The 57223-nt window shown below is 51.9% G+C and carries 52 protein-coding genes, 6 pseudogenes and 3 riboswitches (1 of these 61 cut by a window edge); of the genes and pseudogenes, 21 read left to right on the top strand and 37 right to left on the bottom strand.

From position 1 onward, the window contains the following. From mtnX to DI44_RS11585, 3 genes are all read right to left on the bottom strand, one after another. Positions 1–611 carry the 5' portion of a 2-hydroxy-3-keto-5-methylthiopentenyl-1-phosphate phosphatase gene (mtnX, locus tag DI44_RS11575; RefSeq protein ID WP_015374251.1) on the bottom strand. Its footprint begins 52 nt before the window's first position, so 611 of the gene's 663 nt are visible here — the first part of the coding sequence; the start codon lies at positions 609–611; its stop codon lies beyond the left edge, outside the window. Further along, a complete protein-coding gene (gene mtnW, locus DI44_RS11580; protein WP_033024948.1) occupies positions 608–1849 on the bottom strand; it encodes a 2,3-diketo-5-methylthiopentyl-1-phosphate enolase in 1242 nt (413 codons plus the stop codon). The genes mtnX and mtnW overlap by 4 nt, the downstream gene beginning before the upstream one ends. Before the next feature lie 77 nt (positions 1850–1926). Continuing rightward, positions 1927–2035, bottom strand: a riboswitch (SAM riboswitch). 84 nt (positions 2036–2119) lie between these two features. Next, entirely contained in the window at positions 2120–3307 is a 1188-nt protein-coding gene (locus DI44_RS11585; RefSeq protein ID WP_021321409.1) for a pyridoxal phosphate-dependent aminotransferase, read from the bottom strand. A gap of 98 nt (positions 3308–3405) precedes the next feature. Here DI44_RS11585 and DI44_RS11590 point away from each other — a divergent pair, with 98 nt between their 5' ends. The 6 genes from DI44_RS11590 to DI44_RS11615 all read left to right on the top strand — a co-directional run bounded on the left by DI44_RS11590 (position 3406) and on the right by DI44_RS11615 (position 10594). Further along, on the top strand, positions 3406–4218 hold the full coding sequence (locus DI44_RS11590; protein WP_033024946.1) for a carbon-nitrogen family hydrolase: 813 nt from the start codon (positions 3406–3408) through the stop codon (positions 4216–4218). Between the two features lie 94 nt (positions 4219–4312). Then, a riboswitch (SAM riboswitch) is annotated at positions 4313–4481 on the top strand. A 136-nt stretch (positions 4482–4617) separates the two neighbouring features. After that, entirely contained in the window at positions 4618–5805 is a 1188-nt protein-coding gene (gene mtnK, locus DI44_RS11595; RefSeq protein ID WP_033024945.1) for an S-methyl-5-thioribose kinase, read from the top strand. 69 nt (positions 5806–5874) lie between these two features. Continuing rightward, positions 5875–6942, top strand: coding sequence for an S-methyl-5-thioribose-1-phosphate isomerase (gene mtnA, locus DI44_RS11600; protein ID WP_033024944.1), 1068 nt, complete (start codon positions 5875–5877; stop codon positions 6940–6942). Continuing rightward, entirely contained in the window at positions 6929–8092 is a 1164-nt protein-coding gene (locus DI44_RS11605) for a sugar ABC transporter substrate-binding protein (protein ID WP_033024943.1), read from the top strand. The genes mtnA and DI44_RS11605 overlap by 14 nt, the downstream gene beginning before the upstream one ends. Then, entirely contained in the window at positions 8089–9639 is a 1551-nt protein-coding gene (locus DI44_RS11610) for a sugar ABC transporter ATP-binding protein (RefSeq protein WP_033024942.1), read from the top strand. Before DI44_RS11605 ends, DI44_RS11610 begins: the two co-directional genes overlap by 4 nt. Further along, positions 9581–10594, top strand: a complete 1014-nt coding sequence (locus DI44_RS11615; protein WP_033006184.1) for an ABC transporter permease — start codon at positions 9581–9583, stop codon at positions 10592–10594. The genes DI44_RS11610 and DI44_RS11615 overlap by 59 nt, the downstream gene beginning before the upstream one ends. 74 nt (positions 10595–10668) lie before the next feature. On the opposite strand, the gene DI44_RS11620 is transcribed toward DI44_RS11615, so the two are convergent. Then, complete coding sequence (locus tag DI44_RS11620; protein WP_033024941.1) at positions 10669–11172, bottom strand: methylated-DNA--[protein]-cysteine S-methyltransferase; 504 nt, start codon at positions 11170–11172, stop codon at positions 10669–10671. After that, a complete protein-coding gene (locus DI44_RS11625) occupies positions 11162–13378 on the bottom strand; it encodes a PAS domain-containing sensor histidine kinase (RefSeq protein ID WP_033024940.1) in 2217 nt (738 codons plus the stop codon). Before DI44_RS11625 ends, DI44_RS11620 begins: the two co-directional genes overlap by 11 nt. A gap of 264 nt (positions 13379–13642) precedes the next feature. On the opposite strand from DI44_RS11625, the gene DI44_RS11630 reads away from it, so the two are divergent. Then, positions 13643–15412, top strand: a complete 1770-nt coding sequence (locus DI44_RS11630) for a B12-binding domain-containing radical SAM protein (protein WP_014195261.1) — start codon at positions 13643–13645, stop codon at positions 15410–15412. 56 nt (positions 15413–15468) lie between these two features. Here the strand turns inward: DI44_RS11630 and DI44_RS19130 are convergent, their stop codons facing one another. The 9 genes and pseudogenes from DI44_RS19130 to DI44_RS0116985 all read right to left on the bottom strand — a co-directional run bounded on the left by DI44_RS19130 (position 15469) and on the right by DI44_RS0116985 (position 20572). Then, the gene (locus tag DI44_RS19130; protein WP_014195260.1) at positions 15469–15618 is read right to left on the bottom strand and encodes a hypothetical protein; all 150 of its coding nucleotides are present in this window, start codon (positions 15616–15618) and stop codon (positions 15469–15471) included. After that, positions 15611–15775: a hypothetical protein gene (locus DI44_RS19125; RefSeq protein ID WP_014195259.1), complete on the bottom strand. Its 165-nt coding sequence runs from the start codon at positions 15773–15775 to the stop codon at positions 15611–15613. Before DI44_RS19125 ends, DI44_RS19130 begins: the two co-directional genes overlap by 8 nt. After that, on the bottom strand, positions 15772–15927 hold the full coding sequence (locus DI44_RS19120) for a hypothetical protein (protein ID WP_014195258.1): 156 nt from the start codon (positions 15925–15927) through the stop codon (positions 15772–15774). The genes DI44_RS19125 and DI44_RS19120 overlap by 4 nt, the downstream gene beginning before the upstream one ends. 69 nt (positions 15928–15996) lie before the next feature. After that, positions 15997–17133 carry a zinc-dependent alcohol dehydrogenase gene (locus tag DI44_RS11640; RefSeq protein WP_011230439.1) on the bottom strand — a complete coding sequence of 379 codons (1137 nt, stop codon included), beginning with the start codon at positions 17131–17133 and terminating at the stop codon, positions 15997–15999. After that, positions 17130–18374 (bottom strand): MFS transporter, encoded by a 1245-nt coding sequence (locus tag DI44_RS11645; RefSeq protein WP_033024938.1) that lies wholly within the window; start codon positions 18372–18374, stop codon positions 17130–17132. The genes DI44_RS11640 and DI44_RS11645 overlap by 4 nt, the downstream gene beginning before the upstream one ends. Positions 18375–18552: 178 nt before the next feature. Next, a pseudogene (locus tag DI44_RS0116990) lies at positions 18553–18944 on the bottom strand (carbohydrate ABC transporter permease); the annotation flags it as partial. Between the two features lies 1 nt (position 18945). Next, positions 18946–19199: pseudogene (locus tag DI44_RS11650) on the bottom strand (sugar ABC transporter permease); the annotation flags it as partial. 1 nt (position 19200) lies between these two features. Continuing rightward, a pseudogene (locus DI44_RS17830) lies at positions 19201–19347 on the bottom strand (glycogen debranching N-terminal domain-containing protein); the annotation flags it as partial. 209 nt (positions 19348–19556) lie between these two features. Continuing rightward, a pseudogene (locus DI44_RS0116985) lies at positions 19557–20572 on the bottom strand (LacI family DNA-binding transcriptional regulator). Between the two features lie 182 nt (positions 20573–20754). On the opposite strand from DI44_RS0116985, the gene DI44_RS11655 reads away from it, so the two are divergent. Then, positions 20755–20955 (top strand): alpha/beta-type small acid-soluble spore protein, encoded by a 201-nt coding sequence (locus tag DI44_RS11655; RefSeq protein WP_033024936.1) that lies wholly within the window; start codon positions 20755–20757, stop codon positions 20953–20955. 15 nt (positions 20956–20970) lie between these two features. On the opposite strand, the gene DI44_RS11660 is transcribed toward DI44_RS11655, so the two are convergent. From DI44_RS11660 to DI44_RS11670, 3 genes are all read right to left on the bottom strand, one after another. Further along, positions 20971–22008, bottom strand: coding sequence for an anti-sigma factor domain-containing protein (locus DI44_RS11660; RefSeq protein ID WP_033024933.1), 1038 nt, complete (start codon positions 22006–22008; stop codon positions 20971–20973). Continuing rightward, positions 22005–22763, bottom strand: coding sequence for an RNA polymerase sigma factor SigI (gene sigI / locus DI44_RS11665; RefSeq protein ID WP_021321416.1), 759 nt, complete (start codon positions 22761–22763; stop codon positions 22005–22007). Before sigI ends, DI44_RS11660 begins: the two co-directional genes overlap by 4 nt. A 277-nt stretch (positions 22764–23040) precedes the next feature. After that, the gene (locus DI44_RS11670; protein ID WP_033024932.1) at positions 23041–24456 is read right to left on the bottom strand and encodes an amino acid permease; all 1416 of its coding nucleotides are present in this window, start codon (positions 24454–24456) and stop codon (positions 23041–23043) included. A gap of 317 nt (positions 24457–24773) precedes the next feature. Between DI44_RS11670 and DI44_RS11675 the strand changes: the two genes are divergently transcribed. Continuing rightward, positions 24774–25115: a DUF485 domain-containing protein gene (locus DI44_RS11675; RefSeq protein WP_011230430.1), complete on the top strand. Its 342-nt coding sequence runs from the start codon at positions 24774–24776 to the stop codon at positions 25113–25115. Then, positions 25115–26650, top strand: coding sequence for a cation acetate symporter (locus DI44_RS11680; RefSeq protein ID WP_033024931.1), 1536 nt, complete (start codon positions 25115–25117; stop codon positions 26648–26650). Before DI44_RS11675 ends, DI44_RS11680 begins: the two co-directional genes overlap by 1 nt. A 61-nt stretch (positions 26651–26711) precedes the next feature. Here DI44_RS11680 and DI44_RS11685 read toward each other — a convergent pair whose 3' ends face one another. The 6 genes from DI44_RS11685 to DI44_RS11710 all read right to left on the bottom strand — a co-directional run bounded on the left by DI44_RS11685 (position 26712) and on the right by DI44_RS11710 (position 31637). Next, positions 26712–27206 carry a GNAT family N-acetyltransferase gene (locus DI44_RS11685; protein ID WP_033024930.1) on the bottom strand — a complete coding sequence of 165 codons (495 nt, stop codon included), beginning with the start codon at positions 27204–27206 and terminating at the stop codon, positions 26712–26714. A gap of 26 nt (positions 27207–27232) precedes the next feature. After that, the gene (gene menC, locus DI44_RS11690; protein WP_033024929.1) at positions 27233–28360 is read right to left on the bottom strand and encodes an o-succinylbenzoate synthase; all 1128 of its coding nucleotides are present in this window, start codon (positions 28358–28360) and stop codon (positions 27233–27235) included. 23 nt (positions 28361–28383) lie between these two features. Beyond that, entirely contained in the window at positions 28384–29196 is an 813-nt protein-coding gene (locus tag DI44_RS11695; RefSeq protein ID WP_033024926.1) for a GNAT family N-acetyltransferase, read from the bottom strand. Next, positions 29171–30340: a M20 peptidase aminoacylase family protein gene (locus DI44_RS11700; protein ID WP_011230425.1), complete on the bottom strand. Its 1170-nt coding sequence runs from the start codon at positions 30338–30340 to the stop codon at positions 29171–29173. Before DI44_RS11700 ends, DI44_RS11695 begins: the two co-directional genes overlap by 26 nt. Positions 30341–30455: 115 nt before the next feature. After that, a complete protein-coding gene (locus DI44_RS11705; protein WP_020279520.1) occupies positions 30456–30881 on the bottom strand; it encodes a threonine/serine exporter family protein in 426 nt (141 codons plus the stop codon). A gap of 12 nt (positions 30882–30893) precedes the next feature. Further along, complete coding sequence (locus DI44_RS11710; protein WP_033024980.1) at positions 30894–31637, bottom strand: threonine/serine exporter family protein; 744 nt, start codon at positions 31635–31637, stop codon at positions 30894–30896. Between the two features lie 326 nt (positions 31638–31963). On the opposite strand from DI44_RS11710, the gene DI44_RS11715 reads away from it, so the two are divergent. Next, positions 31964–33025, top strand: a complete 1062-nt coding sequence (locus DI44_RS11715) for a DUF5667 domain-containing protein (protein WP_227016057.1) — start codon at positions 31964–31966, stop codon at positions 33023–33025. Between the two features lie 116 nt (positions 33026–33141). Here the strand turns inward: DI44_RS11715 and DI44_RS11720 are convergent, their stop codons facing one another. The 5 genes from DI44_RS11720 to DI44_RS11740 form a co-directional block, all read right to left on the bottom strand. Next, the gene (locus DI44_RS11720) at positions 33142–33771 is read right to left on the bottom strand and encodes a VC0807 family protein (RefSeq protein WP_033024925.1); all 630 of its coding nucleotides are present in this window, start codon (positions 33769–33771) and stop codon (positions 33142–33144) included. A gap of 50 nt (positions 33772–33821) precedes the next feature. Continuing rightward, the gene (locus DI44_RS11725) at positions 33822–34760 is read right to left on the bottom strand and encodes a diacylglycerol kinase family protein (protein ID WP_033024924.1); all 939 of its coding nucleotides are present in this window, start codon (positions 34758–34760) and stop codon (positions 33822–33824) included. Positions 34761–34871: 111 nt separating this feature from the next. Continuing rightward, on the bottom strand, positions 34872–35786 hold the full coding sequence (murB, locus tag DI44_RS11730; protein ID WP_013145998.1) for a UDP-N-acetylmuramate dehydrogenase: 915 nt from the start codon (positions 35784–35786) through the stop codon (positions 34872–34874). Between the two features lie 249 nt (positions 35787–36035). Next, a complete protein-coding gene (locus DI44_RS11735) occupies positions 36036–37019 on the bottom strand; it encodes an ornithine cyclodeaminase (RefSeq protein WP_033015762.1) in 984 nt (327 codons plus the stop codon). A 39-nt stretch (positions 37020–37058) separates the two neighbouring features. Then, a complete protein-coding gene (locus DI44_RS11740; RefSeq protein ID WP_033024923.1) occupies positions 37059–38351 on the bottom strand; it encodes an MFS transporter in 1293 nt (430 codons plus the stop codon). A gap of 426 nt (positions 38352–38777) precedes the next feature. Between DI44_RS11740 and DI44_RS11750 the strand changes: the two genes are divergently transcribed. Then, positions 38778–39371 (top strand): IMEF encapsulin system ferritin-like cargo protein, encoded by a 594-nt coding sequence (locus DI44_RS11750; RefSeq protein WP_033024921.1) that lies wholly within the window; start codon positions 38778–38780, stop codon positions 39369–39371. 15 nt (positions 39372–39386) lie between these two features. After that, positions 39387–40241 carry a family 1 encapsulin nanocompartment shell protein gene (locus DI44_RS11755; RefSeq protein WP_033024920.1) on the top strand — a complete coding sequence of 285 codons (855 nt, stop codon included), beginning with the start codon at positions 39387–39389 and terminating at the stop codon, positions 40239–40241. Between the two features lie 170 nt (positions 40242–40411). Here DI44_RS11755 and DI44_RS11760 read toward each other — a convergent pair whose 3' ends face one another. Further along, positions 40412–40876 carry a hypothetical protein gene (locus DI44_RS11760; RefSeq protein ID WP_011230416.1) on the bottom strand — a complete coding sequence of 155 codons (465 nt, stop codon included), beginning with the start codon at positions 40874–40876 and terminating at the stop codon, positions 40412–40414. A 136-nt stretch (positions 40877–41012) separates the two neighbouring features. Between DI44_RS11760 and DI44_RS11765 the strand changes: the two genes are divergently transcribed. After that, the gene (locus DI44_RS11765) at positions 41013–41366 is read left to right on the top strand and encodes a 2Fe-2S iron-sulfur cluster-binding protein (protein ID WP_011230415.1); all 354 of its coding nucleotides are present in this window, start codon (positions 41013–41015) and stop codon (positions 41364–41366) included. A gap of 129 nt (positions 41367–41495) precedes the next feature. Then, positions 41496–42032 (top strand): HD domain-containing protein, encoded by a 537-nt coding sequence (locus DI44_RS11770; RefSeq protein ID WP_013146000.1) that lies wholly within the window; start codon positions 41496–41498, stop codon positions 42030–42032. 282 nt (positions 42033–42314) lie between these two features. Here the strand turns inward: DI44_RS11770 and DI44_RS19405 are convergent, their stop codons facing one another. The 5 genes and pseudogenes from DI44_RS19405 to DI44_RS11785 form a co-directional block, all read right to left on the bottom strand. Continuing rightward, on the bottom strand, positions 42315–42800 hold the full coding sequence (locus tag DI44_RS19405; protein WP_223813623.1) for a gamma-glutamylcyclotransferase family protein: 486 nt from the start codon (positions 42798–42800) through the stop codon (positions 42315–42317). A gap of 60 nt (positions 42801–42860) precedes the next feature. After that, positions 42861–42977 (bottom strand): annotated as a pseudogene (locus DI44_RS19400) (gamma-glutamylcyclotransferase family protein); the annotation flags it as partial. A 31-nt stretch (positions 42978–43008) separates the two neighbouring features. Beyond that, entirely contained in the window at positions 43009–43164 is a 156-nt protein-coding gene (locus DI44_RS19395; protein ID WP_241766371.1) for a hypothetical protein, read from the bottom strand. 200 nt (positions 43165–43364) lie between these two features. Continuing rightward, a complete protein-coding gene (locus tag DI44_RS11780) occupies positions 43365–44405 on the bottom strand; it encodes a ribonucleotide-diphosphate reductase subunit beta (protein WP_014195238.1) in 1041 nt (346 codons plus the stop codon). Positions 44406–44515: 110 nt separating this feature from the next. After that, positions 44516–46873, bottom strand: coding sequence for a ribonucleoside-diphosphate reductase subunit alpha (locus DI44_RS11785; RefSeq protein WP_081823164.1), 2358 nt, complete (start codon positions 46871–46873; stop codon positions 44516–44518). A 54-nt stretch (positions 46874–46927) separates the two neighbouring features. Beyond that, a riboswitch (cobalamin riboswitch) is annotated at positions 46928–47123 on the bottom strand. 208 nt (positions 47124–47331) lie between these two features. Between DI44_RS11785 and DI44_RS11790 the strand changes: the two genes are divergently transcribed. The 4 genes from DI44_RS11790 to DI44_RS11805 all read left to right on the top strand — a co-directional run bounded on the left by DI44_RS11790 (position 47332) and on the right by DI44_RS11805 (position 51077). After that, a complete protein-coding gene (locus tag DI44_RS11790) occupies positions 47332–48348 on the top strand; it encodes an ATP-binding cassette domain-containing protein (protein WP_011230411.1) in 1017 nt (338 codons plus the stop codon). Beyond that, the gene (locus tag DI44_RS11795; protein ID WP_011230410.1) at positions 48345–49160 is read left to right on the top strand and encodes an ABC transporter permease; all 816 of its coding nucleotides are present in this window, start codon (positions 48345–48347) and stop codon (positions 49158–49160) included. Before DI44_RS11790 ends, DI44_RS11795 begins: the two co-directional genes overlap by 4 nt. A 181-nt stretch (positions 49161–49341) precedes the next feature. Continuing rightward, the gene (locus tag DI44_RS11800; RefSeq protein ID WP_011230409.1) at positions 49342–50016 is read left to right on the top strand and encodes a response regulator transcription factor; all 675 of its coding nucleotides are present in this window, start codon (positions 49342–49344) and stop codon (positions 50014–50016) included. After that, the gene (locus tag DI44_RS11805) at positions 50013–51077 is read left to right on the top strand and encodes a HAMP domain-containing sensor histidine kinase (RefSeq protein ID WP_011230408.1); all 1065 of its coding nucleotides are present in this window, start codon (positions 50013–50015) and stop codon (positions 51075–51077) included. Before DI44_RS11800 ends, DI44_RS11805 begins: the two co-directional genes overlap by 4 nt. A 347-nt stretch (positions 51078–51424) precedes the next feature. Here the strand turns inward: DI44_RS11805 and asnB are convergent, their stop codons facing one another. Next, positions 51425–53332, bottom strand: a complete 1908-nt coding sequence (asnB, locus tag DI44_RS11810; RefSeq protein WP_011230407.1) for an asparagine synthase (glutamine-hydrolyzing) — start codon at positions 53330–53332, stop codon at positions 51425–51427. 286 nt (positions 53333–53618) lie between these two features. On the opposite strand from asnB, the gene DI44_RS11815 reads away from it, so the two are divergent. Further along, positions 53619–54509: a C39 family peptidase gene (locus DI44_RS11815; RefSeq protein ID WP_033012833.1), complete on the top strand. Its 891-nt coding sequence runs from the start codon at positions 53619–53621 to the stop codon at positions 54507–54509. 129 nt (positions 54510–54638) lie between these two features. Next, on the top strand, positions 54639–56225 hold the full coding sequence (locus DI44_RS11820; protein WP_033024918.1) for a multicopper oxidase family protein: 1587 nt from the start codon (positions 54639–54641) through the stop codon (positions 56223–56225). 262 nt (positions 56226–56487) lie between these two features. Here the strand turns inward: DI44_RS11820 and DI44_RS11825 are convergent, their stop codons facing one another. Together DI44_RS11825 and DI44_RS18665 are read right to left on the bottom strand one after the other, a co-directional pair. Then, the gene (locus DI44_RS11825; protein ID WP_014195232.1) at positions 56488–56760 is read right to left on the bottom strand and encodes a DUF86 domain-containing protein; all 273 of its coding nucleotides are present in this window, start codon (positions 56758–56760) and stop codon (positions 56488–56490) included. Further along, positions 56744–57050 (bottom strand): annotated as a pseudogene (locus tag DI44_RS18665) (nucleotidyltransferase family protein). Before DI44_RS18665 ends, DI44_RS11825 begins: the two are co-directional and overlap by 17 nt. Between the last annotated feature and the right edge of the window lie 173 nt (positions 57051–57223).

The following is a 57223-nucleotide window of genomic DNA, read 5'->3' as shown; positions in this document are numbered from 1 at the left end:
GCAAATGGCGCGTGCGGCAGGTCAAGCTCTTGACATTTTTCAAGCAGAAAATCGCGCGCCAGCACATAGTCGGCTTGCCTGGCCACCGCCAAGTCGGTGATCGAATCGCCGATGACGACGTGATACCCGTCCGGGCGGGCAAGCCTGCGCAATAGCGACGGCTTGCAGCAGCCGCAGCCGTTTTGGCACCGGCTGTCACATGCATGCGGCCATGTGATGCGGATCGTCTCACCGCTGAAATCGGAGCCGTTGCAAAAAATGCGCTCCGGTTCAATGAGCCCTTCAAGCAGCGGATAGACGAAAAAGTCGATGCCGCCGCTCACGATATAGAGCGGGATGCTTTGCTCTTTTGTCCATGCGACAAACTCGCGGAACCCTTCGCGCAAGCGGGCGGTGCTAAGCAAAAAGTCAACAATCTCCCCTTTCAGCGCTGACGGAAGAAGCGAAAACATTTTTCCGACGCCTTCCTGAACGGAGATGCGCTGGGCGAGAATGTCGTCCTTTAGCGCCTCCCACTCCGGCGGGGCGAACTGTTTCATAATCGCGATGATGTTGTCGTTTTCCGTGATCGTGCCGTCAAAATCGCAAAAAAGAACGAGTTGTTTCGTCATGCTTCCACCTCAATAGCGCCCCAGCGGTCGATCGCCTTTTGCAGCGCCTCGTTGTCTTTCGCCGCTTCACGAAGCGGACGGCCGACCAGCGCTGCGTCGATGGCGGCGCGAAACGCCTTTCCGCCGCCGATCGCCCCGTCCGGGTGGCCGTGGATGCCGCCGCCGGCGTTGACGACGCTGTCAAGGCCAAAATCGCGGACAAGGAGCGGCACCAATCCCGGGTGAATGCCGGCCGACGGAACCGGAAACGCCCGGGCAAACGGCTCTTGGTCGTCGGTGAGCGCCCTTGCGATGCCAAGCGCCTGCTCACGCTCCAAGGCCACGCTGCCATACGGCGACGGGAACAGGACAAAGTCGGCGCCGGCGAGCCGCAAAAGCTTTCCAAGCCAAAGCGAAGGAGCCACCCCATAAAACTCCGACGGCGTAACAGCGCCGCTGAACGCCGGGTGAGCCATAATCGGCACCGCAATCTCCTCATCCTCGCGCAACGCCTGCAACACGTCAAGCCCATAAGCGAAGACGTTAAACAACAGCACATCAGCGCCAAGCTCAGCCGCCCGTTTCGCTTTTTCTTTCAGTTCAAACGTTTTGCCGGTCAAGTTGACGGCATACAGCGTCCGCTTGCCTGTTTGTTCGTACACTTCCTGAAGCGCCGCCTTGCCCTCGGTGATCCGCTTTTCAAACGGAAGAAGTTCGCTGTCAAACAAAATTTCATCGTCTTTGACCAGGTCAACGCCGCCGAGCGCCTGTTTTTTCAATTCCGACGTCAAGTACGCCAAATCGCGGCCGATCATGCCTTTAAAAATGCTCATCAACAGCGGGCGGTCGTACACTCCGACCTTTTCGCGAATGCCGGCGATGCCAAAGCGCGGCCCCGGAAACTGCCGCTTCCATTCTTCCGGAAATGCCAAATCAAGCAACCGCACTTCCCCGTCAAGCGACAGCTTGCCGAACGTCGTCACCAACAATGCCGGCAAATCGGCGCTGAAGTTGACGGTCGGGTAAGCGATTTTGACGATTGCCCGCTTCAACCGCTTGCCGAAATAGGCGTTTACCCGCTCGCTCTCGTCAAGCTCTTCGATCGCAACGACTTCCCCTTTATGCTTGCGAAGCTGGTCTTGCTCCAGCTGCGGCAAGTCGGTCCATGTGCCGACTGTCAAGCCGAGCGCGATTCCTTCCGCCTTTTGGCGAATATCGTGTTCATCATGAAGCAAATACGTCGCAATGACTGCACTCATCGTCCATCCCTCTTTCAATATATGGCGAAATAAAAAAGCCCCTTCCTAAGAAGAGGCGTCACTCATCCATGGCGCTCTTCTTATCTCTCAGCGTTTCCGCTGCAAGAATTAGCACCGTGCTTGGCGCGCGCCAAGCCGGTTGCCGGGCTTCATTGGGCTCGTCCCTCCGCCTGCTCTTGATAAGAAAGCCTGCTCGTTTATGCACTTGTCAAACAATTGGCAAATTTACTTTGAATTATGACATCGCCGATTGGCGTTGTCAATCATTTTTCAAAAATTTTTTTCGAACAATCCAAGGCGGCCGATCCGCTCCGCTGCTTCGCGAAGCCGCGCTTCATCGGTCAAGAGGCCGACGCGCACATACCCTTCGCCGTGCTCGCCGAACCCGATGCCTGGGGCGACGGCGACATGCGCCCGCTCAAGCAGCATGTCGGCAAACTCAGCGGATGATATGCCTTTTGGCAGCGGAAGCCAGGCGAAAAACGACCCATATGGCGCCGGCGCTTCCCAACCGATCTCGCAGAGCGCAGCGATGAACGCATTGCGGCGCGCCTCATACAATGCGACCAACTCCGTGACACAATCTTGCGGACCAAGGAGCGCCGCGGCGGCCGCTTCTTGGATGGCGCCGAACAAGCTGACATACAAATGATCCTGCAAAAGCTCAAGCGCCCGAATGATCCGCTCGTTGCCGACGGCAAACGCCACACGCCAGCCGGCCATATTGTATGTTTTCGAAAACGTATAAATTTCGACGCCGACGTCTTTCGCCCCATCGGCTTCCAGGAAGCTGACCGGTTTCCGGCCGTCAAAGCCGATCGCCCCATAAGCGAAATCGTGCACGACGGCAATGCCGTGCTTGGCGGCAAACGCCACCGTCTCCGCGAAAAATTCCTTTGTCGCCGTCGCACCGGTCGGATTGTTCGGATAGTTTAAAAACATGAGCTTCGCTCGGTCGGCGACCGACTCCGGAATGGCTTCGTAATCCGGTAAGAATCCGTTTTCCGAAGAAAGCGGCATCATCTCCATCCGCGCGCGGGCAAGCGCGATCCCCGACCAATAGTCCGGATAGCCCGGGTCCGGGACAAGCACCACATCGCCCGGGTTGACGAGGCAAAGCGGCAGCTCGACAAGCCCGGCCTTGCCGCCGAACAAGATGGCGACCTCGCGGGCCGGGTCGATCGTCACCCCGTACTCGCGCGCGTAAAACGCCGCTACGGCTTCTTTCAAAAACGAGTAGCCTTGAAACGGCGAATATTTATGGTATTTTGGGTTCGCGGCTGCCTTCTGCATCGCTTCGACAATGTGCGCCGGCGTCGGCTGATCCGGATTGCCCTGCCCTAAGTTGATCACATCATAACCCGCCTTGATCTTCGCACCGACTTTCGCCACGAGCGAGGCGAAAAACTGCTTCGGCAGCTGTTCAAGCAGTTCGGAAAAGGGAAATTCGATCGTCATCGTCCACACCTTCTCAAAAATTCTTGAAATTCTAGTGCAACATCATATATCGTTAAAAGCAAAATGTAAAGAAAAATTTTTTTCCGAGGTGAACGCTCATGACGATCCGCATCGCCTGCCTGCAGCTTGACATTGCATTTGGCGATCCAGCAAAAAACGAACAGCAAGCCGAACAGGCCGTGGAATCCGCTGCCAAAGACGGCGCTGACATCATCGTGCTGCCAGAGTTATGGACGACCGGCTACGATTTGACGCGCCTGGATGAAATTGCCGACGAAGGCGCCGAACGGGCGAAGGCGCTCGCTTCCCGATTGGCGCAAACGTACGGCGTCCATTTCGTCGCTGGTTCGGTCGCCAAAAAAACAGCCGCCGGCGTGACAAACACGATGATCGTGGCCGACCGTCATGGCCAAATCGTCGGCGAATACAGCAAGCTTCACCTGTTCCAATTGATGGATGAACATTTGTATTTGCAGCCGGGAAACGAGCCAGGCTTGTTCTCGCTTGACGGGCTGCCGTGCGCTGGGGTCATTTGCTATGACATCCGCTTTCCGGAGTGGATTCGCGCCCATGCTTTGGCTGGGGCGGAAGTGCTGTTTGTCGTCGCCGAATGGCCGCTTCCCCGCCTGCACCATTGGCGGACGCTCTTGATGGCGCGGGCGATTGAAAACCAATGCTACGTCGTCGCCTGCAACCGGGCTGGCCGCGACCCGAACAACGTCTTTGCCGGCCATTCGCTCGTCATCGACCCATGGGGCGAAGTGATCGCCGAGGCGGACGAGAAGCCGGGCATTCTCTCGGCCGACATCGATCCCGCGCTCGTTGCGGACGTCCGCGCGCGCATCCCGGTGTTTGCCGACCGCCGGCCGCACGACTATGAAACGGCAAAAAATTTTTTCAAAACGTATTGACAATCGATTGGCCGACCATGTATCATTCGAATCAAGCAACCAAACAATTGAGAACATCGTGAAAATTCCCGAAACTGAATACAAGAAATCGGTACTCTTATCAAGAGTTGGCTGAGGGAATTGGCCCAATGAAGCCCAGCAACCGACCGTAATGCTATCGTGAGATAGGGCGCACGCCAAAGGCGGCGCCGGAAGCGAACCGCTTCCGCAGGGCACGGTGCTAAGTCCAACAGAAAGACCGATGTCTTTCTGAAAGATAAGAGGCGCGAAGACGATGCATCTTCAAGCCTCTTTCCGTATGCGAAAGAGGCTTTTTCATTTGCCGGAAACGCCGAGTTTTAGCGCGCGTCAGAACCGGCATTTGAAAACGAGCGAAATGAAAAAAGGGGGAACAAGGCAATGACCACTGTTCAAACATCGGTTTACGAACCGCTGACCGAACCGAAGGCGGTATCTCTCGCTGTCCGCCTCGGCTTATTCCGCGACGGGGCGCCTCTTTTGTGCCGCGAGATCGGCGACGGCAACTTGAACTTAGTGTTTCATATCGTCGACCAAGAAACAAAGCAAGGCGTAATCATCAAACAAGCGTTGCCGTACGCCAAAGTGGTCGGCGAAAGCTGGCCGCTTACGTTAAAGCGCGCCGTCATCGAAAGCAACGCGCTGCGCACGTTTGCGAGCTATGTGCCGCAATACGTGCCGAAAGTCTACTATTCTGACGAATCGCTCGCCATTACGGTGATGGAAGACTTATCCCGTTTGCAAATCGCCCGCAAAGGGTTGATCGAAGGAAAAACGTATCCGCTTTTGTCCCAGCATATCGGCGAGTTTGTCGCCAAGACGGCGTTTTATACGTCTGATTTCGGCATGAACCAGCAAGAGAAAAAGAAATTGGCGCAAAGCTTCGTCAATCCGGAACTGTGCAAAATCACGGAAGACCTCGTCTTCACCGACCCGTTTTTTGACCACGAAACGAACAACTTTGAAGACGAATTGCGCCCAGACGTTGAAGCGCTTTGGCGCGATGACCGCTTGCACCTAGAAGCAGCAAAGCTGAAGCGCAAGTTTTTAACCGAAGCCGATGTGCTTCTGCATGGCGATTTGCATACCGGCAGCATTTTCGCAAGCACCGACGAAACGAAAGTAATCGACCCGGAATTCGCCTTTTACGGCCCGATCGGCTTTGACCTTGGGCAGTTTTTCGCCAACTTGCTGTTAAATGCGTTGTCCCGCCCTGACGTTGAGCGCCAACCGCTCTTTGATCACATCGACCGGACCTGGGACGTCTTTGCGTCCATATTCTCGGAGCTTTGGCGCACCAAAAGCATCGAGACGTACGCCGCAACACCGGGCTTGCTTGACGATGTGCTCCGGCATGCGTTCGTCGATGCTGTCGGCTTTGCCGGCTGCGAAGTCATCCGCCGGACGATCGGCCTCGCCCATGTGGCCGACCTTGACGGCATCGAGCAGAAAGAAGCCCGCCTTGCCGCCAAACGACACGCGCTCCGCCTCGGCCGCCGCCTGATTGTCGAGCGCAACGAGCTGACCGGAACGGACGGCTTCCGCCGAGTGTTTGCAGAAACCGAATAGTAACACGGCGACGACCGGCCCAGTGCCGGCCCGGATCAACGGAAAATGTGAAAAGAAAGGAAGACGACGATGGACACCTTTGCCATCCCGCGCTCTGTCGAGTGGCGCGAGACGCATATCACGATTTTAAACCAACAAAAATTGCCATTAGCAACAGAATATATCGACCTGCATACGCTTGAAGACGTGTACGATGCGATCGCCTCGCTGAAAGTGCGCGGAGCGCCGGCGATCGGCATCACCGCCGCTTATGGTCTGGCGCTCGCCGCCTCGCATTATAAAGCGGAAACGGTCCACGAGTTCCATAGCCGCCTAAAGCAAGACCGCGATTATTTGGCAAGCGCCCGCCCGACGGCCGTCAATTTGGTTTGGGCGCTTGACCGGCTCACTGCCGCCGCCAAAGACGCCGCCTCAGTCAACGAAGCGAAAACGGTGCTTATTCACGAGGCGATCCGCATCCAAATCGAGGACGAAGATGTCTGCCGCCGCATCGGCGAACATGCGTTATCGCTTTTTCGCCCAGGCGACCGGGTGATGACGATTTGCAACGCCGGCTCGATCGCCACCGCCCGCTACGGCACGGCGCTCGCCCCGTTTTATTTGGCGAAAGAGAAAGGGATCGAGTTATCCGTGTACGCCCTTGAGACGCGCCCCGTTTTGCAAGGAGCGCGTCTGACCGCCTGGGAGCTGATGCAAGCAGGCGTCGACGTCACGCTTATTACGGACAACATGGCGGCGCAAACGATCAAAGCGAAAGGGATTCGCGCCATTATCGTCGGAGCCGACCGGATCGCACAAAACGGCGATACAGCGAACAAAATCGGCACGTTCGGCCTCGCCTTGCTCGCCAAATCGTTTGGCATTCCGTTTTACGTCGCCGCACCGTTGTCCACCATCGATTTGGCGACAAAGACAGGGGCAGACATCCCGATTGAAGAGCGCCATCCGGATGAAGTGACCCATCTGGCCGGCGTGCGCGTCGCCCCGGAAGGCGTCAACGTGTATAACCCGGCGTTTGACGTGACGCCAAACGAACTGATTACCGCGATCATTACCGAAAAAGGCATCGTCCGCGGCAGCTACAGCGCGGCACTGCCAGCGTTATTTGCAAAGGAGGAGCAGCATGAAACGATTTAAGGCCTTATCGTTCCTTTCTCTTCTTTTCTTTGCCGTGTTCTCCGTCTTGGCCGGCTGCACGAACGAGCAAGACGCCGTGAGCTCTAAGCCGGCCAACGAAACGAAGCAAACGGCCATCCAAGGCGACACCGTCTCATCCAACAGCCAAACCGCATCGAGCAGCGAACAGGCGGCCATCCCGGAGAAGCTGAAAAAACCGGTGAAGATCGCCGCCATTATGCAAATGTCCATCGGCACGTTCTCGTCGCAATACATCGCCGGCGTCAAAGAACAAGTGCAAAAGTTCGGCGGCGAAGTGCAAATTTACAACGCCGACAACGACTTGACGAAAATGGCCTCATACGTAGAAACGGCCATCACGCAAAACGTTGATGCCATTCTGCTTGATCACGGCCGCGCTGATGCGCTCGAAGGCCCGGTGAAAAAAGCGGTTGAAAAAGGCATCCCGGTCGTCGCCTTTGACAACGATTTGAACGTTCCCGGCGTCACCGTCATCGACCAAGACGACTACAGCCTCGCCTGGAAAACGTTAAAAACACTCGCCGAAGATTTAAATGGAGAGGGCAACATCGTCACGATTTGGGTCGGCGGTTTTACTCCAATGGAGCGGCGCCACGTCATTTATGAGGCGTTCAAAAAACGCTATCCGAACATAAAAGAAGTCGCCAAGTTCGGTACGGCGAGCGCCAACACGGCTTTGGACACGCAAACGCAAATGGAGGCCATTTTGAAAAAATATCCGAACAAAGGCGACATTGACGCCGTCTTCGCAACTTGGGACGAGTTCGCCAAAGGAGCGACGCGCGCCATCGAGCAAGCCGGGCGTACGGAAATCAAAGTATACGGCATCGATTTGAGTGACGAAGACTTGCAAATGATCCAAAAACCGAACAGTCCGTGGGTGGCGACAACAGCGACGGATCCGGCGGAAGTCGGCCGCGTTCAGGTGCGGTTCGCCTATCAAAAAATCGCCGGCGAGAAAACGCCGAACATTTACTCGCTCGAGCCGCATTTAGTAAAACGGACCGACTTGCCCGATAAGCAAGTATCGATGAACGAGCTTTCGCAATACATCCCGGGCTGGGGGCAATCGAACGTCGCCATCTCGCCATGGATGAAAACGTTGGAAGCTCAGGTGAACAAAAAATGAACAGGCTGTCAATGCGAGGCATTGAAAAATCGTTTGGCGCGGTGCGCGTGCTTGACGGCGTGGACTTTTCCGTCCGTCCAGGCGAAGTCCACGCCCTTTTGGGCATGAACGGCGCCGGCAAAAGCACGCTCATGAACATTTTGGCCGGCGCCATTCCTCCCGACGCCGGCACGATCACGATCGATGGCGTCAACTGCACCTTTTCGTCGCCGCTTGACGCGAAACGAGCCGGCATCGGCTTCGTCGTCCAAGAGGTCGACACGGCGCTTTTCCCAGGATTGCCCGTTTACGAAAACTTGGCGGCTGATGAGCTCGCTGATGTGAAGAAACAGCCGATCCGCTCGCTGCGCCGGGAAAAAGAACGGGCCGCTGCTCTGCTTCGCCGCGTCGGCCTTGCCATTTCGCCGGCAAAGCTCGTGCGCGACTGCTCGCTCCATGAAAAACAGCTGATCGTGCTCGCCAAAGTGTTGTCATCGAATGCGCGCTACATCATTTTGGACGAACCGACCGCCGCCTTGAGCGAAGCCGAAACGAAGCGGCTGTTTGCCATCATCACGGAACTGAAACAGCAAGGCGTCGGCTTTATTTACATCTCTCATAAACTGAAAGAAGTGCAGGAAATCGCCGACCGGCTGACGATTTTGCGCGACGGCCGCGTCGTCTACCATGGTTCCGCCCGCGGTTTGCCGCTTGAAGACATCGTCCTTCATATGACCGGAACAAGGCGAGCCGCCGCCATGAAACAAACGCGCGCGCATGGAAGCGACATCGCCTTTGCCGTCCGTGGGATCACGATCGAAAAAACCGGCACGACGGTCGATCTTTACGCCCACCGCGGCGAAATCGTCGGCATCGCCGGCTTGGTCGGCGCCGGCAAGACGGAGCTTGCCGAAAGCCTCATCGCCCACCGGAACACATCCGGCGAGTGGGAAATTGATGGCAGACGCTATGTGTTCTCATCGCCTTATGAAGCCATCGACGCCGGCCTTTGCCTCATCCCGGAAGAACGGCGCAAACAAGGGCTGTTCTTGCCCGAGTCAGTGAAAACCAACATCACCGTCCGCCTCCTTTCCCGGCTGTCGCGCTGGCAATGGATCAGCCGGAGGAAGGAAACGGACGCCGCCGACGAACTTGTCCGCTCGCTCGGCATCCATCCGCCGTCGCCTTCGACCGCTGTCCGCCACTTAAGCGGCGGCAACCAGCAGAAAGTCGTCATCGGCAAATGGCTGAACACAAACGCGCGTGTTTTTCTATTCGACGAGCCTACGAAAGGAATCGATGTCCACGCCAAACAAGAGGTGTTTTCCATCATCCGTGCTCTCGCCGATGAAGGAAAAACAGTACTATATTTTTCGAGTGAATTTCATGAGCTTCTTGAGGTGTGCGACACCATCTACATCATGGCTGACGGCCGGCTGCTCACCCGCCTGCCGGCCGCAGAACTAACCTATGAACAGCTTGTGTACTATTGCAGCGGAGGTGAGATCGATGAGCCAGCCGGCCGTTTCCGCGCCGCCGTCGAAAAAAGCGGCGCCGTTCATTCTTGAATTTTTGTATAAACATGGCACACTGCTTGCCATTTTGGCTGTAATCGCCTATTTTGGCCTGACACAAGACCGGTTTTTCACCTATGAAAACTTCAGCGACATTTTGCGTTCCATTTCCATCGTCACCTTGGTGGCCATTGGCATTACATTTTCGCTCATCGTCGACGGCTTCGATTTGTCGGTCGGTTCGACAGTGAGCTTGGCGACGATTGCCAGTGCGGCGGCGCTTGTCTTGCATCGCCAAGAAATTTTCGTCACCTTGCTCGTGCCGCTGTTGCTCGGCGTCGCCGTCGGGCTGCTTAATTCGTTGTTGATCGTCAAATTCAAACTGCCCGATTTGCTCGCCACGTTGGCGACGATGTACGCGATCAACGGCGTGCAGCTTACGTATACAAAAGGATTTTCGATTTATAACGACATGCCGCTGCCTGATGGCGGCACGGCGCCGGGCAAATTTATTCCTTCCTTTTTATTTATCGGCCAAGGGGAGCTGTTTGGCGTGCCGTTTTCGGTCTTGCTTATGCTGTTTGTCGTCATTGCCGCTCATCTGTTTTTAACGTACACGAAACCCGGCCGCCTCTTTTATTTGACCGGGGAAAACCGCGAGGCGGCAAGGCTCTCAGGCATCCCGGTCAACCGCTATCGGACATATGCATACGTCATCAGCGGGTTTTTTGCGGCCTTAGGCGGCATCGTCCTTGCCTCGCGCATCGGCACCGGGCAAGTGTCGGCCGGCGCCTCGCTTTTAATGGACAGCGTCGCCGCCGCCTACATCGGCTTTTCTGTCTTCGGCGCCGGCAAGCCGAACGTCATCGGCACCCTGTTCGGTTCGATTTTGATGGGCGTGTTGTTGAACGGCTTGACGATGATGAACGTCCCGTATTACGCCCAAGACATTATTAAAGGCGCCATTTTAGTCGGCGCCCTCGCGTTGTCGCATTGGCAAAAAAAATAATGTCCCGTTCCCTGCCCCCATGGATTCGCGTCATGGGGGCGGGCGCCATTTTGGGAGGCATACACACCCACCGATCAGCTGAAGCGCGATTGATAGCGCCGCTCCAACTCCAGCAGCTTTGCTTTTACATCGGTCCGGCTTCCGGCGTAGCCGACGAGGGCGCCGTTTTTGCCGACAATGCGATGGCACGGGACGATGATGGCGAGCTCATTCGCCCGGTTCGCCTGGCCGACGGCGCGGACCGCCTTCGGGCGGCCGATTTGCGCAGCGATGTCAGCGTATGTCGCCGTCTCGCCGTATGGGATGCGGCAAAGCGCCGCCCACACTTCTTCTTGGAAGGGCGTCCCTTTCCATTTCAGCGGCAAGTCAAATACTTGGCGTCGACCGTGGAAATACTCATCCAGCTGCCTAAGCGCGCGTTCAAGAAGCGGCGACCAGCTTTTGACAACCGAATGTTCGCCGGCGAACGCGCGCCATTCTTCTGGAAACAGCTCGACTTTGACAATCGCGTCGCCGTCGGAGGCGACGTAAATGTCGCCGAGCAGCTCTGAGCGGTATACTGCATATTCAATCGTCATCGTCGTCCTCTCTTTCCATTCGTTCGATCGGCAACGTGATATGGAACGTCGTGCCGACGCCGACTTCGCTTTCCACTTCAATTTTCCCTTGGTGCTCTTCTATGATTTTATAGCTGACCATCAAGCCGAGGCCGGTGCCGCGTTCTTTCGTCGTATAAAACGGCTCGCCAAGCTTTTTGATTTTATCTTTTGGAATGCCGCATCCTTGGTCGGTGATGGAGATGCGCACATAGCACCCGGCGCGGGTGATGCGCACCGTAATGTCCCCGCCTTTTGGCATCACTTCGATGGCGTTTTTCAAAATATTGATGAACACTTGCTTCAGCTGATTCGGCTCGCAATACACCGGCGGCAGCCCGCGGTCGAAATCGGCAATGATTTGCACGTTATGCATCATCGCCTGGGCGCTGATCAAATCGATCGTATCCTGCATGATTTTGCAAATGTCGTTTTGCTTGTATTGCACCGCCTGCGGTTTGGCCAAAACGAGAAACTCGGTGATGATCGATTCGATCCGCTTCAATTCCGACATAATGACATTAAAATACATCGAATAGTCGCCGTCAATGCTTCCTTGCAACAGCTGAATGAAACCCTTTAGCGCCGTCATCGGATTGCGGATTTCATGGGCGATGCCGGCGGCCAATTCCCCGACGACGTTGAGCGTATCCGACTTGCGCAGCTGCAGCTCCATCTCCTTGCGCTCGGTCACATCGCGCAGCATCATCATCCCGACGCCGGGAATCACTTCCTTTTTCAGTGAAAACTCAATAATTCTCCCTTTTCCCTCGTCGAAAAATTCGACCTCGCCGCTCGCTTCGCCGGTGCGTTGGCATTGTTGAAGCAGCTTGTTGAGCTGGCGGCGCGCCCGCTCCGGAACGAGCTCGACCACCATTCGGCCAAGCAGCGCCTCCTTTTCGACGGAAAAAATGCCGCAGACAACCGGATTGGCGTCGATGATCCGATGCTTGGCATCCCAAAGCAAAATACCATCCATCGCATGATCGAAAATGCTCCGGAACTTTTGCTCGCTTTCGCGCAGCTCGCGCTCGATTTTCCGCCGCTCGCTCACATTGCGGAAAATCGTCAAGTGGTACCCGTCGATCGCTCCTTTTTTCATGGTGAACTCGAGCTGCTTATCCTCACCGTTCGGCATATGAAACGTCAGCTCGTCACGGATTTCCCCTTTGCGCCGGAACTCGCTGAAAATGCGTTTCACCTTTTCGTCCCCATAGTCGACAAAATCAAACAAATTGCGGCGCACAAGCAAATTCAAGGGCAGCTCAAACGTCCGGCTCGCCGCCGGATTGGCGTTCAATATGTAGCCAAAATCGTCCCAAATGAGGATCGCCTCATGCGCTTGTTCGAAAATAGCCCGGAACCGTTCTTCGCTTTTTTGCAACTTGATTTCCATATTTTTTCTTTCTGTCACATCGCGCATAATGGCCATGTAAAACCCGCTATAGACGTTGGAAGTCGCCGTCAGCTCAAACATTTTCACCGTTCCGTCCGGGCGGACAAGCGACAACTCGCCTTTGGCCGTTCCCTTTTCTTTCACTTCCGCGAGCAGCCGAGCGAACTCATTGGCGCATTCGCGGGCGACGAACTGCTGAAACGACAAATTGAGCAGTTTTCCTTTTTCCAAGTTCAAGCTCATCGAAAACGCCGGATTGACATCGATAAACCGCCCAAATTCATCGAAAATGACGATGCCGTCAACGGCGCGGTTGAATACGTCGCGAAACAAAAACTCATGAATGATGCGTTCGCGCTCAAGCGCCTTATGGGCTGAGATGTCGCGCATCATGACAAGGTCAAATTCGTCGAACACATCCTTTTTCATCGAAAATTCCACATGCTTCACTTTGCCGTCCGGCAGTTTGATGAGCAGTTCATCGCTGAACGAACCGAACTTTTGCAGCATCGACTGCTGAAACAGCAAAATATCGGGCGGCACAAGTTCGAGGAACGAAGAAAACGAATGGCCGATCAACGAAAACTTATCCATCTCAAACAGCTTGCACGCCGCTTCGTTCACATCGACAAATTCACCGTTTTTATTTAAAATCACGATCGCATCGAGCGACCGCTCAAAAATGATCGAATAACTGTTCAACCGCTCTTTTAACCGCCGATTTTCCTCTTCAAGCGACCGCACATCCGTCGATGCATTTTGTTCTTCCCGAGGAGAAAGGCTTTGGGCCATATCCATCTCTCCTTGTCTATTCAAACCATTCAACGAAATATATATTCGATGTGGAAAAATTTACTCCTCCCTTGATTTACGAAGATTTTTTAAAATTCTTTTCCACAATGTTCGACAAGTTTTTCAGCTTTTTCATTTGGCTAAACTGCATGATAGTCAACTCTCCCCCCTCGCTTAAAGCCAAATGAAAGCTTCCAATTGCATCTATAAATTATAGACAAAGGAGTTTTGCTGCTATATTATAGACAAAGGGGTTTTGTTGCGATGAACATCGTCTGTGCGACATTGAATGCCAAATATATTCATATGAATTTAGCCATCCGCTATTTAAAAGCATACGCTCAGCCCGAATTTGACGTCAAGCTTGTTGAGTATACGATCAAAGACCCGGTGCTGAACATTGTGACTGATTTGTACCAACGCCGTCCGGATGTCATCGGCTTCAGCTGCTACATTTGGAACATTGAAGAAACGATCAAAGTCGTCAAGCTGTTGAAAAAAGCAGCGCCGAATATTGTCATCGTCGCCGGCGGACCGGAAGTGTCGTACGATGTGCGTGAATGGATGGAGCGGGTGCCGGAGTTTGACTTTATCGTCGTCGGCGAAGGAGAGGAAACGTTTAAACAGCTGCTTTTCGCTTTAGACGGCCATGGAGACGTCCGTGATGTCGCCGGTCTCGCATTTCGCGACGGGGGCCGCATTGTCATCAATCCGCAGCGAAACAAAATCCACCTTGCCGACATGCCGTCGCCGTTTCGCTTCCCGGAAGACATTCCTCATCTTCCAAACCGGGTCGTGTATGTTGAAACGAGCCGCGGCTGCCCGTTCAGCTGCCAATTTTGCCTGTCCTCGATTGAAGTCGGCGTCCGCTACTTTGACCGCGAAAAAATTAAAGACGACTTGCGCTACTTGATGCGGCACGGAGCGCGGACGATCAAGTTCGTCGACCGGACGTTCAACATCAGCCGCAGCTATGCAATGGACATGTTTCGCTTTTTAATTGACGAACATGTACCGGGCACGGTATTTCAGTTTGAAATTACCGCCGACATTATGCGCCCGGAGGTCATCGAGTTTTTAAACAAGGAGGCGCCGCCCGGCCTGTTCCGTTTTGAAATCGGCGTCCAGTCGACGAACGACGAAGTAAACCGGCTCATTATGCGCAAACAAAACTTCGCCAAACTTTCGCGAACGGTGACGATGATTAAAGAAGGCGGGAAAATCGCCCAGCATTTGGATTTGATCGCCGGGCTGCCGGAAGAAGATTACGACTCGTTCCGAAAGACGTTTAACGACGTGTTCGCCCTCCGTCCGGAAGAACTGCAGCTTGGCTTTTTGAAACTGCTGCGCGGCACTGGGTTGCGCCTGCGCGCCGAGGAGTACGGCTATGTGTATATGGACCATGCGCCATACGAAGTGCTCGCCAACAACGTCTTGTCGTTTGATGACGTCATCCGCATCAAGCAAGTGGAAGACGTGCTCGAAAAGTATTGGAACGCCCATCGAATGGACGAAACGATCGAGTACTTGGTGACCGATGTGTTCCCATCGCCGTTTGACTTTTTCCAGCAGTTTGGCACGTATTGGGATGAGCGCGGCTGGGCGCGCATTGGCCACCAGTTGGAAGACTTGTTCCGCCGCCTGCATGAGTTTTTGCGTACGTGTATGCCAGATGCCCTGCCTGTCGCCGAGTCGCTTATGAAATACGACTATTTGCGCAACCAAAAATACAAACCACGCAAGCCGTGGTGGAATGAAAAAACGGAGAAAACGACGCGCACAACCGTTTACCGCGCGCTGCTTGAGCGCCCCGAGGTGCTTGGGGAGGACTTTGCCGCCCTCGGGCTCGGGGAAAAGGAATTGTTTAAACATACGGTCGTGGAAATCGTGCCGGTTGATGTCGGCCGCTATATCGCCGCGAAGCAGCTCTCGTTTGCGCCAACCGTCATCGTCGCCTATTTTGATCCGTCCGGCACCGGCGCAACGCTGTTTTCCGCGCCGCTGTCCGCCTTGTCCGCTTCGGCATCCGCCTAACGGCCAAACGCCGGAGGCACGGCTTTTTTGTGCACCACGTGAAAAAGCAGGGAGCGTTATCCCTGCTTTTTTCGTTTCTTTTCATTTTCTTTCGCCCGTTTTTGTTCCTCCATGATCCAAAGCGGCTCGTGGGCAGCGAAATCGCCCCATTCAAACGCCGTTTCTTCATTCGTTCGAGCGGGCCGCTTCTTATGCTCTTTACCCATCCCCGCCTCCTTGCCGCCCTTTTTTCGAATTGCGGTTCGCGCCGCGGATCATGTCCTCCTCGCCGGCATATTGTGCCGCAAATTCGGTATCCGGCAGGCTTTCGGTCGGCGTTTTATTGTTGTTTTTCGCCGCGTCAAATTTCACTTTTCGTTTCATCGCTTTGCCTCCTCCTGATCGATCGTTTCCCGCTGGTAAGCGACAAGCACAATTTCTTCTCCTGTTTCTTCACGCAGCCGCTGTTCAAGCTGCTGGAGCTGGCGGAGCGTCCCGTCATGGAGACGGGCGACCGGGAACGCTACATTGTTCACCCGCATCCTCCTTCCCACATTTTTTCTTATCGTGTCTCGGCCGCACTGCCTTTATGCATCGCTAGAACGTTACGGCTTGAGCACGACTTTAATACAGCCGTCTTTCTTTTCGTCGAAAATTTCGTATGCGTATTGCGCCTCATCAAGCGGCAGGCGATGGGTAATGATATCGGTCGGATCGAACTTCCCTTCCACGATCCACTCGTATAACGTCGGAATGTAATGAATGACCGGCGCCTGCCCCATTTTCAGCGTAATGTTGCGTGAGAACAAATCGCCGAGCGGAAACTGGTTGTAGCGGGCGCCATATACCCCGACGAGCTGGATCGTTCCGCCTTTGCGCACCGCCTGCGAAGCGATGACGATCGCCCCCATCGCCCCGCCTTGCAGCTTCAGCGCTGAGCCAATAAGCTCAAGCGGCGTCATCTTTCCGTCGAGCCCGACACAATCGATGACGACATCGGCCCCGCCTCCGGTCATTTCTTTAATATATTCTCCGACATTCTCGTATTCAGTGAAATTTAACGTTTCGACTTTGTTCGTCTTTTTCGCATGTTCGATCCGATAATCGATGTAATCAACGGCGATGACGCGTTTCGCCCCTTTCATCCAGGCAAACTTTTGCGTCAGCAGCCCAACTGGGCCGCAGCCGAGCACGACAACAGTGTCGCCATCTTTTACCCCCGCCTCATCAACGCCCCAAAACGCGGTCGGGATGATGTCCGACAAAAACAGCAATTTTTCATCTTCCAACTCACAGTTTTCCGGGACGACAAACGGAGTGAAGTTGGCAAACGGAACGCGCAAATATTCAGCCTGCCCGCCCGGGTAGCCGCCAAACGTCTCGGAATAGCCGAAATACCCCCCCGATTCGCCGTTTGGGTTCGACGCATCGCATTGGCTTTCGAGCCCGTGCTGGCAATACCAGCATTGCCCGCAGGCGATCGTAAACGGCACGATGACCCGGTCGCCTTTTTTCACTTTCGTCACCGCCGGGCCGACTTCCTCGACAATGCCCATCGGTTCATGGCCGATAATGAAATCTTCCGGCATGTTCGGAATCATCCCATGCACTAAATGGAGATCGGAGCCGCAAATCGCGGTGCTGGTAATTTTGACAATAATGTCATCGTCTTTTAAAATTTTCGGATCAGGCATTTGTTTGACAGCTACATCTTTGATGCCTTGATACGTAACGGCTTTCATGCTACTCCTCCTTCATCGGTTTCTGGGCGAATGAGCCAAAAAGCAGCAGCGCCGCCAAGCAGCGCCATGACGCTAAGAAGCAACAGGAGCGGCGCCGTGCCATGTTTCATCAGCCACGCCGCCAGCAGCGGACCAGCGGCAACGCCGATAAAGCGAAGCGAACTGTAAAATGATGTCACCGTTCCGCGCTCTTTTTCCTCAATCCCTTCGGTGATCAGTGCATCCAAACATGGCAACGCCGCGCCAATGCCGATTCCAGCTGCCGAAAACAGCGCCATCAAAAACGAGAGGGACCGATAAAGCGGAACGATGGCTAACGCGAGGGCGGATAGCGCGCTGCCGGCGATAATGCCCCATTTCATCCGCCATTTATGGTCGCCAATTACTTTCCCGGCCGCAAACGAGGCAAGACAGAGGGCGCCAAGCGGGATGGCGAGCACCCACCCTTTCATCATTCCATCAATGCGATAAACGTCCTCAAGGCGGCTCGAAAGAAAAAATAAAAAGGCAAACAACACGAGCATCAACAAGCCGCCGATGGCAAACACGCCAACGAGCCATCGCCCTTCGCGGCGGAAGATCGCCCCCACCATTGCCACAAACGCTCGAAACGGCAGCGGCCGTTCACGACGTGTCGGCGCCCGGACAAACGATGCCATCATTACCACCGATACAAGGCAAAAGACAGGGAACGAAAAGAACGGCAAAAACCAAACCAATCCAGCCAGCAGCGCTCCGAGAATCGGGCTTAGCACTTTGCCAAACGTATTCGCCGTTTCAATCGTCCCTAAACAGCTGCTCGCCTCGTCGTCGTTCGGAAACAAATCGCCGACAAGCGGGAGCACGATCGGAAATGCCCCGGCCGCTCCAAGCCCTTGCAGCATGCGCCCAGCAATTATCCATACGTACGGATCATCCATCCGCCAAGCGGTCCACCCTGCCAGCATCCCGCCAGTCGCCGCCAAAAACAGACTCGGGACGATGACCTTCTTCCTTCCGATGCGGTCGCTTATATACCCGGCAACCGGAATGAACAAAATCGCCACGATTGAATACATCGTAATCACTAAACTTGACTGCACCGGCGTAATGCCAAGCTGTTTTCCCATGACCGGCAGTACGGGGATCAGCATCGAATTTCCAAGCGTCATCACAAGGGGAATCGAAGCGAGCGCGGCCACCGTCCACCCCCGCCCGACCTGCCTCCCTGTCTGTTTCGGCAGCTGCATCGTCCACTCCATCGTTCCATTCCTTCCTTATGTACTGGTATTCACCATACCTTTATCATCTCCGTTTTCTCGGCATACATGCGAAAGGAAGATGCGCAACAAATGGATGCTCCCCTCAAAATAAAGATGCAGGGCATCCCGTTTTTTCAGATGCCCTGCAGATGACGCCCTTTTTTTGCGTCCGGTATCATTATTTTCCTCCAGTAAACGAAATGCCTTTGATGAAATAACGGTTGAAAAACGCATAAATGACCAACACTGGCAGCGTAAACACCATCGATGCAGCCATAATGTAGTTCCAGTAGCTGATGTATTGCCCTTTGAAGCTGTTAAGCCCGAGCGGCAGCGTAAACAATTGCGGATCGGACAAAGCGGGCGCATAAAATCGTTCCATGAACCCATGAAGACGAAAATGGCTTGCGCCGCCAACGCCGGGCGGGCGAGCGGCAGCACAATCCGGAAAAAAATCCCGAGCCGGCCAAGCCCATCGAGTTCCGCGGCCTCTTCAAGCTCTTTCGGAAAGTTGATAAAAAACTGCCGCATCATGAAAATAAAGGTGGCGTTAATCATCGTCGACACAATCTAACGTTTTAAACGCATATTGGTAAATGAGAAGAACAACGGCTAATGTGGAGTTGTTCGGCCGCCAGAACCAGCCGAGAAAATGTACGATTGGTCAAACAATTGGAAAGTGCCGATTAATCCCATGACTACTACAAACGACGTGACCGGCCGCAAATATGGGACGGTAACGTGCCAAAATTTTTGCCAAGCGTTGGCCCCGTCCAGTTCTGCCGCTTCATACAACGAATCCGGAATATCTTGCAAGGTGGCCAAATTTTTCTCCGTTAATTCGCAAATCCCACTTGCTTAAAAAACGAGTATCCTTGCGTATATAAGCCAAACCCGTACGGATGGTCGGAACATTTCCCTCCTGGTCCGTTAATAAAAATAAATCGTTTTCCTTAATTACACGATAATCCATGTCGCTTCCCCCTGTTGATTTTTCCTATAACATGCACAATGACGTTGACTGCCGTTTCGTTATCCCGAAACGTTTCGGGACCAAAACAAAGGAACCTCTATAAGAAAACGTTTTAATTAACGAACATATTTTCTTATTTATCCCAAAACGTTTTCAATTCTGCCGAAAAAATATATCGCTTCTTTAAAAGCCACAAAACAAAATGGCAACTATCGTGTTCCCTTGACTGTCGATTCACGTATTTTTAACTCTGTCTGCAAAATTTTTATGTGCGAATCCGCCTTACCTTCCAACATGTCAATGAGCAGTTTGGCGGCTTCATACCCCATAGCGAACTTGTCCTGAGCGATGGTCGACAATGAAGGCGACGAATATGAGGCTAAAGTAATATCATCGTAACCGATCACCGCAACATCATCCGGCACCTGTTTCCCAAGACGTTTTGCCGCCTTAATGACGCCTAACGCCATTAAATCGCTGGCGCAAAAAAACGCCGTAATTTCCGGGTATTGCTGAAGCAGCCGCAACGCTTCCTTCTCGGCAACTTCTTCGCGAAACGCCCCGTTGGCAATCCAGTATTCACGCACCGGCAGCCCGGCTTCAATGAGCGCTTCCTTGAATCCTTTCAACCGCTGTTCGCTGACGAATGCGTATTCATATCCGTTAATCATGGCACTTCGTTTATGCCCAAGCTCGATTAAATGGCGAACTGCTTTTTTGGCACCAAGTACGTTGTCCGTCGTTACGTAGCCGACTGTTTTCGACTCGATCGGAATATCAATGAGAACGCAAGGAATGTCGCTTTCTACGACTTCATGCAAATACGGGTCATCGGTGCGAATGCCTTGCAAAATCGCTCCATCGACGCGCCGCTCCCGGCAAAGCTGTGTATACGTTTTTTCCCGCTGTTTTGTTGATGTCGTACTGAACAGCACCATGTCATAGTCGACTTCGCTTACATACTCATTGACGCCGGCCAGCACTTCAAATGTAAAATTGTCCTTCGCGCTTTTTCTTGTTAACCCAGAAACGAGCAGACCGATTGTTTTCGATTTATTCATGACAAGTCCGCGCGCGAGCGTATTCGGGCTATAGTTCAGTTGCTTGGCGATATCGATGATTTTTTGTCTTGTTTTTTCATTAACATCGGAATAGCCGTTCAGCGCGCGCGAAACGTAGTAATCGAAACCCCTGCCGCTTTAGCAATGTCTTTAATCGTTGTCACTGCAATTCCTCCAAAACGTTTCGGATCGTTTTGCTGATTCCATTATAATCGAAAATCGAAAACGTTTGCAATCTTTTTTCCAGCAACATTGTCTGCCTTTAATTCCCACCTATACACCATCGGCGGCCGGCCAATACTAATCATGCCACACCCAAAACAAGGCAAACAAAGGAGGGAAACCAATGGCACGTTCCAGCAACAAACTGCTTGTTCCAGGCATTGAACAGGCATTGGAACAAATTAAATATGAAATCGCCCAAGAGTTTGGCGTACAGCTCGGGGCCAACACCGTTTCGCGCGCCAACGGCTCTGTCGGCGGGGAAATTACGAAGCGGCTTGTCGCTCAGGCGCAAAGCGAGCTGGCAGGCCGGAGAACGGAATAAAGCCGAGGAGCGGAATCACTCGGCTTCTTTTGTTTTGGAATTTACTTTCAGCTGGCGGCCGTGCTTCGCATCGTTTCGTCCGTCAGCCTTTCTGTTTTGGGAGCGTGCTTTTTCCTTCTGGCTTTGGCGCTCCACTTTTTTCTTTACATAATGACCGCCCGGCCGCGAAGGACGGGCGTTTCCGCTTTTTTTCGGGGGCTGCTCCCCGTTTGCTGGATGGTTTTTCAGCTCTTGATACGGCTGTTTTTCCTTTCCTTTCTGTTTCGGCTGCGGTTTTTCGTCTTTCTCTTGTTTGCGCGGCGATAATTGCGGTTTCGGCTGTTTGGGCGCCGACATTTGATTGTTTTTCTTTTCGCTTTGGCCTTTCTCTTTCTTCTTCAGCTTGGCGGGCACTGGCGAAGCTGGTGTCGCCTTTTTCTCGATTTGCAGCAGCTTCCCGGTCGTCATTCCTTTTTTGGCTGCTTGATTGCGCACTTCCATCGTGCTTTTGGCCGTGGTGACGACAATATGGTCGTCCGCTACTGACTGTTGAATTTTGGCGAGTTCAGCGGACAGCTTCTGCGCTGAGGAAGAGTCATGCTCTTTTTCCACCGCTGTAATGAGTACTTCCCCACCCTTGTTTAAATACCCTTTCTGTTCGCTTAACGCAATAATTTGTTTCGCTACATCGGAAAAATTCCGTTCTTTCCATGGAGGCAGCGACGCCATCACTTTTTTGCCTTCTTCGTTGTATGCCTTTAACGTTAACACACGCAACTCGCCATCTACCCCAGCTTCAATGCTTGGGTTAATGTCAATCGACATATAAGCATAGACGGAATCGGAAGGCCATTGAAGCCAAGTCACGACAAGCAGCACAGCGGCCGCCACCACGCTTACCGCCGCATATCGAAACGAACGACGGCGAAACGGAAAGGGTTTTTTCACCACCCTCGCTTCAATCTCCTCGCCGATTTCGTACTCTCCTTCCTTTTTCACTTGGAGAAATTCCCCTTCCGGCGTCAATACAGTGACGAACTCTTCATCCAACTCCAGCACAATTCCCTTTTTCACGATGAAAGCACCCCTTTTATATAGTCCTTCAAGTAAATGTAATCGCCTGCCAAAATGACCGCGACCGCAATAATGTATTTTCTGTTTCTCTCAATCGTCTTGCGGCTGACCGACGCCATCGTTTCCAGCTGTTTGATCGGCAGTTGCTTTTTTCGAAACAAAATACCAAGCCATTCGTCATTCGCAACAAGCAGTTCAGCCACACGAATAGCGTTGAGGCGGGCGTCTTTATGTTTTGGCGATTGTTCGACTAAATCGTGAAAATGAATGCCGAATTGTTTCAGCACTTGCTGGTAATGGAGAATTTCTTCCCGACGCTGTTCCTGTTCGATTTGCCTATAAAACTCCTCAACCGATAATTTCGCATCTACGTACGTTTGCGCCGCCTGCTCGCCGTTTTCTTCATCTTCGACATGCCATATGGCCTCTCGCGTTCTCACCTCTTTTCGAATGTAATCGATGAGGCGCCGCTTAATGAGCAGCTCCGCAAACGACAGAAAGGAACCTCCTTTGTGCAACGCATATTTTTCAATCGCTTCGTTAAAAGCGATCAGCCCGATGCTCGCCTCATCATCTTCCTCGCGGATGAACCTCTTGCATACACTTGAGACTGTTTTGACGATAAACGGCTTATATTGCCGGATAAGCTCATTGCGCAACGCTTCATTTCCCCGCTGAATTTCCACAACCGTCCGTTCAAGCGTTCTCTCTCTTCTTTTCAATAATGTCCCAAACACCCTTTTCACCCCGCTCATACAAAACCGGACTGACGCTCGTTCTTTATACTATTCGCACATCGCAATCCAAATATGACCATCGTTCAAAGGGGATTTTTTTAGCTGTGCAAGTGAACACAGGTCCCCAAAAGAGCCCAACGCCGCCGCGCCGAGCACACGCCTTCCATCGGCAAAAAATCAGGTGTTTTTCCCATCTAATGAAAAAGGGGAAACGCGGTGTTGCCGAAAAGTTTGACGAAATGGAAAAAGGGGCTGTTTCCCCATTGGGACAGCCCCCTTTTCATTATGTGGCCGCTCATCCAGCCTTTTCTTCCGTCCGTGCCATTTCATTCAGCTCACTATGCTTGCGGCCGTAGATAAAGTAAATCACTAGACCGATCAGCAGCCACGAGACAAAACCGATCCATGTCATCGCCGGAAGCTGAAGAACGAGGTAGCCGCAGAATAAGACAGCCAAAATCGGGACGACCGGGACAAACGGAACGCGGAATGCCCGCTTTAAGTCCGGCTGCGTTTTACGCAACACCAACACGCCGATCGAGACGGTGATAAAGGCAAAGAGTGTGCCAATGTTCGTCAGTTCCGCCAATTTGTTGAGCGGGATGATGCCGGCGAATACCGCTACAGCCGCTCCCGTCAGCCACGTATTGACATACGGCACTTGGCGCGTCGGGCTGATGCGAGCAAACACTTTCGGCAGCAAACCGTCGCGGCTGATGGCGTAGAAGAGACGCGTCTGCCCATACATCATCACAAGGAGCACGGTCGTAATGCCGGCGATCGCCCCGAGCGAAATAAAGCCCGCCACCCAGTCTTGGTGGATATAGTTTAACGCAAACGCCACTGGGTTTTTCACGTTGAGCTGCTCGTACGGAACGATGCCTGTCAATACGAGTGAAACCGCAATATACAACAATGTGCACACAAGCAACGAGACGATGATGCCAATCGGCATATCACGCTGCGGATTGCGCACTTCTTCCGCCGCCGTCGACACCGCATCAAAGCCGATGTAAGCGAAAAACACCGTCGCCGCGCCGGTCGCCACGCCAGAGAAGCCATACGGCATAAACGGCGTCCAGTTTTCCGGTTTGACGTACCAAACACCGACCGCCAAAAAGAGCAGCACAACCGCCACTTTAATGGCAACGATCACCGCATTAAAACGAGCCGATTTTTTCGCACCTAAATTCAACAAAAACGTAATGAACAGAACGATGATAATCGCTGGCAAATCGATGAACGTTCCTTTCGCCGGATCATACGCACTCGTTAGCGCCTTCGGCAGCTCGATGCCAAAACCGGCAAGCAGTCCTTGGAAATAGCCGGACCAACCGACAGCGACCGCCGACGAAGCAACCCCGTATTCCAAAATCAAATCCCATCCCAAAATCCAAGCGATGAGCTCACCAAACGTGGCATAGCTGTAAGTGTAAGCGCTCCCCGACACCGGTACGGTCGAAGCAAACTCAGCGTAACAAAGCGCCGCAAACACGCAAGCCAAGGCAGATAAAATAAACGAGAGAACGAGCGCCGGACCGGCATGCTCTGCCGCAGCCACCCCGGTCAGGACGAAAATGCCCGTCCCGATAATGGCACCGATGCCGAGCATCGTTAAGTCGAATGCCCCTAACTCTTTCCGCAGCGAGGCTCCTTTCGCCCCCGACTCCTTAAGCAACGATTGAATCGGTTTTTTACGAAACAAATTCATAGATGTCTCCCCTTGTCGTTTTTTGTAGAAAATTGTTGAATTTTATTGTCGAATACAGTTGTCATTCTACATGATCCTTGTTTTTTTGTAAAGTGCGAAAATAAGAAAAACAGCAAAAAATTTTTTCCGTTTTGTGCGGCAAAGCAAAAAATAGTTTTTTAAAATAACAAAAAATATTAATTTACAATTTTTTCAGATAAATATATAATGAATATGTGACAAATTTGTGACAGAAAGGAGGATGGTTCTTCCGATCATCGTCATGCATCGATATCTCATTTTGAAAACGCTTGAATTCAAATCAAGGAGGGATTTTCATGGCCGTCAAAAAGCAGTCGTTTTCCGATCCGGTCGGCGCTAATTACGAAGCGATCGCCCAGTCAGCTTCATTTCGCGCCCTCATCCAAGCGAAGAAACGCTTTATCGTTCCGGCGACCGTCTTTTTCTTCGTTTTTTACTTCACCCTTCCGGTATTAACGTCGTACTCGAAAGCACTCAATGCGCCGGCGATCGGGCCGGTCAGCTGGGCTTGGCTGTTTGCCTTTGCGCAATTTATCATGACATGGGCCTTATGCATCCTTTATTCGAAACGCGCAGCACAATTTGATGCCATCGTCGAGCAAGTGAAGCAAGAAGCGAAGGAAGGAGGAAACGCCTAATGCACGGGTTGGCCTTTTTCCTCTTTCTCATCATCGTTGCCTTGACGCTCGTCATTACGTACTACGCCTCCAAGCGCACGAAAACAACGAGCGAATTTTACACCGCGGACAGCAGCCTCACCGGCTGGCAAAACGGGCTCGCCATCGCAGGCGATTATATGTCCGCCGCATCCTTCTTAGGAATCGCTGGCATGATCGCGCTGACGGGATTTGACGGCTTCTTTTACAGCATCGGCTTCCTTGTCGCTTATCTTGTCGTCTTGTATATCGTCGCCGAACCGCTTCGCAACCTCGGCAAATACACGATGGCCGATATGATCGCCGCCCGTTTTGACGATAAGAAAGTGCGCGGCGTCGCGGCGTTAAATACGATCGCCATCTCGATTTTCTATATGATCGCCCAGCTTGTCGGCGCCGGCGGCCTCATCAAGCTTCTGTTAGGCTTAGACTACGTTTATTCTGTCTTGATCGTCGGCGTTTTAATGACCGTGTATGTCGTATTTGGCGGCATGACGGCCACGAGCTGGGTGCAAATCGTCAAAGCCGTCTTGCTGATGGTCGGTACGTTTATCATTTCCATCATCGTCTTTGCTAAATTCGATTTCAGCATCGCCAAAATGTTCCATGAAGTCAAAACCGCGACACCGCTTGGCGAAGCGTTTTTAAACCCGGGCAACAAGTTTAAGGATCCACTCGATACGATTTCACTCAACTTGGCGCTCGTGTTGGGGACGGCCGGGCTGCCGCACATTTTGATCCGCTTCTTTACGGTCAAAGACGCGCCGACCGCGCGCAAATCGGTCGTGTATGCGACATGGATCATTGGGCTTTTCTACGTCATGACGATCTTTTTAGGCTTTGGCGCCGCCGCGTTTGTCGGCTATGACAAAATCGTCGCCGCCAACCCGGCCGGCAATATGGCCGCCCCGCTGTTGGCGGAAGCGCTTGGCGGAGATTTCTTGTTCGCTTTCGTCTCTGCCGTCGCCTTTGCGACGATTTTGGCCGTTGTCGCCGGACTTGTGTTGTCAGCCGCCTCGGCGTTTGCCCATGACTTTTACAGCCATATTTTGCGGCGCGGCCAGGCGACGGAAAAAGAACAAATGCTCGCCGCCCGCTGGGCGTCTGTCGGCGTTTCCGTATTATCGATTTTGTTGGCGCTGGTCGCGCAAAAAATGAACGTCGCGTTCCTTGTATCACTGGCATTTGCGGTCGCCGCAAGCGCCAACTTGCCGACGATCGTCTTTACGATTTTCTGGCGCCGCTTTAACACCACCGGAGCGATTACAGGCATGTTGGTGGGGCTCATCAGCGCTTTAGTGCTCGTCTTCTTCAGCCCGAACGTCTGGTCGCCGCAGCCGGGTGCTGCCATTTTCGTCGGCGAACCGCTCTTTAAGCTCGCCAACCCGGGCATCATCTCGATTCCGCTCGGCTTTGTCGGCGCCATCGTCGGCACGCTCGTCTCGTCGAAAAAAGCGGATGAAAAGAAATATACGGAAATTGTCGTCAAGGCGAATACTGGGATCGGACGCGTGTAACACAACGAAGAAGGGGCTGATCCAAAACGCGAATGCGTTTTGGGTCAGCCCCAAATTGGCGTTACAACAGTTTGTATAGGTAATATTCATTGACAAATTCTCCGCCCACTCTTAATGATTGAACCCTCTCGCCTTCTAATACGAATCCCATCTTCCTATATAAGTTGAACGCCTTATCGTTCCCTTTCATGACCGTAAGTCCTAATCTCGAAATTCCAACTTCCTTTGCCCACTCAAACGCTTTGTTGAATAGTTTAGTGGCAATGCCCTGTCCTTGATAGTCTTCAAGAACTCCCAAAACAACATTGGCAGAATGTCGATTTCGTTTTACATCGCCTCCTATGACAGCAAGGAACCCGACAAGCTTGTTTTCAGTTTCAGCAACAAAGATCATTTTATTCGGTTCAAACAACATTCTTTCAATCGATTTACTTTGTTGTTCAACCGTTGTTTGCCGTTCGCCAGGCTCAAATAACATAAAACCAGATTCATCAATTTTTTTGCACAACTCCAAGAAATTTTCCGCATCGCGAACTTCAATCGGTCTTATCATCATTTTTTCTTTCTCCCTTTTATCATCCTTTATGCCGTCGCCGTACGATGAAACACCTTCGCAAACTGCGTATACCGCTCCACTTGGCGGCGGTCGACGTCATAGCCGATGCCCGGGGCGTTCGGCACGCGGATCAAGCCGCCTTGCACCTCGACTTCCGGCGTGATAATATCCCGCTCCCAATAATGGGACGACGCAGCGGTGTCGCCGGGAAGCGCGAAGTTTTCCAACGTCGTGATCGCGATATTGTGGGCGCGCCCGACCCCTGCTTCCAGCATCCCCCCGCACCACACCGGCACGCTGCGCTCAGCACAAAGATCGTGGATGCGCTTCGCCTCCCAAAGCCCACCGACGCGCCCGATTTTGATGTTGATGATGCGGCAGCTGCCAAGGTCAAGCGCCTTGCGCGCATCGTCATAGGAACGAATGCTTTCATCAAGGCAAATCGGCGTCTGAAGAAGCGGCTGCAGCCGGGCGTGATCGACAAGATCGTCAGCGGCGAGCGGCTGTTCGATCATCATCAGCCCAAACTCATCGAGCGCCTGAAGCCGCTTGGCGTCAGCGAGCGTATACGCCGAATTGGCATCCGCCATGAGCGGCACGTCGGGAAACGCGCGCCGCACGTCGCGAATGACATCAACATCCCATCCCGGTTTGATCTTCACTTTGATCCGCCGGTACCCTTGCGCCACATACCGCTCAATCACCTGGAGCAGATCGGCAACCGTCGGCTGGATGCCGATGCTGACGCCGACTTCAATTTCCTTTTTCGTTCCCCCGAGAGCTTGACAAAGCGGGACGCCGAGCCGCTTGGCATACAAATCCCATACCGCTCCCTCAAGCGCCGCTTTCGCCATGTTGTTTTGGCGGATGGCGGCAAAGCGCTCTGGCAATTCCGCTGGATGCCTAAGCGGCTTCGAAAACAAGAGCGGCACGAGAAACTCTTCAAGCATATGCCAGTTCGTTTTCACCGTTTCCTCGCTGTACCACGGGGCGGAAAACGCAACCGATTCGCCCCAGCCGGAAACGCCATCGCAGTCGACCGCCTCCACTAAAATCAACTCTTTCGTTTGAAACGTGCCGAAGCTCGTTGTAAACGGCGCCTTCAACTCCATTTGCAAATGGCGCAATATGACGTACTCGATGTTGATCGCCATTCCTCTTCCCCTTTCTGCGGCAGTCATTCGTTTCTCCTCACCCATATGTAGTGCATCGCCGGCTCCCCGGAACGGCGCCAAGCGCCGGCGGCAATCCAGCCTTCCGTGAGCAACCGCTGAAACAGAGCGCGCGTCGCCAGCCGCCACTCAAGCGCCAGCGCGAGATCCCGCTCTTTCAGCTGCGGAAAGTCAAGCGGAACCGCAGCCAACAACAACGGCGCCGCTGTTTCATCGATGTCTCTCAGCACGGGCCGCAACAGACCGTCAGCCCTTTGACCTGCCTCGAGCACCGTCAGACTTCTGGCCTTGAGAAGATCAGCTTTAGCCAAGCTCCGCTCCCCGGTCGGACGCTCATCAAGCCGCCATTCGACAATGAAGCGGTCGGACGGCAGTTGACCGTTCAACGCGTCATTCATTTCGCCGTAGCAGTTTTCCACATACTCGACGCCAAGGGCCCCAAGCTTCGCCAAGTTCAAATAGCCGTTTCGACTTTGCAACGGGTCATACGTCCAGCGGATGACTCGATAACCGCGCCGCCGCGCTTCTTCCGCCTGTTTCATTTTCAAGCGATAGCCGAGGCCACGATCACGAAACGATTCAGCAATCCCCATCATATGGGAACAAAGATACAATTCCCCATTTCGAAACCCAGGAAAGCTGTAGACAAAGCCGACAAGCTTCCCGTCCGCATACGCCCCGATGATAATGCCCCCGTTTTTCGCCACCGTCAGCGTTTGATGGAGCGGAACCGGCGCCGTTTTCCAAATCTCCTCCTCAAGCCTGGCCATCTCTTTCAACTGTTCGATCGTCTCAATGATTTGCAGCGACAGAGGCACGCTCGTTCTCCCCCTGCGGCGCAAACGTCGCAAACGTGTTCATCACAACCCGCGCCAAAATTTCCACGCCGGAAAGCAAATCATCGCGCCGGAACGTCATGTTCGGGTGATGGAGCCCTGGACGCAAGTCGCAGCCCAATCCGAGCATCGTTGTTTTCAGCTCCGGTTTTTTAAAGGAATAAAAATGGAAATCCTCTCCTCCCGACGTCACGACCGGCGGAACGCATTTTTCCGTCCCCAAAGTCGTGATAATCGCCTCCTCCATCAGCCGCACAGCATCTGGATCAGGATCAGCGGCGACGATGCGCGTCCGCTCAACAAGCTCAATATCAGCTCCGTAAATCGCAGCGACCCCATTGATCACATGGCGCAGCCCCTCGACGAGCCGCTCCATCGCCTCGTTCGTTTGCGCCCGCAAATCAAGGGCAAATTCCGCGTAGTCCGGGATCGTGTTCGCATCTTTTTCACCGGCGTGAAACTTCGTCATTTTGATCGACGCTGGCACTTGTGGGTCGATATGAATTTTGCCGAGCTCCTGCACGATGGCGCTGCCGACTTCAATGACGTTGACGCCTAAATGCGGCCGCGCGGCATGCGCCGCCACGCCGCGAATCCGCCCCTCGATGCATTGCGCCGCTCCGTGAATGATCGCTGGAGACGCATAACCGCCTTTTACCTCTTGAATTGGGCGCAAATGAACGCCGTACAAAAACGTTAGGCCATCAGCCGCTCCTTTTTCGATCATCTTCAGCGCCCCCGTGCCTTTTTCCTCAGCCGGCTGGAACAAAAACCGCAGCGTCCCCGGCGGCTCATAGCCGATGCGGCGAAGCAATTTCGCCACGCCAAGCACAATCGTCATGTGAGCGTCGTGCCCGCACGCGTGGTTCGGCTGCCAAACGCCGTCAACTTCTTGCCAAAGAGCGTCCATATCGCTGCGCACTCCGACCATCAACGGCCCTGTGCCAATTTCCGCCACCACGCCCGGACAATCGGCAAACGTCCGCGCCCGATACCCTTCGCGCTCCAACTCTCGGCGAAGAAATTCGGTTGTTTGCCACTCTTCCCAACTGATTTCTGGATGACGATGAAGGTGATCGAAAATCTCCCATAGCTCCGCCTTCATCTGCTGAACAATTTCTTTCATCCCGCTCTCCCCCGCTGTTTAAAATCAATAGAAAAAACATGGTTATATTCATTATAATATTCAAGCAAACAAATACAACGATAGGCAAATGATTGGAAAAAACAACTACACGCAGTTAAGGGCGGCGCTTGACCAGTTGGTTGACGACCTCAGAAAAAATGAGCCCCATCGCAATCGCCCCAGAAATCATGAACGCTTTTGCCGCTAGTGAAATGGCCGCATTGTAATCGTTCATGACAACATGGCGCATCGCCTCAAACGCTGTTCCGCCCGGCACAAGGGGAATAATGCCAGAGACGATAAAAATCGTCGCCGGCGTTCGATAGCGGCGGGCGAACCCGTTGCTTACAAAAGCGACGAAAAACGCCGCTGCAAACGTGGCGGCGACACCGTCCACCCCCGACCGGGCGGCGGCCATATACATCGCCCAGCCGCTCATGCCGACAAATCCGCTGTGCGGCAGCAATCGTTTCGGAATATTGAAAATGACGCCAAACAGCGATGACGCCACAAAGCTAAGCAACAGCTGCACAATCATCATCGGTACTCCCTGCTAACGAATCGATAAAATAAAGGCAATGCCGGTGCCGATCGCAAACGCGGTTAAAAACGCCTCAGCACCGCGCGACAAACCGGCGATCAAATGGCCGGCCATTAAATCGCGCACCGCATTGGTAATCGCCAGCCCCGGCACGAGCGGCATCACCGAGCCAATCATCATGTTTCCTACGTCCCTGACAAATCCGGCACTTTCCATCAACAGCACGATCCCACCGGCGACAAAAGCGGCAAAAAATTCAGCGAAGAATCGGATTTTCACGAACCGATGCATCATTTCAAAACACCAAAACACCATTCCACCAGAAAGAAGGGAAGGGAGAAAATGATTCATGCCGCCTAACAGCGAGGCAAAACAAGCGCTCGCCGCCGCTGCGGCAGCGGTTTGCTGCCAAAGCGGATAACCGAGTGGCAGCTGCTGAACGCGTTCCAGTTCTTTGCGCGCTCCGTCGAGCGACAGTTCGCCGCTGCTGATGCGGCGGGAAATGTGGTTGACAAGCGCCACCTTGGATAAATCGGTCGAACGCTCGGAAATGCGAATAAACCGTGTTACATTCGTTCCCTCAACGGAAAACATGATGCCCGTTGGGGTCACATAGCTGTGTGAGCGGGAAACACCGAACGAAGCGGCGATACGCCCCATCGTATCTTCCACCCGGTACGTCTCCCCACCGCTTTCAAGCATCAATTTTCCCGCTAATAAACAAACATCAACAATGTCATCCACCCGCTCCGTCATGACCGGTTTGCTCCTTTCGTTTTCGCCCGGCATGGCATTGGCCGGTGCCCCCTTATCCCGTCAGCCCCACTAGGCGCTCATCGCAAAAACAAACTCCCACCAAACGGATTGGCAGGAGTCGCCTTGGATATCGTCGTTACCAAACTTGTTTCCATTATACCAAACAGGCGGCTAACTGCCAAACCGTGAAGGGAATCTCACCGTTTCCCTTTCTTTCCTATTTTTCTGCTTCTTTCGCCTGATTTTTCGCGCCTACAGTCGAAAACAGACGGGTCAACTGCGAAAACGTTATAACGAAACCCAAAGCAAAAGGAGGAACGATGGTGATGAACAAGCGATTTTCGCTCCCTCGCATACTATCAACAAGCGCACTTGCCGCTGCTGTTGCGCTCACTCCTTACAGCCCGGCGGTGTTCGCCAGCACAGGAATCGAGGGGAAAACAGACGGCAACACGGCAACCGAAGCAGATGCCGGTGTCAACCACGACGTCCCGGTTTTGTTGCCAGGCGACTTTTTCTACTTTGTCAAAACCATGATGGAAAAAATCGAACTTGCCCTCACGTTTGACGATGCGGAAAAGGCGAAACGGCTCGCTGAATTCGCTGAAGAGCGGCTAGCCGAAGCAAAGGCGCTGCTTGAACGCGGAGACGTCGAGCAAGCAAAAGAAGTGCTCGCCAATGCCCTGAAACAACAAGATCAAGCATGGAATGTGTATGAAAAAACAAAACAAGCGGATGAACCAAGCGGGGAAACCGCAAAACCTGATGCCGAAGCATTGCGCCAACAGCTGGAAGAAAAATTTTCGCAAAACATCACGGCCTTGCAAGCCGCACTTGAACGGGTGAAAAACCCGCGCGCCAAAGAGGTGCTCGCCCGCAACATTGAAAAAGCGAAACAAAAACTGGAAAATAAAATCGAAAAGCGGCTGGCGAAACAGGCAGAACAAAGCAGCCAAGTAGAGGAAATAGGCGATGAACAAACAGCACCGACAGCACCGGCCGGCGAAACGGAGGAAGCGAAAAACGAGAGCGCACCAACGGCTCCTGAATCCATCGAAACAGAAAAGCCAGCCGCTGCACCGGTGGAAGACGATACAGCGGTTCGTCTAGATGAACAAACGAACACCGCCGCCAAAGCAGACACGAAATCGTCGCTGACGCGAGCCATAAAAGCGGAAGCAAAGGGCAGTGTCCGCCAAGGTGTCGCCGCGAGCGCCAAAGCAAACGGCCGGGAACATCAAGCAGCGGCAGCCGGAAAGCAGCAAGCAGCGTTCCGCGCCTCTGTCTCTGTTTCACAACCTCCGAAACAAACAGCCAAACCGCAGGTGAAAAACGACCATTCGCCGGCCCATAGAAAACAAGACAAGGAAGAAAAGAACAAAAAATAAGTTCCGTTTTTGAAGCTGTTGCTAAAGCAAGGGCTGTTTTCCGAAGCGAACGGGAAACAGCCCTTTCTCCTTGACAATAATGGACATCGTCGTTCCATTGTTCTTTCACCTCCGCCTTAACCGCTCGCTTCCTTGCTCTTGCTTCCGTCATTCAGAATATTCGAAATTCTAATAAACCCCAAAACATAGAGGATCGTAAATCCCCAGCTAATCACTTCGCGAATCACAATCGCTCGGTCAAACGCCTCGATGCCATAGCGAATAATCAAATGCGCTTTGATTGCCGCCAGCAATCCATCGCGCAGGGCAAAGCCAACGGTGATCCATTGAAAAAGAGGAAACACATCACGTTCCAAAAACCGCTTTTTCATCACCGAGCGCGGAGCTCCCTGCATTTCCACAAAATCAAGGGAAAAATAAAGCATCACCGGCCGCCTTACCACAACAGTCACCAGAAAACAGACAGCCAAAACGATCGAGTACCATACATCGTTCCATAACATTTGCAACGCTGATCCAGCCAACACGTTCAATAGCGTACTAACCGCCAGATTGACAATCAAAAACGTGCCGAACCATTGCACTTTGCGAATGAGCCAATAGCGATAAACGGTATAAACCGCTCCCGGCACGGTGCAAATGAGCATCGCCCCATACTCCCCGACCAGCCCGCGCAACGCATGCCAGAGAACGATCGGAAATACGACATACAACACGACATCAAGCATGACGATCCGCTTCCCCATCCCTCGCCCTCCTTACGTCTACTTGCTTCTTTAGTATACGAGTGAATCACTCACCTCGTTTTCACGCCAATGACCCGCAAACGCCCCGGCTCAATCCAAGCGAATACTTCCCCTTCTCCTGCATCCTCGCCATCCGCGTGGATCAGGACAGGAGCGGCAGGGCGGATGCGCACGTTCCGACCAGTAAACACGCAAACTTCTTTCATTCGTACATGCCCGCCCCAAAATACGGTTAAAAACAGCGCAAGAATTTTCCAACGCGGCATCGGCCCGACGACCGTCACATGAAGCAAGCCGTCATCGGCCCGGACGGACGGAGCGATGCGCATTCCCCCACCGTAGTATGGGTGATTCGAAACCGTTGCCAGCCAAGCCTTCAAAAACGAATAATTCTGTCCATCCACACAAATATCAAGGTCAACCGGTTGATAGCGAAACAACTCTCTTACTAAATAAAACACATAAATGAACGAACCGAGTCCAAAACGATTCAGCCTCCCTTTCCATTTTGAACGGTTGGCCATGCGGGCGATATGGGCGTCAAAACCGCAGCCGATGCTGTTGGCAAACACGCCGTCGGGCACGGCGCTGCTGGCAAAACGGCCGAGATCGAAAGCCAAATCCTTGCCGGATCGAACGTCACTCAACAGCCGTTGGAGCGCCTGTTTCGGTTTTCGGGCAAGACGGAAACCGCGGACAAAGTCGTTTCCCGTTCCGGCGGGGATGCAGCCAATCGCAACGTGCGGAAACGAACCCGCTCCGTTCACCACTTCATGCACGGTCCCATCGCCCCCGACCGCCGCAATCACCGTCGGCTCGACGCTTTCCACGCCGATTCGTCGGGCGATTTCCTTTCCTTCTCCCTTTCGGCTCGTCCAATATGCCTGATAGGCGATTCCTTCCCGATCCAGCAGCGGCTGCAGCTGCTTCCAAATGGACACGGACCGGCCGTTTTTGGCGGCTGGATTGATAATGAAATAAAGTTTCATCCTCTTCCCCCATTCATAACCCCTTTTCTTACCTATTTGCGGTTTGTTTCATTTTTCCTCTCGTCGAAATGAGAAAAATCCGAACCCGCAAACCGGATTCGGATCCCTCCGTCATTCCTCGCCAATAATTTTGACTTCTAATTCCAGATCGACCCCGAATTTTTCTTTCACTGTTTTGCGCACCATTTCGATCGTCGCAATGTAATCGGCAGCGGTCGCATTGTTTTTGTTAATAATGAATCCTGCATGCTTCGTCGACACTTCCGCACCGCCGAATCCTTTTCCCTGAAGGCCGCTGTCTTGGATGAGCTTGCCGGCAAAATAGCCCGGCGGACGCTTAAACACGCTTCCGACCGACGGATACTCAAGCGGCTGTTTCGATTCGCGCTGAAACGTCAAATCATCCATTTTCGCCTTGATTTGTGCATAGTCGCCCGGCCGGAGCGCAAAGACGACTTCAAGCACAATATCATGCGTCCGGCTGATAATGCTTGTTCGATAGCCAAGCTCCAGCTCCTCGTTTTTCAGCGTTTTCAACTCACCGGAGAGCGTCGCCACTTTGACATGGTCAAGCACATCTTTCACTTCACCGCCGTACGCTCCGGCGTTCATCATAATCGCCCCGCCGACCGATCCCGGAATGCCGCAGGCAAACTCCAACCCGGTGAGGTGTTGTTCGAGCGCGAACCGCGACACCGCTTTAATATCCGCCCCGCTTTGTGCGATCACGTTGTTTCCTTCACGCCAAATGCGGTTCAAATGCCTAAGCTGCATGACAATGCCGCGCAGCCCGCCGTCGCGGATAATGACGTTCGAACCGTTGCCAAGAAGCGTAAACGGCAGGCCGTACTCTTCTTTCAGCCGCAACACCTCAATGACCTGCTCGTACGTCTCCGGCCAGACGAGAAAATCGGCCTTGCCGCCGATCCGCACCAATGTATGGTTTTTCATCGGCTCATCGCGAAGGACATTTCTTTCTCCACAAATCTCTACGAGTCTTTGATAAATCTGTTCCGCATGTTCCATCGTTCTGTCACCTTCTTTACTTCTTCCGTGCCGCTTGGCGGCATTCATTCCACATCGTTTCCATTATCGCTGGAATCGCGTCGCATATCAAGTGGGCAATGTTCCTTATTCTGTTTTATTCCGGACTGGGCCAAAAGGTGACGTCGGATGGAAAAGAACAAAAAACCGGACGGGCAACCGTCCGGAAAATGGATTCCTGTTTCTCGCCAAAATGGCAGAAACAAAGCAGCATATCCTCATTCCCATCCCCTATAATTCTATTTCTTGTCCTACTCCGAGCTCCTTCGCTTTTTGATAGACACCAATCGCCACAGCCAAATCATAGAAAGCCGCTCCGACCGATTTAAATAAGGTGATTTCCTGATCGTGTTGCCGCCCAGCTTTCTCTCCGGTGACGAGTTCCCCGATTTCGGCATCAATTTGAGAAAAAGACCATCTTCCACTTTCAGCCGCCTGAATGAGTTCTCCTGCCTCATGCCTGACGCCCTCAAGTGTATCGACGACAATGCGGTCCGCTTGGACAATAGTCTCCACATCCAACTCGCGCATATGTGGCAAGTACGAGCCAATGGCGCTAATGTGCATGCCTGGCCGCAACATTTGACTGGAAAACACCGGCTGTTCCGAGCGCGTGCTGCATACCACGATGTCGGCCTGGCGAACGGCTTCGTCCGCCTCATCCACCACATATACCTTCCCTGTCCATTCCCGAACCAGTTGATGCAGTCCCGCCGCCAAGTCTTCTGCTTTTTTCCTCGTTCGGTTGTACAGAAATATACGTTCAATCGCTCTCACTGCCAATATGCCAACCACTTGTTCTTTGGCCATCGCCCCTGTTCCGATCACCGCTAGCCGCGACGCCGCCTGTGTCGCCAAATAATCAGCTGCAATGGCGGATAACGCCCCCGTGCGCAGTCTCGTCAAATACGTGGCATTACAAACCATCCGATGTTCCCCCGTTTTCGCATCCGTAAGCACCATGATCCCCTGGGTGGTCGATCTTCCTGCTGCAGGGTTATGGGGGAAAATGCTGACCACCTTCACCACTGCTGCCCCCTCCTCAGCGGATGGCATATACAAAATCGAAGCATCATGATTCGGAAATGGAAGCACCGTGCGATCAGGGGTGATCACTTTCCCTGCTTGTTTTTGTCGCAACATTTCTTTTACATCGGAAATGGCATCCTTCATCGTATACATGCGTTGAATTTCTTGTTCTGACAAAATAAGCATAATCCCCCTCCTTCAATACGCTGAAAAAACGGAACCGCGTTACGCGATTCCGTCTTGCTCATCAAGTTCTTCATGTTTGCGGTCGCGCACAGACCAGACCGCAACTAGGGAAATAAGCGAGACAAGCACAATGTATAAAGCCACCGGCACATAAGAGTTCCTATACGCCGCCAGCAGTGCCGTAGCGATGAGCGGCGCCGTTCCTCCCGCTAGTGCGGCGCCAATTTGGTAGCCGAGCGAAATCCCTGTGTATCGAACATTGGACGGGAAAATTTCCGAGAACATCGTGCCGAGCACAGCCGTAATCGGCGCCCAAATAATGCCGAGACCAATGACGGTCGCTATTATCAACAAGGCGACTGATTTTTGTTGCAAGAGCCAAAAATACGGAAACGCATAGATCATCATCCCAACAGTCCCGGCAATGTAAAGCGGCTTGCGGCCGTACCGGTCTGACCACTTGCCCATCAGCGGAATCAGAACCGTCGTCACCGCAGTCGCTATGGTGACAGCGTTTAAGGCAGCTGTTTTTGAAAAGCCTAAGTTCGTTGTCGCATACGACACGATAAACGTCCCGAAAATGTAAAACGGAGCAGTTTCCACAACTTTGCCGCCAATGGCGATCAATACTTCCTTCCATTGAGTCCGCAGCGTCTCCACAATCGGCACTTTCGCCACTTGACCAGTTTCTTTTACTTTCTTAAACGAAGGCGTTTCATCAATGCCATGGCGCACCCATAACCCAAAAACGACAAGCAGCGCGCTTAACAGAAAAGGAATGCGCCATCCCCATGACATAAACGTCTCATCCGGCATAAGCGTCATAAGCGACATAACAAACGTCCCGAGAAGCAGTCCGATCGTCACTCCCATTTGTGGAATGCTGCCGAACAGTCCGCGCTTTTCTTTCGGTGCGTATTCCACCGCCAATAGCAGCGCCCCTCCCCATTCACCGCCAAGACCAATCCCTTGAATGAGGCGAAGCAAAATGAGCAGCACCGGCGCCCATATACCGATCGTTTCATACGTCGGCAACAGCCCCATTCCGGCCGTCGCAATCCCCATAAGACTCAAGGTCATCACGAGCGTCTTCTTACGGCCGATTTTGTCACCGATATGGCTGAACACAATGCCGCCTAGCGGACGGATAAAAAAGGAAAGGGCAAATGATGCGTAGGATAAGAGCAAACCGACGGTCGGGTCCTCGCTTGGGAAAAACAGTTGGTTGAATACAAGCGCGGCGACTGTTCCATACAGAAAATAGTCAAACCACTCAATCGAACTGCCAACAAGGCTGGCGACTAAAACCCGCTTGGATACCCCTTTATCCATTGTCTCCCCCCTAGATTGCGATATCTTTCATCACTTTGAATATATCAAAATAACATTTGACAGTAAATACAAAAATATTCGACAAATAAAGATAATGCTCTATCCCTTTTACTTTCGGCACTTCATTCCGCTGTCTCCCCGATATATCGTTCAAAACAAAAATTTTAGGTGAAAACCGAACATTCATCCGCAGCAATGGGCTGTTGCGCATTTGAATTCTGATCTAGCTCAGTTGTCTCCATATTTGAAACGCCATTCCATTAGCTGCTGCACTGATTGCGTCTTTTTCCCATCAACACCAAATCACCCGTCCGCGAGTGATGTCTGCAACGCATCGTCTACGTGCGATATGAATGAGACCAGATATGTTTACAATCCTACTCATATGGAAAAAATGGTAACAACGATTTCATGGGAGGGAGTCCATTGTACGACACATTAGCGGAAGTCAGCGCCATTCTCGGTCGGTCGAAAGAGGCGCTCAGCCAGTTTCAAGCGATTTTAGAGCCGACGATTGAAAAAGCCGCGGACGACCATGAACGGCTGTATTGGCATCATATTTACGAAGAAGAGGAACACCGGTTTGACCGTTTGACCGCCTTGCTTCCAAAGTTGGAGGAGGCATTGGCGGACGAAGCATTCTTATCGCGGGAAAACGGCGACTTTTTGCGCTTGTTGCAAGACATCAGCCTAGAAAAATTCGGCTTGCACAACTTTTTGGAGCATCTCGATTTGTCGTTGTTTCATTATAAAGGGACGGAACATGAACCGGCGATTGCGGCGCTGCGCGACATGACCGCGGCGGACTACCAACAGATGAAAGCCGCTCTCGAAACGCTCAACCGTGCGCTCGATGCGCCATTGTCTTTCGACGCTTCAGTGCCGACGGACGAAAAAGAGCATCAAAAAGACCATTTGAAACTGGCTCAGTACGCCGTCCCTCCTTCCGACCCAGCGCCTGTCCGCCCATCGATCGGAACGAGACGGCAACTGACAGTCGGCAGCTTAAAACACGGATAAGAAAGGAGAGGAAACATGGATAAAACGAAGCTGTATCCAGAAGCCCCGCTCACAGCAAGCCAATGGAGCGAGCTTGAGGAACTGGTCATTGAAACGGCGCGCCGCCAGCTCGTCGGACGTAGGTTTATCGATTTGTACGGTCCGCTTGGCGAAGGCGTCCAGTCGGTCGCCAACGATATTTATATGAACCCGGAGCATGGGGACATGAGCTTCCACGGCAAAGAGCTGAGCCTTTCCGAGCCGACGCGGCGCGTGCATTTAACGATCCCGCTTTTGTATAAAGACTTTATTTTGTACTGGCGCGACATTGAGCAGGCAAAACAGCTTGGCAGCCCGATCGACTTTTCCGCCGCTGCCAACGCCGCCCAGCAGTGCGCGCTGCTCGAGGACGATTTGATTTTCAACGGTTCGGCTGAATTTGATGTACCGGGCATTATGAACGTCAAAGGAAAAATCGCCCACATTCGCAGTGATTGGATGAAATCGGGCAACGCCTTTACTGACGTCGTCGAAGCACGCAACAAGCTGCTTCAGCTCGGCCATACCGGTCCATACGCACTCGTCCTGTCACCGGAGTTGTATGCGTTGATCCACCGCGTCCATGAAGGAACGCACGTGCTTGAAATTGAGCACATCCGCGAGCTGATGACCGCCGGCATTTACCAAACGCCAGTCATTAAAGGCAAACGCGGCGTCGTTATCGATGCCGGCCGACAAAACATCGATCTTGCTGTCGCTGTCGACGTGCAAACCTCGTTTTTAGATACGGAAAACATGAACTACTTGTTCCGTGTCTACGAATCGGTTGTGCCGCGCATCAAACGTCCAAGCGCCATCTGCACGCTCGAGGATCCGAACGAGTCAGCATGAGCAGCGCCTAATCCGGAGAAGCGGCACGCGGGCTTCCCTTGCCATCAAACAGCAAGAACGGCATATGGCCAGCGATCCGCGCCATGAAAACGAGGCTACAGCAAATTCCCTTTAACGAAGACGCGCCCGGACGATAGGGGAGATCGCCGGGCGGTTTCTTGATTTTCCCATTAAGCGGTGCGGGCCGTTTGTCCTTGAACGTTGGAGACGAGCAGCGACAATTCGGGGCTGAGCGCCTCAACACCGATGTCATCGATAATCATTTTCGCTTCCCGCCAAAAATGAACGGTATAACTGCCTTCATAAATCTCAAAGAGGCGTTTTAAATAGCGCCGCTTGTTGTTGATGGCTTCCCGTTTATAAGCGGCGTTGTTCAGCTCACGAATTTTTTTATGTTCAGGCGCAGAGATGACGCTGATGTCATGAACGTTGACGATGAGCCGTTCCCCTTGTTCGGTCACAAAACCGACCGAATAGTATTGGGCGCCTAGTTGATCGATATGAACGATGCAGACGTTTCGATATTCTTCGCCGGAACGGAGGCGGAGAAGCGCCGCTTCCACCGCGCCGCCGACTTTTCGCTCGTTGGCCAAAATCGCTTTCATATCGCGCAGTCCGTTCATCGGAATGCCCATGGTGTCTCCCCCTTGTCCCTAGCCAAGATGGCGTTTTCGCAATTCCTTTTACTATTATGATACCAATCATTCATTCGGATGTAAATGAGATTCATTTTCAAACTAACCATGTAATTTAAAGGAGATGTGTAAAAAAATGGGTAAAACATTCACGGTCGGCTCACTGAAGCCTGCCGTCCGGCCATCGGAGCGCTCCATTTCTGCCGCGCCGCCTAAGCCCGATGGGCCGTCCGCCGTGCGGCCGTCTGTCATTCAAATCGAACAAAAAGGGAAAACGTTCACCGTGCAGCCAGCCCCCGGCGTTTCGCTTCTTGACGCCGCCCTAGGACAAGGTGTTCTGCTCGATCACAAATGCAAAAAAGGAACGTGTGGCCGTTGCATGGTCACCGTTCTCGCCGGCGCTCACCTTCTCGCTCCGAAAACGCGGCGCGAGCGCGAAAAAACGGATCAACCAGCCAAACGGCTTGCCTGCCAAGCACAAATCCAATAAGCCGAGCGCTATTTTAGCACGATCGGCTTATTTTTTCCCATGCAACCGCTCCCACCTACTTTCTCTCATTGCCTGACTCTTTACGCCATGGTATGATGGTGAGAAATACAAAAAACGGAGGGGATGCCTATGAGAACGGTCACCTTAACCGACGTCTTTGCCCATCCGATTGCGCAAAAATATTTAAAACGATCCGGCCTCGCCCATGCCATCACCGCGGCGTACCATGCCTACCACCTTGCCCTCCGCCACGGAGTGAACGTCGACTTGGCGACAAAAGCGGCACTGCTTCATGATATCGGCCATTACACATGGTACAAAAACGGCCGTTGGGACTACGAACAATACCGGCAAAACGACATCCATGCCATCAAAGGGGCCGAGCGCGCCCATAAGCTGCTGATCCGCCTTGGCGAACATCCGCAAAACGCTAAGGAAATTGCCCTGGCGATTTTGCTTCATACCGATTCCTACCTTCCAGAAGGAGAATGGAAACGAACGCCGCTCCAAGCCATCGTCAAATGGGCCGACGAAGCCGACGAGGAGCCCGGCGGCCGCCACCATTATCGAACGATCAGCGACGACTTAGCGTGGAAAAAAATCCGCCAGCTCGACGAACTCGTCAGCCGTCAGCACGGAAAAGAGCGACTCGGGGATATTGTTTGACCGCTTGCCTTGATGTCGCCATTCCCCTTGAACAGACGCGAAACATCGCCACGAACAATGTATGCTCTGAACGGAAACAGCTCACCCTTTCATCAGGTGGGCTGCTCGCGCGCCAGCGACACAGAACGATACACACCATCGAATGCCCTCTTATATCCTCATCGTCCACTCACGCTTTAAGACTGCTTGGCACCATCTGTCCCGCCAAAACGCCCGCCGCCGTTCTTCCCAAAAAAAACGGCAAGCCTTGGAGCACCGCCGCAACGCACCGTTTTCCTGCACTTACCGCTCTCTTCTCCGTAAATGTTCAATATGACGCCGCACCCGCTCGGTGTAATGCGTGCTTAAAAGAGATGCCCCTTCATCAAGAATAATCGAAGCGTACGATTCGCTTGGCGCGATTTCATCCAACTGTTTCTCGACGACAACGTACGTGAGGGCGGAAACAAGCTGTCCCTTACACTGCACATCGACGTATTCACGACGGTACACGCCGGCTGGGACGCCCTCGCGCCAATCAAGTTCCGTCACATAGCGCGCCGGAATTTTGTACAGCACGCCTTCGACCCGGTCGCCCGGAGAAGGGACGATATCTGCGACCCCTCCTTGCCGACCGCGGGAATACCGGGTGAACGCCAACCGGTGATCGTCAAGCACCGCTCGGCCCATCACCTCAAAATGCGGGACAGTGCAGCGAAAATCGCGTTCGCTCATGCAAGAGCCATAGGCAAAGTACATCACTTCATCTTTGGAATGGAGAAACACCATCCAATCACCTCCAAAAACTTGTTTGGCGTGTTGCTCAAGCCACTCTTTTCGTTCTGATGGGTACACGTACGTGTAACACGTGTACTTCTCGCCATCAGCATCTATGGCGGTCACGGTGATCCGTTCATAATGGTTAGGCTGTCCCGGGCCGTGATACCCTTCAAGCTGGTCAAGTATGGCAAGCGCCGTTTCCGGGTCGCCAAGCTGGTTATAGGCGATGGCGCTTGAACCCAGCTGAGCGAAACGTTGAAAAATCGCTTCCCCCCCCCCTCTTCAGCCATACCTCGTCATTGTCGTGCTCCTCTTCCACGAGCCACTGATTCAATTGCTCGCGCAGCCGTTCGATTTCCTGTTTTTTCCCCACTTCTCCCGTCCCCTTTCGCATTCAAAAGCAAGTTTTTTCTCATTATACCAAGGTAAGGCGCCCAAGCCTACCGTCCGACAACAAGCCGCAACATCTCTTTTCCTTTTCTCTTCCCCATTGTATAATGCAGCGAGAATCCCTCCGTTAATCATGTTTTCCGGCAAAAAACCGCGTTGGACGATGCCCCAACGCGGTTTTCCTTACAGCTCATCAAACCCATTATCCACTTGCACTTTCGTATATTGGCGCGGTTTTTGCTCGAAGAAGTCTGATTTGCCGAGGTCGACTTCTTCATACGCTTTAATCCAGCGGAGCGGGTTCGTCCGATAGCCGTCAAACGGGCGGTCAAAACCGAGCTGATGAGCGCGGACGTTGGCGTAAAACTTAATGTACGCTTCCAAATCAGCCAAGTCGATGCCATCGATGTCATTCCCGATGATTTCCCCGGCCCATTCGATTTCCAGCTCAGCCGCTTTCGTAAACGTTTCACGGACAAAATCGGAAAGCTCCGGCGTCCGATACTCCGGGTATTCGTTCAACACTTCTTTGAAAATTTTCGCAAACAAATCAACATGAATGTGCTCGTCACGGTTGATGTAATTGATCATCGTGCTCGTCGCCACCATTTTTTGCTGGCGCGCGAGGTTGTAGAAAAAGGCGAACCCCGAGTAGAAAAACAATCCTTCTAAAATAACGTCAAAGACGATCGACCGCAGCAAGTTTTCCACATTCGGCTCTTCCGCAAACGCCTTGTAGCCGTTCGTCACAAAATCGTTCCGCTTGCGCAGCGTCGGTTCGTTCCGCCAAAAGTCGAATACTTCATCTTGCTTCGCTTTCGGCACAAGGCTCGAGAGCACGTACGAATAGGAATGGTTGTGAATGACTTCCTGCTGGGCGAGCATGATCATGAGCGCATTGATGCTCGGGTCCGTAATGTAATCAGCGACACGTCCGGCGTAGTCGGTTTGGATGCTGTCAAGCAGCGCCAAGAGTCCAATGATTTTCAAAAACGCATCCTGCTCGCGGTCGGTCAGCTGCGGAAACTGCTTCACATCTTGCGCCATATTGATTTCAAACGGCGTCCAAAAGTTGGCGAGCATTCGCTTATATTTCGCATACGCCCATGGGTAGGCAATATCGTCCCAGTTCAACACATTCGAGCAGCGGCCGTTGATGATGCCCGTCGAACGGTTCGGCGCCTCCGGATCCATAATCGGTCGTTTGACTAAGCCGATCGTCATCGTCCATTCCTTCCTTTCGTTTTCTAGTATCGTGTGCGCGGCCAACCGCGGACGCCCCTCCCGCACAAGGAAGGGAAAGCCCGACCAAAGGCGTTTGTTGCGCCCCACGGTCAGCTCGCACAAGAATCGCACTCGTCGATCGTCCCCGATGTCGAACGCACGTAATACGTCGTTTTCAACCCCGACTTCCACGCCGTCAAATGCAAATCGAGCAGCTCTTTTGCCTTAATCGTGTTCATGACGTAGAAGTTAAAGGAGATGGCTTGGTCGATATGGCGCTGGCGGGCGGCGTTTTGCTTGATGCTCCAACGTTGGTCGATATGGTACGCCGATTTGTAATACCATGTCGTCTGTTCGTTTAAATCCGGCACCGTAACGGGAATCTTATAATCTTTCTTTTCCTCGGCGTATACTTTTAAGAAAATGGGATCAATGCTCGCCGTGCTGCCAGCGATGATCGACGTCGATGCGTTCGGGGCGATGGCCATGATATAGCCGTTGCGCATCCCGTAGCGGGCCACATCTTGCTTCAGCCGATCCCAATCGAGTTCACCGTGGCTTTGGTAGCCGCGCCGCTCAAAATAAGCGCCCGTCTGCCAGTCCGACCCCGGAAACGCCGGGTAGCTCCCTTTCTCTTTGGCGAGCTCCATGCTCGCTTGAATCGCCAAATACGCGATCGTTTCATACAGCTCGTCGGCATAGCGGACCGCTTCCTCCGACTCCCAGCGAATGCCTTTTAACGCCAAAAGATGATGCCAGCCAAAGGTTCCAAGTCCGACAGCGCGGTATTTTTCGTTCGTCAGGCCGGCCTGCAGCACCGGAATATTGTTTAAATCAATGACATTATCGAGCATCCGCATTTGAATCGGGATGAGCCGCGCCAAAACCCCATCGGTCACCGCCCGCGCCAAGTTGATCGACGATAAATTGCAGACGACAAAATCGCCTGGTATTTTTTCAATGATGATCATCCCGTCTTTTACATATTGCCGCTTCATCACCGTTGGGCTTTGGTTTTGCGCGATTTCCGTGCAAAGGTTGCTGCAGTAGATCATCCCGAGATGGCGATTCGGATTTTGCCGGTTCACTTCATCGCGGTAAAACATAAACGGCGTCCCCGACTCGAGCTGGCTGCGCATGATGCTTTTCATCACTTCGATCGCCGGCACTTTTTCTTTCGACAGTCTTGGTTCGTTGACACATTGCCAGTATTTCTCCCGAAAGCTGCCGCACCCTTTTTCCTCATCATAAAAATCTTCCAAGCTAAACCCCATCACCTTCCGCACTTCATGCGGATCAAACAAATACCAGTCGCCGCGCTGTTCGACTTGCTCCATGAACAAATCAGGGATGCAAACGCCGGTGAACAAATCATGCGTCCGCAGCCGTTCGTCACCGTTGTTGAGCCGCGCATCGAGAAACGCAAAAATGTCTTTATGCCATACATCCAAATAGACGGAAATGGCCCCTTTTCGCTGTCCTAACTGATCGACGCTCACCGCTGTATTGTTCAACTGCTTCATCCACGGGATGACGCCGGAGGAGACCCCTTTGAATCCTTTGATGTCGCTGCCGCGCGAACGGATTTTGCCTAAATAGACGCCGATGCCGCCGCCCGATTTCGACAAATTGGCGATGTCGGTGTTGCTGTCATAAATCCCTTGCAAGCTGTCATCGACCGTGTCGACAAAGCAGCTCGACAGCTGGCCGTATGACTTTCCGGCATTGGCAAGCGTCGGCGTCGCCACGGTCATGTATAAGTTGCTTAACGCCCAATACGCTTCCTTCACGAGCTCAAGGCGCCGCTTGGGTGGTTCATTCACCATTAGCGTCATGGCGATGACCAAAAACCGCTCCTGCGGCAATTCATACAGCCGCCGCTCATAATCGCGGGCCAAATACCGATCAGCGAGCGTGCGCAGCCCGATATACGTAAACAACAAGTCTTTGCCTGGATCAAGAAATGAGCCAGCCGTCTCGATCTCTTCTTTCGTATAACGCTCAAGCAATAGCGGGCTGTACACCCCTTGTTCTGTCAAAGAAACGATTAATGAATAAAAATCACCATATCGCTCGCGCGCATCGTACCCGCGCTGCCGCGCCGCCTCGCGGTACAGTTGCTGCAAATACAGCCGGGCGCACACAAATGTCCAGTCCGGCTCATCTTCATCAATGTAAGAAAGTCCTTCCAAAATAGCCGTTTGGTGCAGCTGTTCTACCGTGACGGACTCCTTTCGACTGAGAAGCTGCCAAACACGCTCGACGTATTCATCAAGCGACAGACGGCCGAATCCAGCGGCGGCTTGCCCAATCAGCGACGCAAACTCTTCACGTGAAAAAGAAACCGGCTTCCCTTGGTCATCGATGATGATCATTTTCGTCAATGCGGTCATTCGTTTCCCCACTCCTTCAATAAAAAATCCGCTCGGGCAGGCGAGCGGATGAAACGACAGACGGAAAAAAGGCATACGAAACCCTTTTTCTTTTCCCCTATCGTTTCATCTTCTCACACCCCGAAGAACATGAAACGTTCCAAGCAAGGCAGGTCTCCTGACTCGTGCATCGTCCTACTTTGGGGCCTTCCCAGCGGCGCGCCGAATGGCTCTTGCCGCCAGTGGCCATCCCATTTCGTCCGCACATACAGTTGCGGGGGCAGTTCCGGATTCACACCGGATTCCCTATTAAGTCCTGATGGACACCATTGCTTGGCGCAACGATATATAGTTGTTTAAAAAATAGAACAAAACAATATATAGTAGATGATCATCCTGATGGAACAAGCATATACCAAAACCGGGAGAATTGCAAGAGTGGGCGAATCAAATTTTCTCTTCCTCAAAAAATCATTCCGTTGTTCACATTCTGTTCATAAAAGCATGCTACGATTCACCATGTACGAGAATCATACGAAGGAGGGGGACACAAAATGGGATACAGACCCCAAATCTCACCCGCCCATCAAGAGTGGGCAGTGGAAACACACGAATTGGTGAAAACCTTTGGCGACCACCGGGCCGTGGACGGTCTCAATTTGCGTGTGCGCGCGGGCACCATCTATGGTGTGCTGGGCCCCAATGGAGCCGGCAAGACAACGACAATCCGAATGTTAGCGACGTTATTGCGCCCGGACGCCGGTTCCGCCCAAATTTTTGGGTACGACGTCGTCAAACAACCGCAAGTCGTCCGGCAATTGATTGGTGTCACCGGTCAATACGCCTCTGTTGACGAAACGCTCAGCGCAACAGAGAATCTAATGATCTTTTCTAGGCTTCTGGGACTGAGCCGAACAGAAGCAAGGCGAAAAACAAGCGAATTATTGGAGGAATTTGGTTTGACAGAAGCAGCCAAGCGCCCATTGAAACATTTCTCTGGCGGTATGCGCCGGCGTCTGGATCTCGCCGCCAGCCTCATTGCCCAGCCGCCGCTCATTTTTCTTGACGAACCGACCACCGGACTCGACCCGCGCACGCGCAATCAAATGTGGGAAACGATCCGGCGCTTGGTGAATATGGGAACAACGGTGCTGCTGACAACCCAATATTTACAAGAAGCGGACGAATTGGCAGACCGCATCGCCGTAATTGATCACGGCCGAGTCGTCGCTGAAGGGACACCCGATGAACTCAAGGCGTCCATCGGTCAATCGTCATTGCAAGTCAAGCTGCAACATCCTGGAGAGATCGAAACGGCCAAGCGCATCATTGAGCGCGTTCTCCATGTTCGGCCGACGGTATCCTTAGAAACCGGGAACATCACGGCGCCGATGGCCGATCCAGACCATGTGACGGACCTGCTTGTCGCTTTGCGTCAAGAGGGCATCCACTTAACCGAGTTAAGTGTGCAAAAACCAACCCTCGATGAGGTCTTTCTGACCATTACCGGCCATGGAGTGGAAAAACGTGCAGATGAATCCAATGATGTAAGGGAGGAAGCGATGAGATGAAACCAGTGTCTCCTCAATTGGAGGTCAAACGCCAACAGAAAAACCGTACAAGCGTTTCCCAAGCTGTACGAAATTCGCTGACGATGGCCTATCGTGGTTTGTTGAAGGTGCGGCGCACACCCGAACAATTATTTGACGTCACTTTTCAGCCGATTATCTTCACCTTGATGTTTACCTACATCTTTGGTGGAGCCATCGCGGGGAATGTTCATAACTACTTGCCCATGATCATTCCCGGCATTCTCATCCAAACGTTGATCGGGGCTTCCGTCACTTCAGGAGTTCAACTTCGCGATGATATGGATAAAGGCGTGTTCGACCGCTTTAAATCGCTGCCGATCGCCCGCATCGCTCCGTTGGCTGGGGCGTTATTAGCCGATGTAGTCCGCTATGTCATCGCCACCACCCTGACGTTTGTCATGGGATTTCTTATCGGCTACCGTCCGGAAGGAGGGATCGCCAGTGTGGCGCTTGCGGGCGTTTTCGCCATTGGATGCGCGTGGGCCGTCAGCTGGATCTTTGCCTTCTTCGGCGTCATTGCCCGTCATGCGGCCGCTGTACAGGGAATCTCCATGCTGGCGTTGTTCCCACTGATGTTTGTATCGAATGCGTTCGTGCCGGTCAAGACGATGCCCGATTGGCTACAATGGATTGCCAAAGTCAATCCCATTTCCCATATGATCGCGGCCGTCCGCGAGTTGACGAATCACGGAACGATAGGCACCGATTTCGTCCTCTCCTTGCTCGGCGCGGCAGCCATTGTTGCGATCTTTGCTCCGATCACCGTTCGTGTCTATATGCGCCGCGCATAACCACTGGGGATGTCCGCGATGAGCATCCCCGCTTCTCCAATGAATATTAAAAATCAAACCCATCGTTTCATTATCTGCTGTCACGACGAAATTATAAACGAACCAGCTTCAACATTGACGAAGGCCAAGCAAAAGCGACACAATGGAAAATAGCATGAAAGGACAATGAAAGGGGATGACGATGACACGAATTTTAATCGTCGATGATGACGCGCATATCCGCGAACTCGTCAGCCACTTTTTAAACTTAGAAGGATTTACAATCCATGAGGCGGCTAACGGAAAAGAAGCACTTGACGTATTGGAAACAGTGAAAGTGGATTTGGTCATTATGGATATTATGATGCCGGAAATGGATGGTTGGGAGCTATGTCGCGAACTGCGCGACTACGACGATGTCCCCATTTTAATGTTGACGGCCAAAGGGGAAACAAGACAGAAGGTGAAAGGATTCGAGCTCGGGGCGGACGATTATCTTGTCAAACCGTTCGACCCACTTGAGCTCGTCGCCCGGGTCAAAGCATTGCTCAAACGGTATCGAATCGCTACATCGCAAATCGTACAAATAGGCCGTTTATCGTTAAACCGCAAGACGTACGAATGCCGTTTGGGAGACCAAGAGATCTTCTTGCCGCCGAAAGAATTTGAACTGCTTTTTAAATTGGCCAGCTATCCGGGCAAAACGTTTACACGCGACGAGTTGATTGAACAGATCTGGGGCTACGATTATGATGGGGATGAACGAACAGTGGATGTGCATATCAAACGATTGCGCGAACGGTTTGCCCAACCAGATTCTCCATTTTCCATCCGCACGATTCGCGGGCTCGGCTATCGGTTGGAGGCACAGTCATGAAACGATTGCGATTTGTGCTTAAATCCATCTTGACGGTTATCGCTGTAATGTCCATCGTCTCTCTCTTTTGGACTGCGGCATATTTCATCACAGAAGCGCTCTACACCCAATTCGCTTGGCGGCCGCACCCGCTCGTTCGTCAAATCATTTCATCGATCCTCGGCTTTTTGCTGTTCGGGATGACTATGAGCGCGATCAGTCCTTTTTTGCGAAAGCGCGAAAAAGTATTTTGGCAACACTTAATAGATGCCATTAATCGAATCGCCAAAGGCGATTTTCGAGTAAATCTCCAGGCTGACTGGGGCGGACGGAATCATCCGTTTGCCGAACTCGTGACACGCATTAACGACATGGCCGCGAATTTGCAGGCCATGGAAGAAATGCGGCAAGAATTTATTTCTAATGTGTCTCATGAGATCGGCTCTCCGCTCACATCGATCCGCGGGTTCGCCCGAGCGCTCAAAAACGAGGACCTAAGCCGTGAACAGCGGTTGCATTATCTCGACATTATTGAAACGGAGTGCGTCCGTTTGTCGAAGTTAAGTGAGAATTTGCTGCGGTTGGCGATGTTAGACTCCGATCACTACCCGTTTCATCCCACATCCTATCGCTTGGACACACAGCTGCAAACACTCATTCTTCACTGCGAGCCACAGTGGGCGGAAAAAGAATTGAACATGTGTGTCCTGTTTGAGAAAGTCATCATTACAGCCGATGAAGATTTGCTTAGCCAAGTATGGCTGAACTTGATCCATAATGCGATTAAATTTACACCGAAAGGGGGAACCATCACCATCCAGCTACAACGCCGCGGTGAACAAGCCATCGTCACCGTTTCCGATACAGGGCCAGGAATCAACGAACATGACCAGCTCCGCATTTTTGAACGATTTTATAAGGCCGATAAATCCCGCCATCGCGCCGCAGGGGGTAGCGGGCTCGGGTTGTCGATCGCCAAGAAGATTGTCGATATCCATCATGGAATCATCTCCGTGCAGAGCCAGCCGGGAGAAGGAGCGACTTTTACGGTGGAACTCCCCGTTCATGGCCCGGTTTCTTAGCCCTCTCCATTCCCTATGACAAAAACAAACGAGCAGCATGTTCTTCCTTTTGGTGAAACGCCCATTTCGCGACATTGCTCTCGTCATCTAGAAGGTTGTGATGGAATAGAAAACTTTGGTTGAGCGGGAGGATTTCTAAAATGGTGAAACCTTACGAAATCGTTTTTTGTCTGAACAAAAAAACAGACCATGTTCAAGGAAATCATGGTTTTTCACCACCCTCTAAAACAATGGGTTCCTGTTTCGAATATCAAAACGGGCTGAATTCCTTCACTTGAAAGTCAGCCTCTTTCAATCAAGAGATGAACAAACGTCCCGGCTGAGCCCCGGGACGCTTCCTTTCTCTGCTACGCCTCCAAAACAGACGCTGGCCGCTTCTCGTTTTGTACGGATTGAGCAAAATCGTACTTCTTTTCCACATAGACTTGATGCCAAACCATAAACGCCAAGACCGTCCACAGCTTGCGGCTATGATCCGCCTTGTGGCGGGCATGTTCATCCAGCAGCCGATAGAGCACGTCCTTATGGAACAGATGATCAGTTTCGCTTTCGTTGATGAGCTGTCTCGCCCAGTCATACATTTCGTTTTTCAGCCAGTGGCGAATCGGCACGGGAAACCCTAATTTTTTCCGGTTTAACACATGATCCGGTACGATGCCCTCGGCCGCTTTGCGCAAAATATATTTCGTCGTGCCGTTGGCTGTTTTCATGTCAGGGGCGATTTGCCTAGCAACCTCAAATACCTTTTTGTCTAAAAAGGGAACGCGCAGCTCAAGCGAATGGGCCATCGTCATTTTGTCCGCTTTGACTAAAATATCGCCCCTTAGCCATGTATGAAGATCAATATACTGCATCCGGTTGACGGGTGGGTAATGAAGCGTTTCGCGGTAAAAAGGAGCCGTCACCGCCGTATATTCGCGCCCCTCTTGGTACGTTTTGAGCAACGCCGCTTTTTCCTTTTCGCTATAGATTTTCGCATTGCCGACATACCGTTCTTCAAGCGGCGTCGTTCCGCGCTCCAAAAAGCTTTTTCCTTTCATTCCGTCCGGAAGCATCTTCGCGATCACCCGCAACACCGCTTTTACGATGTTTGGCATGCGCGCAAACAGCCGCAACGACTCTGGTTCGCGGTAAATGTTGTAGCCGCCAAACAGCTCGTCCGCCCCCTCGCCGGAAAGCACAACCGTGACATGCTTTCTCGCCTCACGAGCGACAAAATACAGCGGCACAGCCGCAGGATCGGCAAGCGGATCGTCCATATGCCACATAATTTTCGGCAGCTCTTCCATATACTCCTGCGGTGAGATGACATAGCTAATGTTGTCTACCCCAAGCTTCTCTGCGGTTTCTTTTGCGACATCGATTTCACTGAACCCTTCCCGCTCAAACCCGACGGAAAATGTCTTCAGGTGCGGATGGAATTGTTTCGCGATGGCGACGATGAACGATGAATCAATGCCTCCCGACAAAAACGCACCGACCGGCACATCGCTGCGCATATGGACGTTGACCGAATCAAACAGCGCATCGCGGATTTTCTTTACAAGCTCCTCTTCCGATTGGCGAATGGGCTCGAAGGATGCCTTCCAATAACGATGAATGGTGAGCGGTTTTCCGACTTTTTTCTTGAGATAATGCCCCGGCTCCAGCTTGTAAATGCCGGCCGACATCGTCAGCGGCTCAGGGACATATTGGAATGTTAAATAATGCTGCAGGGAATCACCGTTTGGCGATTCCTGTCTGAGGGCCAGCAAGATGCTTTTCTTTTCCGAAGCGAAAAACGTGCGATCTCCTTGCTCCGCATAAAAAAACGGCTTAATGCCGAACGGATCCCGCGCCGCAAACACCGTTTTCTCTTGCTTGTCCCAAATGACAAACGCAAACATCCCGCGCAGCTTTTCGACCGCTTTTTCTTTTTCCGCGCTGTAAAGGGCAACAATCACCTCGGTATCCGAATGCGTCGCAAACGAATATCCTTTCGCCGCCAGCTCTTCCCGCAATTCAAGATAGTTGTAAATTTCCCCGTTAAAAATGATCCAATATCGATCGTTTTCATAAGACAGCGGCTGATGTCCCGCCTCCAGATCGATGATGCTCAAACGCCGAAAACCAAAACTCACGTAGTCATCAAAAAAATACCCCTCATCGTCGGGGCCGCGATGGGTAATCAGGCGGTTCATCTCCACCAACGTTGTTTTCCATGTTTGCTCAATCGCTCTTGGGCGATCATGAATACAGCCAATAAAACCGCACATGGCGATGATTGTCCCCCCACTTTGCTAAGAAGAATCCAAAAACAACACCAAAAACCTTTTTGTTTAAAACTAAAATGATTTATACAAAGACACTTTCATTCTATCGTACACAACATCAAGTTTCAAAAACAATCTGTTTCCATTTTTTCAGGAAAACTGCTTGCAAGATTTTCAGTTTCTCATAATATTAACGATAAAATATGGAGAAAGTGTGAATTTCACCATTTTTGCACATCGATCTGTTACTATAAAAACACACACGTGTTATAAAGGAGTTGAGAATGGCTTGTTAGCGTTTATCCTTTTTTTGACTTTTCTCATCGTTTCCCTTTGTTTTGTTCTCTTGAGAAGACCTCTAAACGGGAGGATGGATCAACTGTCGCTCGGATTGTATATGTCCTGTTTCTTGCTATTGGCCGCCTCATTATCCTATTATGCAAGTTCGGCCCAGACAGGCGATGCCATCAAAGCCTTCATACAGAACAGAAACAGCAGAGAAACCAATCCGTCCCCCAGCAATCAAGCAAAGGAGGCGAATCGATCAGTTGCCTCTTCAAAGAAACAAGCGCTAAGGACATCCGTCCTGATTGACGCCCCCCTTTTGTCTCAGCTTCCGGAACTGCCGAGGGGATGCGAAGTAACCAGCTTGGCCATGCTCTTGAATCATGCCGGCATTCGCGTCGATAAGATGACGTTGGCGAAACAAATCAAGAAAAATCCTACTCCGTATCAAGTGCGAAATGGCCAAGTGTTTTACGGCCACCCAAATGAAGGGTTTGTCGGCGATATGTATACGTTATCGAAGCCTGGATACGGCGTGTACCATAAGCCGATCAAGCAGTTGGCTGAGCGGTACTTGCCTAACCAAATCATCGACTTAACAGGGCAATCGTTTGAGAACATCTATACATACTTGGCCAAAGGCACACCGGTTTGGGTGATCACCAACACCACCTTTCGTCCTCTTCCTCCCTCTGCCTTTCGGGAATGGCAAACCCCGCAAGGCCCGATCAAAATCACGTACCGGGAACACGCGGTGCTCATTACGGGATACGATGAGCAGTACATTTATTTCAATGATCCATTGACCGCTGTCAAAAACCAAAAAGCGCCGAAACAAGACTTTATCGACGCTTGGGTTCAAATGGGACGGCAGGCGATTACCTACCACCGTTAGACATCGGTGAATCCGAATCGCTTGCCTTTTTTTACATTTCAGTTGAACGATTTTCTCCATACATTTTGCACATCTATTTTTTATCATATCATTGCATCTCCCACTACAAGCTTAAGGAGGGAAAACGACATGAAAAAATGGCTGCTTGGCGCCATTTTCGCAGGAGTAGCAGCGATTGGCGCAGCTTGCTCAAATCCATCTTCCATGCAGGGACACGACATGTCCGGCATGAATATGGAAAAAGAAAATACTTCCGCTGAAACGAGCAAGCAGCAATTGCCTTTAGCAACCAATACAGAAGTATTATCCGGGAAAGAAATTCACCTTACTGCGAAGGAAGCGTTATTACCCATTAATGGTCAAATCAAACTCCCGGTATACACGTATAATGGATCCGTGCCTGGTGCACAAATCCGCGTGAAGCAAGGAGACAAAGTAAAAATCGTAGTAAAAAATGAATTGCCGGAACCGACAACGATTCACTGGCACGGCTACCCTGTTCCAAATAACCAAGATGGAGTATCGGGTGTCACGATGGACGCCATTAAACCGGGTGAAACGTTTACGTATGAATTTACAGCAACCGTGCCGGGAACGTATTGGTATCATTCCCATCAAAAAAGCGCCGAGCAAGTGGACAAGGGATTATACGGTACATTAATCGTAGAACCGAAAAATGAAGAAAAAGTCGATCGAGATTACACGCTTGTATTAGATGAATGGATGAGCGACCCGGACGCCGAAAGCCATATGGACATGAATATGAGCGGCATGGATCATAGTAATATGAATAATGGAAATAGCTCTGATAATCAACAAATGGATATGAACAGCATGGGACATAATATGAATATGTACGATATTTTCACGATTAACGGAAAAAGCGGGGCTGCTGTCCAACCGTTAAAAGTGAAAAAAGGCGAAAAAGTGCGGCTTCGTCTGATCAATGCAGGGTACATGTCCCACAAGCTTCATTTGCATGGACATGAGTTTAAAATTGTCGCAACGGACGGCCAACCGTTAAAGAACCCGCAACCAATCAAAGATGAACTGTTGAATATCGCTCCGGGTGAGCGCTACGACATTGAGTTTATCGCCAATAACCCGGGTGAATGGCTGCTGGAATGCCACGGCAATATGAAAGGCACCGATGGCATGAAAGTGAAAATTCAATACGAAGGACAAGCAAACAATACGGACAAAGCAAATGCAAAAGAAAACCTCCCTGTCGCGGATATGACAACATATGGAAAATATGAAACAGGTCCATTTACGTTAGACCAAAAATATGATGTAGAGTATACAATGGATTTAGGAACGGCCATGGGCAAAAATGGCATGATTTTCACGATTAATGGGAAAACGTATCCTGACACAGCGCCTATTCATGTGAAGACAGGAGATTTCGTAAAAGTAAAAATCGTGAACAACTCGCCGATGGATGTACATCCGATGCATTTACACGGCCATTTCTTCCAAGTGTTAAGCAAAAACGGCAAGCCGGTCACAGGCTCTCCATTGATAAAGGATTCCTTAAATGTAAACCCTGGTGAAGAATATGTCGTCGCGTTTAAAGCGGATAATCCGGGAAATTGGATGTTCCATTGCCATGACTTGCACCATGCTTCAGCGGGAATGGTGACAGAAGTCAAATATACCGACTACAAATCGGACTATACTCCAGATCCGAATGACACAACCAATAAAGGTGAATAAAAAAGCTGAAGGGGCTGACCCAAAACACAAATGCGTTTTGGGTCAGCCCCTCTTTTCTTATTAGCATATATAGGTATAAAACAATCACCAAAAAACAATATGTTATATTTTGTTTAAGAAAAATCACTCCCTTAGGCCAACCCCTTTTTTGAATAACGAGCTATCCCCAAACAGCGCATACGGTTTGAATTGAAGTCTAACTTTCATTTAGCAATCGTTCAACGTGCTGTTTTAATACAGGAATCTTATTTCGAACGACATCCTACACAATTCGATAATTAATGGAGAAATAACTGTGGATCAGCATATCCCTCATGCCAGCCATCTTTCTCCATTCGATATATGGGGATGCTTGCCTAATTTCGTCTGGAATGTTTTTGGCTGCTTCTCCAATCACTAATATGTTTTTAATGACTGCGTCTGATACTAAATCATTATCTAAAAAGTCATCATAAGAAAGCCCTTGGGTGTACTTCTCAATTTTCTCTGCAGCAGCCAAAATATCTTGCAAAAAGACGCTAGGATCCCTCTGCATACTTAACACTCCTTAAAATAGTTGGCTTTAATCCTGGTTTGATATCATCTACAATCACTAAATCCACTGGTTTTTGAAAATGATCTTCCAAACTCAGTTTCAACTCCATATAATGATCAAACGTCACCGCATTATCCATAAATTCCACCAACACATCAATGTCACTTGATTCCCTTTGTTCCCCCCCGACTGTACGAGCCAAATAACCCGATTCGCTTCACACCATACTTTTTCTTCCACAAATCTAAACATTTCGATATTTCATTAAGGATGTCTTGTTGTGATAGCAAATAACCCCCCTTTTTCCGCGCCTGTTACTTTCATTATAACATCTCGCTTTCTCGATATTCTTCAAGAAGAGAAAAAACTTTCCCCAGCCGAGAACTCGTTTAGGCAATGACAATGTCCCGTTACGCTCTGGATAAAAAAGTGCCCCGTCATCATGATATTATCCCTCTAGTGT

The sequence above is a fragment of the Geobacillus sp. CAMR5420 genome (genome assembly GCF_000691465.1).
Lineage (GTDB): Bacteria > Bacillota > Bacilli > Bacillales > Anoxybacillaceae > Geobacillus > Geobacillus thermoleovorans.
The sequence above is the reverse complement of the archived record's forward strand: the minus strand, read 5'-3'. Positions and strand labels throughout refer to the sequence as shown.

Bases quoted from the DNA above. Each gene is read 5' to 3' on its own strand.
- mtnW (WP_033024948.1), bottom strand. From the start codon at position 1,849: ATGAGTGCAGTCATTGCGACGTATTTGCTTCATGATGAACACGATATT.
- DI44_RS11585 (WP_021321409.1), bottom strand. From the start codon at position 3,307: ATGACGATCGAATTTCCCTTTTCCGAACTGCTTGAACAGCTGCCGAAG.
- DI44_RS11590 (WP_033024946.1), top strand. From the start codon at position 3,406: ATGACGATCCGCATCGCCTGCCTGCAGCTTGACATTGCATTTGGCGAT.
- mtnK (WP_033024945.1), top strand. From the start codon at position 4,618: ATGACCACTGTTCAAACATCGGTTTACGAACCGCTGACCGAACCGAAG.
- mtnA (WP_033024944.1), top strand. From the start codon at position 5,875: ATGGACACCTTTGCCATCCCGCGCTCTGTCGAGTGGCGCGAGACGCAT.
- DI44_RS11605 (WP_033024943.1), top strand. From the start codon at position 6,929: ATGAAACGATTTAAGGCCTTATCGTTCCTTTCTCTTCTTTTCTTTGCC.
- DI44_RS11610 (WP_033024942.1), top strand. From the start codon at position 8,089: ATGAACAGGCTGTCAATGCGAGGCATTGAAAAATCGTTTGGCGCGGTG.
- DI44_RS11615 (WP_033006184.1), top strand. From the start codon at position 9,581: ATGAGCCAGCCGGCCGTTTCCGCGCCGCCGTCGAAAAAAGCGGCGCCG.
- DI44_RS11620 (WP_033024941.1), bottom strand. From the start codon at position 11,172: ATGACGATTGAATATGCAGTATACCGCTCAGAGCTGCTCGGCGACATT.
- DI44_RS11625 (WP_033024940.1), bottom strand. From the start codon at position 13,378: ATGGCCCAAAGCCTTTCTCCTCGGGAAGAACAAAATGCATCGACGGAT.
- DI44_RS11630 (WP_014195261.1), top strand. From the start codon at position 13,643: ATGAACATCGTCTGTGCGACATTGAATGCCAAATATATTCATATGAAT.
- DI44_RS19130 (WP_014195260.1), bottom strand. From the start codon at position 15,618: ATGGGTAAAGAGCATAAGAAGCGGCCCGCTCGAACGAATGAAGAAACG.
- DI44_RS19125 (WP_014195259.1), bottom strand. From the start codon at position 15,775: ATGAAACGAAAAGTGAAATTTGACGCGGCGAAAAACAACAATAAAACG.
- DI44_RS11640 (WP_011230439.1), bottom strand. From the start codon at position 17,133: ATGAAAGCCGTTACGTATCAAGGCATCAAAGATGTAGCTGTCAAACAA.
- DI44_RS11645 (WP_033024938.1), bottom strand. From the start codon at position 18,374: ATGGAGTGGACGATGCAGCTGCCGAAACAGACAGGGAGGCAGGTCGGG.
- DI44_RS11655 (WP_033024936.1), top strand. From the start codon at position 20,755: ATGGCACGTTCCAGCAACAAACTGCTTGTTCCAGGCATTGAACAGGCA.
- sigI (WP_021321416.1), bottom strand. From the start codon at position 22,763: ATGAGCGGGGTGAAAAGGGTGTTTGGGACATTATTGAAAAGAAGAGAG.
- DI44_RS11670 (WP_033024932.1), bottom strand. From the start codon at position 24,456: ATGAATTTGTTTCGTAAAAAACCGATTCAATCGTTGCTTAAGGAGTCG.
- DI44_RS11675 (WP_011230430.1), top strand. From the start codon at position 24,774: ATGGCCGTCAAAAAGCAGTCGTTTTCCGATCCGGTCGGCGCTAATTAC.
- DI44_RS11680 (WP_033024931.1), top strand. From the start codon at position 25,115: ATGCACGGGTTGGCCTTTTTCCTCTTTCTCATCATCGTTGCCTTGACG.
- DI44_RS11685 (WP_033024930.1), bottom strand. From the start codon at position 27,206: ATGATGATAAGACCGATTGAAGTTCGCGATGCGGAAAATTTCTTGGAG.
- menC (WP_033024929.1), bottom strand. From the start codon at position 28,360: ATGGCGATCAACATCGAGTACGTCATATTGCGCCATTTGCAAATGGAG.
- DI44_RS11700 (WP_011230425.1), bottom strand. From the start codon at position 30,340: ATGAAAGAAATTGTTCAGCAGATGAAGGCGGAGCTATGGGAGATTTTC.
- DI44_RS11705 (WP_020279520.1), bottom strand. From the start codon at position 30,881: ATGATGATTGTGCAGCTGTTGCTTAGCTTTGTGGCGTCATCGCTGTTT.
- DI44_RS11710 (WP_033024980.1), bottom strand. From the start codon at position 31,637: ATGACGGAGCGGGTGGATGACATTGTTGATGTTTGTTTATTAGCGGGA.
- DI44_RS11715 (WP_227016057.1), top strand. From the start codon at position 31,964: ATGAACAAGCGATTTTCGCTCCCTCGCATACTATCAACAAGCGCACTT.
- DI44_RS11720 (WP_033024925.1), bottom strand. From the start codon at position 33,771: ATGGGGAAGCGGATCGTCATGCTTGATGTCGTGTTGTATGTCGTATTT.
- DI44_RS11725 (WP_033024924.1), bottom strand. From the start codon at position 34,760: ATGAAACTTTATTTCATTATCAATCCAGCCGCCAAAAACGGCCGGTCC.
- murB (WP_013145998.1), bottom strand. From the start codon at position 35,786: ATGGAACATGCGGAACAGATTTATCAAAGACTCGTAGAGATTTGTGGA.
- DI44_RS11735 (WP_033015762.1), bottom strand. From the start codon at position 37,019: ATGCTTATTTTGTCAGAACAAGAAATTCAACGCATGTATACGATGAAG.
- DI44_RS11740 (WP_033024923.1), bottom strand. From the start codon at position 38,351: ATGGATAAAGGGGTATCCAAGCGGGTTTTAGTCGCCAGCCTTGTTGGC.
- DI44_RS11755 (WP_033024920.1), top strand. From the start codon at position 39,387: ATGGATAAAACGAAGCTGTATCCAGAAGCCCCGCTCACAGCAAGCCAA.
- DI44_RS11760 (WP_011230416.1), bottom strand. From the start codon at position 40,876: ATGGGCATTCCGATGAACGGACTGCGCGATATGAAAGCGATTTTGGCC.
- DI44_RS11765 (WP_011230415.1), top strand. From the start codon at position 41,013: ATGGGTAAAACATTCACGGTCGGCTCACTGAAGCCTGCCGTCCGGCCA.
- DI44_RS11770 (WP_013146000.1), top strand. From the start codon at position 41,496: ATGAGAACGGTCACCTTAACCGACGTCTTTGCCCATCCGATTGCGCAA.
- DI44_RS19405 (WP_223813623.1), bottom strand. From the start codon at position 42,800: ATGGTGTTTCTCCATTCCAAAGATGAAGTGATGTACTTTGCCTATGGC.
- DI44_RS11780 (WP_014195238.1), bottom strand. From the start codon at position 44,405: ATGACGATCGGCTTAGTCAAACGACCGATTATGGATCCGGAGGCGCCG.
- DI44_RS11785 (WP_081823164.1), bottom strand. From the start codon at position 46,873: ATGCCTTTTTTCCGTCTGTCGTTTCATCCGCTCGCCTGCCCGAGCGGA.
- DI44_RS11790 (WP_011230411.1), top strand. From the start codon at position 47,332: ATGGGATACAGACCCCAAATCTCACCCGCCCATCAAGAGTGGGCAGTG.
- DI44_RS11795 (WP_011230410.1), top strand. From the start codon at position 48,345: ATGAAACCAGTGTCTCCTCAATTGGAGGTCAAACGCCAACAGAAAAAC.
- DI44_RS11800 (WP_011230409.1), top strand. From the start codon at position 49,342: ATGACACGAATTTTAATCGTCGATGATGACGCGCATATCCGCGAACTC.
- DI44_RS11805 (WP_011230408.1), top strand. From the start codon at position 50,013: ATGAAACGATTGCGATTTGTGCTTAAATCCATCTTGACGGTTATCGCT.
- asnB (WP_011230407.1), bottom strand. From the start codon at position 53,332: ATGTGCGGTTTTATTGGCTGTATTCATGATCGCCCAAGAGCGATTGAG.
- DI44_RS11820 (WP_033024918.1), top strand. From the start codon at position 54,639: ATGAAAAAATGGCTGCTTGGCGCCATTTTCGCAGGAGTAGCAGCGATT.
- DI44_RS11825 (WP_014195232.1), bottom strand. From the start codon at position 56,760: ATGCAGAGGGATCCTAGCGTCTTTTTGCAAGATATTTTGGCTGCTGCA.